Here is a 57,671-nt window from a genome sequence, read left to right as displayed (position 1 = left end):
TCTCGATTTGCTCGATCGGCGTTCTCCCAATTCTCAAACCGACATAAATATTTCAGTCATCCGCCTGCCCCGAATTTCCAATTTTACCGACTTTGACCCCCTGGAGTCGGAAACTTCCGTCACCGTCAAATATATCAGCCCAAAAGACCATTTAGGCCATCCAGACGCGGTGATTTTACCAGGCTCTAAAACTACAATTTCCGATTTGCACGTGCTGCGCCAAACAGGTATGGCAAAAGCTATTCAAAATTATTTAGTAGCTGGCGGTACAGTCATGGGAGTTTGCGGCGGCTTTCAGATGCTGGGACAAAGTATCACCGATAAAGAAGGCATTGAGGGAGAAAAGGGAGAATTTCCAGGATTAGGATTGCTGCCTTTGAAAACTGCGATGGCACCGAACAAAATTGCCCGCCAACGAATCGTAACATCTAACTATCCTCAACCGGGTTTGCCAGTTTCCGGTTACGAAATTCATCAAGGAAAAACGCAAATCCTAGAGTCAGATTTGACTCAACCGCTATTTGACGATGCTAGTTTAGGCATTGTCAATACTTCTCAATCAATTTGGGGTACATACCTGCACGGCATCTTTGACAACGGAGCTTGGCGGCGAGCTTGGTTAAATCACTTGCGGCAGCAGCGGGGACTCCGCGCCTTGCCTACAGGTATTCCTAATTACCGAGAACACCGAGAAACTCTGTTAGACTCTCTAGCAGATACTGTGGAAAAGCATTTAGATATAAAGCATATTTTAGGTTAATTAGTTAACTGTTGACAGTTGACAGTTGACAGTTGACTATTAACTATTGTTTGTTAGAGTTGAGGTTCATATTCCATGCCAAAAGTTTGTTTTTTACCAGATAATGTGACAGTTGAAGCTGAACCAGGAGAGCTTTTGCTAGATGTAGCCAAACGTGCAGGGGTTTCTATTCCTACTGGCTGTCTCATGGGTTCTTGTCACGCTTGCGAAGTAGAAATTGATGGCGGAGATACGATTTGTGCTTGTATTTCCGGCATCCCTTCGGGGAAAAAGCAAGTGACAATTAATTTGTATGTTGACCCGAATTGGTAATTTGTTAGTTGGCAGTTGGCAGTTGGCAGTTGGTTGTTGGCATTAGTCATTAGTCATGATATCATGTCCGGTCGAGCGATCGCGATTTTTGTAGGGGCGGGTTTACCAACAATACCTGCGAATAATTGACAATCTCAAAAACCCGCCCCGACCAAGATATTATGGTTAATCGATCGGACATGATATGAGTCATTAGGATCGCGAATTAAATAATTTACACTCTTGAAAGTGGGGAGTAGGGTTGGGCGTCCCGCCCGCCCTTTCTGGACGGGCGGGACGCCCATCCCACAAGAACAATTAAAATTGTAAGTTATTTAATTCGCGATCCTTAACAGTTAACAGTCAACAGTCAACAGTCAACTGACTAATTCTTTTGCCATTCTTGCTGTTTCTTGCGAGCAGATTGCAGCCATTTTTGGGATTCGGGATAAACAGTTGTACCGGGTTTAACGGATTCTAATTGATTGATAATTTGTTGCAACTGGCTGAGGGAGTAACCGGGATTTTGAGAATTCACATTATTTTGCAAGTTGGCAAACAAGCTTTTAGCTGCTTGCAAAGCTTTTGCAGAATCTTTTTCTGCTTCCAGTCTAATCTGGGTAATTCCTAAATCTTTTTGATATTGAGCGAGTTTGGTTTGAGCGTCGAGATACCCAGGGTTATCGACAGAAATCAATTTCAGTCTGTTAATAGCTTCTTGCCACAATTGTGCTATTTGCTCCCACTGTGCGGCGGGATGCGGTGGTTTTTTGGCGGCGACGGCGGCGGAGAGAGCAAATTCTTTGGCAGCTTCAATTAAGTTGTCAGCCTGCACAGAACCGGTGGCTACACCGCCCATTGCTTGAAAGTCTCTTTCTGCTGCTTTGAGTGTTTTCTTAGCCGTTTCTCCCGCGAGGGTTTCGGCGGGAATTTGATTGAGTTGGTCGATCGCACTTTGCCAATTTACGGTCGCTTTTTGTCTGTCTGCAGCCGTTTTGGCTTGCTGATACTGCTGTTTCGCCGCGTTGAGAGTTTTTTCGACTTGATTTAACTGAGTAAAAGCATTTTTTTGCTGGAAAACCTGAGCCTCCATCCGCCCGACATTTTTGCGGGCGGCTTGAAATTCATCGACTGTAAACCGCCAACTGCAGCCAAAAAAATTGCAGTAAGTTTGTGGATAGTAGCCGAGGAACCACACCGGCAAGGCGTCGAGGTGTTTTTGCGCTTGTTTTGCTTTAATTTCGCCCAAGTCAAAATCAGCGACAGCAGTGGCTTTATTCACCAGTTGATCGGATTGTTCCACAAGGGCGATCGCCTGCCGGTAATTGTGATCCATACTCATAAAACTCGGCAGCAACAATATCGGCATTGTTTTCGCAACGGGCCAGCGAATCATCGGAAAAGGTAGATTTAGCAGCCAAATTATCCCTGCAGCGCTTCCCAGCAAACTCCCAGCAAAGATGATTTTACCGAACAATCCGGGCGGGCGGTTGGCTTTGACGGCAGCTTTGAGAGCTTGTTCGCTGAAGTTGGGAAATTCCTCTTTGAAGGTATCCCGGATTTCTTCTGTTGAGGCGAAAGTACCGTTTTGCGATCGTAACTTCTCCAACCGCTTGATTACCATCCGTCGGTAGACATCACCGGCTAGACTATCAGCCGCCGCGCACTTGTCAACTTCGGCCCGCAAAATTTCAAAAGCTCGATCGGTAAGACGCGCCATAAAACTCACCTATTCCCTTTTAATTATTTTACAGGTTCCCCGTCAAAATAATTGAGTCTGGGATGCAGAAACCGGGTTTTTTTACTAAAATACTGCATCCGAGCCTTTAAGTAAAGTAAAAAACCCGGTTTCTTTGGTATTTATGCGTAAGTCCAGATAATTGTTAAAATATATAAAGCCTAGGTCAAATAATCCGAATTAAGTTCATGCCCACTGCTTTAATCACCGGTGCTTCTGGCGGAATTGGTGCAGCCTTTGCCGCCGAATTAGCCAAACGCCAGCACAATCTAATTTTGGTAGCTCGTTCCGAAGACAAATTGCAACAGCTAGCTGCTCAACTGCAACAGGAATTCAATATTTTGGTCGAAGTTATCGTTCAAGATTTGACCGCACCAGGAGCGACAACTGCTGTATTTGACGCGGTTGTTAAAAAAGGTTGGACGGTTGATTTGTTGGTGAACAATGCGGGTTTTGGCGATTACGGTGCTTTTGCCGATCGCCCGCTTGCGAAACAACTAACAATGGTGCAACTAAATATTGTAGCATTAGTTGAACTCTCGCACTTATTTTTGCAGGGAATGCGGCAGCGAAAATCGGGAAGTATCATCAATGTTGCCTCCATCGCCGCTTTTCAACCGATGCCGTACTTGTCGATATATGCAGCTACTAAAGCTTTTGTTTTAAGTTTCAGTGAGGCACTTTGGGCGGAAAACAAAGATTTAGGAATTCGCATTTTGTGCCTTTGTCCAGGGCCGACAGAATCGGACTTTTTCGCAGTAGCTGAATTCCCTCAATCAATGGCATCCAGCAGCGGGCAAAAACTCGTTCCCGCTGCGGAAGTAGTGCGAGATGCTTTGAAAGCTTTAGACAAAAATGAGTCTAATGTTGTAACAGGGGGAATTCCCAATCAAATCATCGCAAATATGCCTCGATTGATGCCGCGAGAACTTGTGGTGAAGTCGGTAGAAAAGGTGTTTCGGGCGAAAGACGAATAATCGCGATCCTTGACAATATAAATAAACCCGCCCCCACCCAAGGACAAACATTCGATCGCCCCTAACCCAAATTTTCCCAAAAGTCGATCGCACATTCGGGCTACCAAAATCCCCCCCGCTACCCCACAAGTCCGCCGGGGGTTTCAACCCCCGTCGAGAGAGCGAAAGTCCTCTAAAAGAGGACTCAAAAGCAAATTAAATAAACAATCGAGTATTTGTCACCATAATCGATTATTTGTCACCATTCTTCAGTCGGTTTCAACCGACTTTAGCTATGAGACAGGGGTTTCAACCCCTGGCGGACTCGCGGACAAACAAACGGCCCCCTGGACAAATAATCGCACCCACAGATAGATGAAGGTTCCCCAATTTTACCAAAAGGTCGATCGTACATTCGGGCCACCAAAATCCCCGCCACCAAAATCTCCCACGCTACCCCACAAGTCCGCCGGGGGGTGAAACCCCCGTCTCATAGCGAAAGTCCTCTAAAAGAGGACTGAAAAGCAAATTAAATAAACCATCGAGTATTTGTCACCATAATCGAGTATTTGTCACCATTCTTCAGTCGGTTTCAACCGACTTTAGCTATGAGACAGGGGTTTCAACCCCTGGCGGACTCGCGGACTCGCGGACAAACAAACGAGCCCGTGGACAAATAATCGCACCCACAAACAAATCAACCTTCCCCAATTTTACCAAGCGTCCAGGACTACCACAGAAACCAAAGAAACCGGGTTTTTCGCAATTTTTACGCGGTGTAACAATATTCTCGGAAAAAACCCGGTTTCTGGGCTATAAATTACAAATATCGAGTTAACTGGACTCGATAGCGTTCCTTCTTAGTAACAGCAACTTCCCCAATTTCCAATCTTCCCTTGCCGGTAACAGCAATTAAATCTCCCGACTTGACATTATAACTAGCTTGAGTAACGTCTTTCCAGTTAACTCGCACGTCGCCACTATCAATTAAATCGGCCATTTTGCTGCGAGACATTGCGAATCCAGCCGAAGCGACAGCATCCAATCTCATGGATGCTTCAACGGTTGTCATTTCTTTCTTTTTGGGCTCTCTAATTTTGAGTTCGCTCAACTCAATGCGCCGCGTTTGCACAGGAACCGATCGCACTTGCTGCAAACTCATCTCCAAATACTCTACCATCTCCGGCATGACAATGGCTTGCGCGCCGCGTTCTCCCAAAACAATCACATCGCCAGTTTTCTCGCGGACAATTCCCGTACCCAACATCGCCCCCAAAAAGTCGCGGTGAGAAGCTGTATCGAACAAGAAATTGCCAGCAATTTCTACCGCAGCCACGTTAACACTAGCAGAGTCGATCGGGATATCCGATCGCGCGATCGCAATTCTTTGTCTTTCAGCTTGCGGGTAGCCGCCCCAAGCCACTAATTCCACGTCTGTTAAGCGCTTAAATACCGTCAGAGTGTCCGCCAATTCTGGAGGCGACAGAAAATCAGTCTGAGTAACTTCCCAAGTTTTAATTGCTTGTTCGGCTTGGTCGATCGCCCGCGCGACACATTCGCGGTTTTCGATGCCTTTTAACAGTTCTTCTCTTTGTAACATCAGTTAATGCTAGATTCTAATTTGAAATTGCCAAAAATTGCTGTAACTAAAAAGTCTACTTTTTAACAGTCACACTACTTTAATTATAGTCTAAAATCCTCAAATAACGATCGTATGATTTTAGTTGCTGGTAAAGCTGATATGATGAGCACGATTATTGTACCAAATCTATGAAGTCTTCGAGTTAAAGTTTTTGCAAGAGCTCGATCGAGTATGGCAACAAAATTCTCCACCCAACTACTTATTCTTCTTCACCCGCAAATACAGTTCTTCCATCGCCTCAATAAACGAACCATCCTTGTGCCAAAACTGTGGAAAATCTCCCTGTTTCTTCACCACGATCGCACTTACCCCACTTTGCACCCCCACCTCAATCGTCTGCGGCAACCGCTTCGCACCGTGCCAAAACTCTTTCAGGCTGACCGTTTGCGCCTCACTGGCGATCGCCTGCGTGTAATAGGAATCCACCGCCACAGGGGCCGCTGCATCCGCCGTCAACTCGGCAGAAAGTGCCAAGCCCAAAGGCGTTTTTGCTAATTCGCGGTGCAGCACTTCCTTAGAAAGCCCCCGTAATTCAAACAGTAAAAAGGGATCTTTGTCCAATTCGGCCGCCACCAAATAATAAACTCCGGCAATATGTTTGCAGGGATTGCTATAGTCTGGGCAAGAGCACGTAGTCTTAAAGTCCTCGCGGCTGCTGGGTAAAAGGTGCAATCCGAGGGGTGAGAAAGCCTTTTCAATATTGTCGGGCATTTCGTTGAGCAGCAGCCGGGAAATGAAGCTGGCTTTTGATGCCATTTGGGCGATCGCCACTTTCCACTTTGCCTGACTAATTGGCTCAAACTCAATTTGAGTTGTGTACAGAGGCTCCTTATAAACCCCAAAATAAGGATTAACCGAGCCTCTCACCTGTGCCATCACTAACCCATCATTCATGCCAAAGCTTTTTACCTTGCCGTTTCGTGCATAGGCACGTCCCCGCCCGAGTCGCCCAGAATCTGTAAATCTTTCTAACGCATCGATAAATTTATTGCCCCACCAAGTCCGAGTAAATTGTGACATATTTTTTGGCTTCTCCTAATCTAGAACCGCATTTTTATTGAGCCTAATTAATTTCTTAAATGCCTCATTATCCAACTCAGTCAACCACGACTCATCCGCACCAATAATCGACCCTGCCAATTTCTTTTTGTCTTCAATCATTTGGTCAATCTTTTCTTCCAAAGTGCCAATCGCCACAAACTTATGCACAAACACATTTTTTTGCTGTCCAATCCGAAACGCCCGATCCGTTGCCTGATCTTCCACTGCCGGATTCCACCAGCGATCGAAATGGAAAACGTGATTGGCTTTTGTCAGCGTAATTCCCACGCCGCCTGCCTTCAGTGACAGAATAAATACCGAAGGTTCAGACTCTGGATCTTGAAACTCTGAAATCATCCGTTCCCGTTTTTCGCGACTGGTTCCCCCGTGGATGTAGTAAGTGTTGTAATGTAGCGTTTGTTTAATATATTTTTCCAACGCGCTTCCCAGTTCTGTAAACTGCGTAAATACCAATAAACTTTCGCCTTCTGCTTTGACTTCCTCAATCATCTCGATCAGCCGTTCCAGTTTGTGCGATCGCTCTGGTGTAAACTCACTTTCATCTTGCAAAAACTGGCGCGGATGGTTACAAATTTGCTTCAGCTTCAGCAGTGTCGCCAAAATCATCCCCTTGCGCTTCATCCCTTCCGCCGCGTCAATTTCTTGTTCTACCTCTTTGACGATCGCTTCATAAAGCGAAGCTTGCTCGCGGGTGAGATTGCAGTAGAGCTTTTGCTCAACTTTGTCGGGGAGATCCTGAATAATCGACTTATCGGTTTTCAGACGGCGCAGGATAAAAGGTTCTACTAATTTTTTGAGCGCGGCTGATTGTATGCGACTCCCATGTTTTTGAATCGGTAATTCAAACATTTTCCGAAACTGTGCCTCTTTTCCCAAATATCCGGGATTGAGGAAATTAAAAATTGACCATAAATCCAACAATCGATTTTCCACGGGTGTTCCCGTCAATGCTAGTCGATGGGTAGCGGGTAACTTTAAAATCGCCTTGGTTTGCGCCGCTTTCGGATTTTTAATATTCTGGGCTTCATCAATTACCACGCGATGCCACGCTACGCTGCTCAACAGCTTCTCATCTTTTCGCACCAAGGTAAAGGAAGTAATCAACATATCACAATCTTGGACGGCGGCTTTGAATGCTTTGGCATCTTGCAAACGTTGAGGGCCGTGGTGAATCAGCGATCGCAATTCTGGAGCAAATTTTTCCATTTCCTTTTGCCAGTTACCAACTACGGATGTGGGCGCAATTAGCAGCGTGGGTAGAACCGAAGGTGCGATCGCTTTTTCTGTCTCTTTTTCTGTGTCTTTTGTACTAGATAAAACTTCCCGCTCTTGCAATAATCGAGCAATTACCTGCGCCGATTTACCCAAACCCATATCATCGGCAAGACAGCCATTTAATCCCAAACTTTCCAAATAACTCAACCAAGAAACGCCGCGCTTTTGGTAATCCCGTAGCTTGCCTTGAAACTTTGCTGGATCTGCAATTAACTCTAACCGACTCTTATCGTTCAGCTTCTCCAACATATCCGATAGATCCCGATCGCGCTCGACTTCCAACTGTTCGCTCGCTTCTCCTTCTGCCGTCAACTTCATAAAGTCAATCAGGCTTAACTCGGGGTTTTCTTCGCGATGTTTTTGCCAAAAACTTAGCATCTCCTGCATCTTGTCTTTGTCCAGTTCCATCCATTGTCCTCGGAACTGTACCAGCGGTGTTTTGCTATTTACTAACGCCTGCCATTCTTGTTCGCTAACCCGTTCACCCCCGATCGCCAATTCATATTGATATTCCACCAAGGAATCCGCCGAAAACAATCCTTTGCCCTTGATTGCAGGGCTCTTGCTGCCCTTCCCTTTGACTTGCAGGCGAATCTTCGCCCGTTGTCGTCCCTTCGGCGTCCACCAAGCGGGGACAATCACTTTGTATCCGGCATCTTCTAATACCCAAGCGGACTCGCTCAGAAAGGTGAAAGCATCATCTAAGCTGAGGGTAATGTTAACGGGTTTGTCGGTTTCTAGCCCTTGCCAAAGTTGGGGATAAATACGGGCAGCGTAGCCGAGATTTGTCAGCAAATGTTGCTCAAAGTTGTCTCCGAATTGTGTTTGCAACTGTTTTTGTTGAGTCGATCGCGATCGCCAATAATCCTGCAACGGCATCCGCAGAGATGGGTCTTTTTTCGCAGCCACCTGAAACTCTAAAACCCAAGGCTGTTCGGGGTTTTCGGGGGATTGTAGTTGAAAGCAGAGGGAAAATGAGTCAGCAGATTGATTGCGCGTAATGCGATCACGCCAGGTTTGCCATTGCCGGTATTGTTCAAGGCTTACTCGCGCGATTTTTCGTGTTTGGTTGAGGCAGATTTGGAGTAAAGAATCCGCAATCTTATTTTCAAACGATGCTGGGATGGGGGTTTGAGTGACAATTTCCGCGATCGCACACTCGGAAAAATGCCGCAGCAACCGTTCGCGATCGTAGAACTTTGGTGTATCTTGTAGCTGGATCTTCCGAAAACCGGACACACAAACTAAAGGCATCCATTCAACATAGCGTTGTAAATCAGTTTCGTACTGTGTTGAAACAATTTCCCATCCCGGATAAATCTCAAAGCTGGGTGCAATTTGGGCAGGTGTTTTTGGAGTTTTTGCAGTTGTTTTGGTTTTTGTCTCGCCCGCTTTCTTACGCCCGCGCGTGGCTTTCTCAGCGGGTTCGGATGTTTCGATGGGTGCGATCGCGATCGGAGCAGTTTCTCTATAGCGCAACGCCGGAATATAATGATCTTTCAGAACAATTTGCTTAAAATTTTGGGTGTAGTGATACCAAAATAGTAAGTCTGAACCAAACTGAACTTCTGCTACATCGTAGAGGGCAAAAAAATGCAGATCGTTCAATACTTTAGTCAAAGTGTGGGTGGCGATGCACACACAATCAACTTCCCAATACTCCAACTCAAATGTTTCGGGTAACTCTGTCTCTAAATATCGCGCTAGTTCTAAAGAAGGCAACGGCTGGTTGTCGGCAGTGGGCAGTAAAAAATACCGAGGGACGATCGCGTATTCTCGCCCCATCGCACTTGTATTGCTGACTGCTGACAGTTGAATCCCGGCTTCTTTCGTTAGAAACTCTCTTAACAGTGCCGTCTCCAATTGTCGGGGATGAACCTTAGCAGGCTGTTTTTTCTTTTGAGTGGTTTCAACCCAAAGACAAAAAGTTCCACCTTGAACAAAACTCTCTTCTGTTTGAGGAATCCAAGTCCCGTGGAGGATTTTCATAGGTTATACCATCAATTAGCGGGAAAAGATAAGACGGCGGTTGAAAGAGACTGTGGGCGAATTCGCTGGTGGTGTTACCCATCACCTCTAGGAGGCAGTATTTCCGTTCACTATTGGTAGTTAATGGCTATATGGTCAATTAGACATTTAGTCTAGAACCACTTTTTTAGGGGTGAGGGGTGAAGCCCTTTATTGATTCGCCAACAGTCTCTAATAATCAATCCTCCACTAGCAGTGCGCTCAAATCTCAAATCCCGGTTGTCAATACACAACTGAAAAAACTGCTCGTCTGTTAATTCGAGCGTTAATTCTAGGGGAGAATCTAGGGGGATAGTTTGTGATTCCATAACTGCCTCCAAATATTACACGAGTAAAATGTCAACAGTTAACCGTCAACAGTTAACCGTCAACAGTTAACCGTCAACAGTTGACCGTCAACCAATAACTAAGTCTCTGTATAACCTTGGATATTTTCCGGTTTAAACTGCTGCAAAATCTTCGCAGCTTTCCCAGTCAAATCGTCAGTACCCTTAACCGCAATCAAAAATTTACCCGCATTCAAACGGTTGCGGTAGGGCAAAGCATCGCCGCTACCAAAAGCCATACCGCCCGCGCCTCCAACAAAAACGCTGCCCATTGCAGCGGCGATCGCACCGAGTACACCACCGATCGCGTGATCGCCAATTTCCCCCGCCCAGGCAAACGTCTTCAACTGAGTAATCAAGCTGAAAGTAACCCCAGCAATAAAGCCAAAGGGAATCAGCCAAATAGCCATGAGTTTAGCTTGTTTCTTCGCTTGCTGGTTCGGGTCTATCAAGCCAAATTCATCAGCAGTTTTGTAGCCGCGGCCCAAAATACTCACTTGCTTCATAGGCAAGCCTTCTTTTTCCAGAGCACAGTAGGCAGCTTCGGCTTGCATTCGATCGGGCAGTACGGCGATAAGATAATTCATTGAGAATAATTCCTGATAGTTAGGCTGAAATAGCCAAAGTCTATTATAGACCGAAAAGACATACTAGCTAAGCACTTGCGGGATTTTCAGACTGTCAGAGAGTCCGATCGCCCGCAAAGCTAAAATATTTCACGCAAAAAACGGCCGACCTTGACCGAATACAGATACAATTCAAACTGCACAAAGGCAAGCTTGAGCTGAGCTGTTAGATACTGCTCTAAGTGTAAGTCTCAACTTTGAGCTCGCCAACGCTCGGTCTATTTTTACTATTGCACTCAATTGCTTGCTATGCCTAAAGTTCTAGTATCCGATCCGATCGACCAAGCCGGAATTGACATCCTCTCCCAAGTCGCGCAAGTTGACGTAAACACAGGACTCTCAGCCGAACAACTGGTAAAAATTATTCCAGATTACGACGCTTTAATGATCCGTTCTGGCACCCAAGTTACCAAAGAAATCATAGAAGCCGGGAATTCACTCAAAATCATCGGCAGAGCCGGCGTCGGCGTAGATAATGTCGATGTACCCGCCGCTACCCGCAAAGGAATTGTAGTCGTCAATTCCCCCGAAGGCAACACGATCGCCGCCGCCGAACACGCCCTCGCCATGATGCTCTCGATGTCCCGCCACATCCCGGAAGCTAACGAATCCGTCAAAGCGGGTAAATGGGAACGCAACCGCTTTCTCGGCGTAGAAGTTTACAAAAAAACCCTCGGCATCGTCGGTTTGGGCAAAATCGGCTCCCACCTCGCCGCCGCAGCCAAAGCAATGGGCATGAAACTGCTGGCCTACGATCCCTTCATTTCGACCGAAAGAGCCGATCAGTTGGGCTGCCGCTTGGTAGAACTCGAACTGCTGATGCGCGAATCCGACTACATCACCCTGCACATCCCCAAAACGCCGGAAACCCTGCACTTAATTAACGCTGAAGTGCTCTCGAAAATGAAGCCCACGGCCCGCATCATAAACTGCGCCAGAGGCGGCATCATCGACGAAGCAGCCCTCGCAGAAGCCATCAAATCAGGTCAGATCGCCGGCGCAGCTTTGGACGTTTACGAACACGAACCGCTGGAAGCTGATTCCCCCCTGCGGAGTGTCGGCCAGAACATCGTGCTGACGCCCCACTTGGGAGCCTCCACAGCGGAAGCTCAGGTGAATGTGGCGATCGATGTTGCCGAACAAATTCGCGACGTGCTGTTGGGGCTGCCCGCGCGATCGGCTGTTAACATACCAGGAATTTACCCAGACTCGATCGAAAAACTCAAACCCTACCTGCAACTCGCCGAAACCCTAGGCAACCTCGTCAGCCAGCTAGCCGGAGGCCGAGTCGATTACCTCAACGTTCAACTGCAAGGCGAATTGGCCAGCAACCAAAGCCAGCCCGTAGTCGTCGCCGCCCTCAAAGGCCTGCTCTCCCAAGCCCTGCGAGAGCGCGTTAACTACGTCAACGCCAGCATTGAAGCCAAAGAACGCGGAATTCGCGTCGTCGAAACCAGAGACGCCTCAATTCGCGACTACACCGGCTCCCTGCACCTCTCGGCCAAGGGAACCCTCGGCGAACACACCGTGACAGGTGCAGTGCTCGGCGAAAGCGAAATTCGGATTACCAGCGTTGACGATTTCCCGGTCAACGTTTCCCCCACTCACCATATGCTGTTTACCCTGCACCGCGATATGCCGGGGATTATTGGCAAAATTGGTTCCCAATTGGGCAGTTTTAATGTCAATATTGCCAGTATGCAGGTAGGCCGTAAAATCGTGCGAGGCGATGCGGTGATGGTTTTGAGCCTTGATGACCCTCTACCAGAGGGGATACTGGCGGAGATCCTAAAAGTTCCGGGAATTCGGGATGCTTACACGGTAAATCTTTGACGGATTTTGGAGTTTAGATTTTGGATGCAAGGGCTGATAATTGGTAATGGGTAATTGGTTATTGGTCATTGGCCTGAAAGCGGGAATTTTTCTATTAGCCAATCCTCCTTCCTCACTCCCCACTTCCCAGTCTCCAGTTCCCCTGGGCCAATCTAAAATCTCAAATCTAAAATCTAAAATTGTATGGCACATAGCTGGTGGGAAATTAGAATTCTTTGCGATCCGGCGCTGGAAGATATCATCTTTTGGCGTCTGGAACGATTTAACTGTCGGGGAACTGCTACTGAGATCAAAAGCAATTCCTGCCTGATGTCGGCTTATTTGCCCGAAGAACAGGCAGGATTGCTGGATTTGGCCGCTCTGTCTCTGTGGCTGCGCCAAGATGCTCTGTGTGCAGGTTTGCCCCTACCTGCGATGCAGTGGGATTTGATTGAAGACGAAGACTGGGGCAGCACTTGGAAGGAGCACTGGCAGCCTCAAGAAGTGGGCGATCGCTTTTTAATTAATCCGGCCTGGCTGCCCTTACCGACTGATACCGATCGCGTCATTTTGCGTTTAGATCCGGGTGTGGCCTTCGGTACAGGTGCTCACGCCACTACTCAACTTTGTCTGGAGTCGCTGGAAATGCGGCTCGGTTTTGATGACAAAGAGTACGTAGTTGCCGATATCGGCTGCGGATCGGGTATTTTGTCGATCGGCGCCGTGTTGTTGGGCGCTACAAAAGTTTATGCTTTGGATACAGATCCTTTGGCAGTGCGATCGACCATTAGCAACAGACTACTCAACCGCGTTAATTCTCAGCAGTTGGTTGCAGAACTCGGAAGTATCGATCGCTTGAAAGAAATGGTACACGAGCCGATCGACGGTTTGATCTGCAACATTTTAGCAGAAGTAATCATTGATTTAATCCCGCAGTTCACTGCAATTAGCAAACCTACTACTTGGGGCGTGCTCAGCGGCATTTTGCTCGAACAAGCTAAGCCAATTGCTGATACTCTCGAACAGCACGGCTGGATTGTCGCTACTCTGTGGAAGCGCCAAGATTGGTGCTGTTTTAATATTCGGCGCAGTTAACAATCTGAGATTAATGCTAATTTGAGCCATGCTAATCTCAGAAATGCTAAATTGATTAATACTCATATGTTGCACATTCTCAAAAACCTGTAGGGGCGGGTTCACCAATAGCTTTAAAGGATACAAAAAGACTAAAAAACCCGCCCCCACCCGCGCGAAAGTCCTGAAGATTGAGAATAGAGCACTCAGCAGATTTTCAAGCTGATTAAGAGAAATCTTCCAGGTATTTGGTCTTCGCCATTGTTCGGCAGTTCTTAGATGCTGTACAGAACTGCGTTAAAATATAACAAATCAGAATTTAGCATCACAACCCAAGAATTATGGACCCACAATTGCTATATGGGCGGTATATGGCTGGCGATCGCGATTTCAGAGGTCTTGAGCTGAGCAATGCCTACCTGTACGGCTTTTGGCTGATTGATGTTAATTTGAGCGGTGCTAATTTGGAAGGCGCTAGTTTGGGCGATACTTATTTAATTAATTCTAACTTGAGCCATACGAATTTAGAAAAAGCATGGCTGGATTCAGCCCTACTGATTAAGGCAAACTTGAGTAATACCAATCTTAGGAATGCTACATTGGTTAATGTTGACTTGACTGGTGCCGATTTGACTGGTGCCGATTTGACGGGTGCCGATTTGACTGGTGCGGTGCTGATTGAGACTAACTTAACTGATGCTAACCTGACGGATATTAAAACAACAGAGCAGACTATTTTTCATCAAGTGACTATGCCTGACGGCGGGATTCAAAACGACTTAAACAGAACGTTGTCTGCTGAAGAATTGCTCCGGCGCTATGGCGAGGGCGAGCGAAATTTTCAGGATAAAATATTGCATCGTGTAGATTTGAGCGGTGCTGACTTGCGTGATATTGACCTGAGTCGTTCTCGCTTAAGCTATGTCAACTTTAGTTGTGCTTGTTTGGAAAATGTTGGCTTGGGAAGGGCTATATTTTCTGATTTCAGAAATGCTGGATTTAGTCGGGATGAAGATTGGTTGGGTGTCTATTTTTTTTATTGCGATTTAAGAGAGGCTAATTTATCAGGAGTTGACATTAGTTATTCTCAATTCATAGGAAGCAACTTACTGGAAGCACGAGTATGCGGTGGTATACAAGGAGATATATTCTTTTACGAGACTACTTGGAGCGATGGAGAATTTATCCAGGGCCCAACCAGTGCTATTTCACACTGGCGTGGTGAGATTAGGGAGGGTGAATTTTAAATTTGGAGAAGTAGTCGCAGGGTGGCTCAGCTTCGATGATAATGCCTTAAGGACGATCGCCCTCAGTTGGGCAAAAACAATCTCGATAATCCGGTGAGAGAGCAATTGCAGCAGCATAATTAAGAACGAGAAACTAAAGAGCGAACGTAAAAAGACACCGCTCCAATTAAGTAAAAACAATTCACCAAAATCAACAATCCTTTACCAACATAAGAATTAACAAAACCAAAAGCGCGGTAAGTTGACAGCAGCACTAACAACATTTCAACCACAGAAACAATTGACCCGTAGTGCTTCCGATCCCAATAAGAAAAGGGACTGATAAAACGGTAATTACTGAACGGAAAAAAGTGGCGGTGAGCGTCGTCATTGTGGACAGGCAAATCTCCCAGAGAGTGCAGTATCATGCTGATAAACAGAATTTGCACGCTTGGCCAGCCAAAGTAATAAGCAATTAGCAAACCAATAACCGCCAGAGGTATAGAATGAAACAGAGCCACAATATCTTGCACAAAAGGCTCATAATATGCTTTTGACCAAATTGTAGCTTCGGGCAAGCGAGCAATGTATTTCGCCCAAAAGTAAAAGAGAAATATGGGAATATCCGGCAAAATTCCGCCGATCGCAATAATTAGATTAGCTTGCGGCAGTTGCGGTTTGCCGAGAATTGCCAGATTGATAATAGCGTGGCTGGGAGTCTTCATCAGTAGGGTGCGTCAACTAGGATTATCTTATTCATAATGAATCAGATATTAGACATCTCCCATAATTGTTGTGGAACAGGCATCCTGCCTGTTCTTGAATATCTTTTTGGGAAATGTCTATTGGCTGACGCACCCTACGTGTGAGATAATGGGCTCCGGTTACAAGAAAGGTTGCACTCGATCGATCAACTGCGCCGCTTGCACCACTCCCTCAATGCGATCGACCTCAGCGCCATTTTTGAACAACACCAAAGTCGGCAAAGCATAAATGTGATGCTGCGACGCCAAGTCTTCGTACTTATCCGTGTCAATTTTGACAACCATCAGCTTGTCTTTCATCTGACCGCTGACTTGTTCCAAAATCGGTGCCATCATCTGACAAGGCCCGCACCAAGTAGCGTAAAAATCCACCAACACGGGCAAGTCAGAGCCCGATAGTAACTCCTCAAAACTGCTGAACTGTTTTTGAACTGCCATAAGACAAAATAATTTTTTTGGTTCTGGCTCGATTTTAGTGCAAAATTCTCTGGTAGATTGCGAGGATACAATTATGGAATTATTACCAGAGACTTTTCAGAGATTGCAGGGTCAAGTTGCTGTCGTGACCGGTGCGTCGCGGGGAATCGGCCGCGCCGTTGCTTTAGCCCTAGCAGCAGAAGGCGCTAAAGTCGCCGTCAACTATGCGAGTTCGAGTGCTGCTGCTGATGAGGTGGTAGCAGAAATAGTCGCTGCTGGAGGAGAAGCTGTGGCACTTGCAGCAGATGTCTCGAAAACTGACCAAGTAGATTTACTCACCAGTAATGTCATGGAAAAATGGGGACGGATTGACATTTTGGTGAACAATGCCGGCATTACTCGCGATACTTTGCTGCTGCGGATGAAGTTGGAAGATTGGCAAGCGGTGATTGATTTGAATCTAACCGGCGTGTTTTTGTGTGCGAAAGCTGCCAGTAAAATCATGCTGAAACAGCGAAGCGGCCGAATTATTAATATTGCTTCGGTTGCTGGGCAAATGGGCAATCCCGGACAAGCTAATTACAGTGCGGCGAAGGCTGGGGTAATTGGGTTTACTAAAACTGTGGCGAAGGAGTTGGCCAGTCGCGGGATTACTGTGAATGCAGTTGCACCGGGTTTTATCACTACAGATATGACTAAGGATGTCAAGTCTGATGAGATTTTGAAATATATTCCGCTGGGGAGATACGGGGAAGTTGAGGAAGTTGCGGGGATGGTGAAGTTTTTGGCGGCAGATGCGGCGGCTGCTTATATAACCGGGCAGGTTTTTAATGTGGATGGGGGGATGGTGATGGCTTAGGATTTCTGGATTTTTTTAACCGCAGATATCGCACAGGTAAGATGCCTAGATATCGCACAGGCAAGATGCCTAGATATCGCACAGGCAAGATGCCTGTGCCACGAAGGCGGATATCTGCGGTTAATAATTACTTTAGGGCGGCACGCAACTGACTGAGAACTTTTTTGTATTTTGCAATGCGTTGAAAATCTGCCTCTGTCGGATGGGCGATGCGACGCAGATCGAGGTTATGAGTAACATCAGCGATTTTGACTGGCAGTGCGATCGGGTTGGCAATCACACGTTCTAAATAAGCTGCATAAGCTTCTCCTTCTATTTTGGTAATCGCCTCAATCGCCGAGACGATAACTTCAGGAAAACCTTCGCTTCTAAGTTGCTCAAGTGTAAGTTCAGAATCTTCGACGGCATCGTGTAGAACCGCTACGATTTTCTGGTCTAGAGAATTTACATTTTCCATCACAAATAGCGGATGATCGAGATAGGGTTTGCCTGCCTTATCAATCTGCCCCTCATGAGCTTTGGCTGCGATGGCGATCGCCCGTTGTAGTAATAATTCGTAATCGAAATTCGTATTTGACAGCATCGTAAAGAAGTTCTCTATTAAAGTTTCAGTCCCCTCGCGGGGAAAACGTAGTGTGGGAGTTTTTATTTTAAATATTCCTGCAACAATTTCCACGCCATTTGAGTACCTTCCCCGGCATTGACTTTTTCAAAGTCTACATCTTTTCTCAAAACTACCAAACCCACACCTTCTTTGATTTCTATTTTATCACAATCGCTAACTCTCGCCAAAAAAAGGTGGTTGTCTTGTAAAATTTTTCTCTCTTTTTGGGTCTTTTGGTGAGTAAAAGTTGTGATAAAGTCCCTTTGGTAAAAATTGGTTGTGAGGCAAGTTTCTTCCTCCATTTGTCGCATGGCTGCCTGCTGTGGACTTTCTCCAATGTCCACGCCACTACCAAAAGTAGAAAGCATTCCTTGACTGGCAATACCGGGAATATTATCTCGCAGTTGTGCCCCAATCTGACCGTTGGGGATTATGAGAAAAATGCGTAACTGCTCACCGCAACTGCGTTGCGGTATCGCCAAGGATATCAGCGATAGCTACGCACTCGAGTTGTAGATGGTATTCCAGAAAAACTTGCCACAAGCAAGAAGGAAGTTTGTGGAACACTGGTTGATTCAATTTATTTCAACGAAAAGTTCAGTTGTATTGTAAGCCGGGAGGACTACGACCCGAAGACAGACAGTAACTCGTACAATTGTGCGCTCGCTTCCCCACCTTGGGGCCGGACTGTTTCTAAAAAGCTAAACATTTGGGCTACTAATTGAGCGCCCCAATCACTTCGCCCTCCTCCAGTTACTTTCCGATGCACGACCACGCTTGCGTAAACGGAATTTAGCCCCTGCGGGGTAGTCCCGAAGAGAGCTCGCGCATACGAGCTATAGGTTTGGCCACTTCGCTCTGCTCACGGGTGTAGCCATCTAACTTAAGATGGTCTTAAGGCTTTTTAGGAATGAGAATTAAATAACTTCCACTCTTGAAAGTGGGATGGGCGTCCCGCCCGTCCAAAAAGGACGGGCGGGACGCCCATCCCACAATAACAATTAAAATTGTAAGTTATTTAATTCGCGCTCCTTAGAGTCAGAGCATCAGAGAATTGTACTCATGCACATCGAAAGAGTCCCCAACCGCAATTCCCCACCCTTTGGTCCTCTTACGACAGTCTGATCGAGAGCAGGGAAAAGTGCGCTGGCGCACTCTAGCTAACCTCTAAAAATTGCCGGATGATGCCATTGAAGGACTGCGAATTTTACTCAAAGGTGGCAGTGCGCTCGATCGTTTAGAATCCCCCTTTGAAATTCAACGTTCCTTACCCCACGGCCATCTGGCTGCGGTGTTAGGCACGCTCAAAAATATCGGGCTCGAATCATTAATTAGCGATCGAGCCAGCCGCCAACGGGATGCGAGTCACCGCGATGCGGGATGGCACGCATTATCGACCCTACCTCAAAATTGGCCAGAGCACGCGGACTATCGCCAGATACCTCTAACAGCACACTTAGTGAAATCTTAAAAGTTCAAGATGCTGATGAATCGGAGCTTTATGAAGCAATGGATTGGTTGTCACAAAGACAAGCAGAAATCGAACAAAGCATAGCAGCCAAACACCTATGTGAAGGGGGCCTAATTATTTACGATTTCACTTCCACATATGAGGAAGGAACCACCTGTACCCTGGCTCAATATGGCTATTCGCGGGACAAAAAGAAAGGGAAATTACCCATCATTTTTGGATTACTTTGTAACGCTGCGGGAGACCCGATTGCTGTCGAATTTGTTGAAGGTAATGTCAATGATGCTAAAATCTTAAGTTTGAGCCTAGAAAAAGTCCGATTTATCATGGCGCAAGCTCACCGAGTGCGATCGCACGTGTTTTTGTGCTTGCTAGCTTATGATGTGGAATGGCAGATGCGCCAGAGATTAGCGCCGTTGCTATTTGAGGAGGAAGATTGGTTAGAGCCTTTTGAACCTACGGAGGTGGTTCTCCCGAATAAATCCCAGACTCCGGCCAAACGGAAGGCTTCAACTCAACGTACTTCGGAAAATTTTCCGGTGCAAAGTTTTCGGACGTTACTCACCAATTTGGCGACGATTACTAAAAATCGAGTGCAGCCTAAATTGGGGCGTGTTTCAGTTAGCTTTGATAAGCTGACGATACCGAATCCTTTACAGCACAAAGCCTTCGATTTACTGGAAGTTGCTCTGACTTTGTAGTCATGTATCACGTGAGGGCTCTCACCCCGAAACACCGCAAGATCGGGGTTTAAAACCTCTGGCGAGCGAGTGTGTGGGGTAAGTTCCGATTAAAGAATGAAAGCTAGTCATAGAGAAGCTTTGAGAGTTTTCGGAGATGTCTAATTAACACCACTCAAGTTTTATCTCCAACACACTCAGGGAATAGAACGAGTGATGAGCTACTATCGCTCTCGCATCGCATCCAACCCCGACGACATCCAATTTTACCATCAGACATTGACAATTAAGCCAGATGATGATACTAGCAATTGGCATCTAGGTAATGCGTTAGCTCGACCAAATCGCTTTGATGATGCGATCGCCTCTTACCAAACCGCACTCCAATATCACGGGGTGAAATGAGCAACCGTACAGAAAGTTATGCGCTTGGCTGAAACGATATGGTAAGCTCAAGCTTAATCGCTAAATAAATCTCTCACCACTACAGGAGGGCATATGCCTTTATCTTCGGGAAATCAAAATTCTGCTTCGAGCAAAAACACCTTAATCAACACTCTCTTAACACTTTATAAGTTCGTCAAATTTGGTTCCAAATTTTTTCCAGGCAAATATAATTATAATTATGATTATATTCCCAGCCTCGCTATGACAACTTCGCCTCCATTGCCTTTGATTAATCTCAACATACCCAGTCAAGAGCTACCCAATATAAAATGGGTAACGCTAGTCATGCAACAAATAACAATTTTGAATGCGAATAAAGCTCGACATTTTGAGAATGACATCCCATCTTTTAGCGTGGGTGATAGCACAGAAGAAAATTCAGGGGTCGATCACCAGATAGAAGTATTAAAAAATACTGAACAAGAAATTGAAGCGGCTGATAGTAAGGAAGATTTGAAAAATATTGCTTGGAAAATAGCCTCTGCTGCCAAAGAAATTACGCAACAGGTTTCTCCTGAGGGAGTATCTTTCAGCGTAGGTGATAGTGACTCAGTAGAAAGTTCTGAAATTGATGAGCAGCTTAGAGAGATAGATGAGCAATTTGCTCAAGCCTACCAATCTAGTGAAACTTCAGAGGCATTAGACTTTAGTATTGGCTCTGACTTGGAAGATACGTCAGGAGACTCGCTGGATTTAGCTTTCAGGGAAATTATTAAAGAAAACATGAAATTGTTGGATTTAGAAAGTGAGCAAAGTGCAGAGGTATCTTTTTCAATAGGAGGAGGTGAAGATTTGCCCAGCCTGGAGGATTACGATCGCTTATTTGTAGATCTCCGCTTACCCCAGATTAGCAAACGCTTTCAAGAAGATTTGATTTTTGCTTATATGCGAGTTGCTGGGCCAAACCCACTTATGCTCCAGCAGCTATCAGAAAAAGATCAACCTTTGCAGGTTACCAACGAAAAATATCAGCAAATAATCCAAAAATTTAAGTTTTCCGACTCACTTGAAGCTGCTCTGCGAGAAGGCCGACTTTATAAAGCTGATTATTCCATGTTAAAAGACATGGCACAGGGGAGTTTTCCAAACAACGTCAAAAAATACCCTGCTGCGCCTGTAGCATTATTTGCGGTTCCCCCAGTTAATAGTTCATCTCGTTCTCTAATCCCAGTAGCTATTCAATGCCAACAACCTTCTGTAAGTAAAAATCCACCAGTATTTACGCCGCTAGATGACGACAACTGGATGGTAGCTAAAACCATTGTTAATATGGCAGATGGCAACTTCCACGAATTAGTTAGTCATTTAGGTCGCACTCATTTATTTGTAGAACCTTTTGTTCTAGCTACTAAGCGGATATTGCCAGAAAATCACAAATTAAGAATTTTGCTAGATCCTCACTTTGAAGGAACTATCTTAATCAATTACGGGGCTCATAAAAAGTTAATTGCTACCGGAGGAAAAGTAGATGAGCTTCTAGCTAGCACTATTGAGAACGATGGAGTTATTGTCGTTGAAGGAGCAAAAAGCTATCTGCAACACTTCAATGATGTAATGTTTCCCAAAACCTTGACAAGTCAGGGTGTCGGCGACAGCGCTCAGTTACCTGATTATCCTTATCGAGATGATGGACGGCTGATTTGGGAGGCTCTTCATACCTGGGTTAGTGATTATTTAAGGATTTACTACCCTAGCAACCAAGAAATACTCAAAGACAAAGATTTACAAAACTGGGCAACGGAATTAGTTTCCGACCAAGGGGGTCGCTTAAAGGAGTTTGGAGAAGATGCTTCAGGTGCGATTAAAACAGTCGATTATTTAATTGATGCTGTCACGAGTGTCATTTTTACCGGAAGTGCTCAGCACGCTGCAGTAAATTTCCCTCAATCCGAATTAATGAGCTATGCGCCGGCTTTTCCTTTGGCCCTCTTCTCCCCAGCACCTACAAGTCCTGAGGAACAAGGGAACTTTATGAGTATGCTACCTTCGGTAGACCGCGCCCAAACCCAAATTGAGGTAGTTGGTTTACTGGGTTCGGTATATTACACGCAGCTAGGTCAATACAACAAAGGACACTTTAAAGATGCCAAAGTCAAGTCATCTCTGGACAAATTTCAAAATCGGCTAAGAGATATTGAAATGGAGATTAGCAAGAAAAACTCTTCCCGGCTCATGCCTTACAAATTCTTGCTACCTTCTCAAATTCCCCAAAGTATCAATATTTAGCTCTACTTTATTGATTCAGGCAGCGCCACCAAAAGTAGATAGCTGCCTGATAACATAGGCCCAGAAGTAGAAACAAAACACCGCCCTCAGAAACCAGGTTCGTTTACCCAACCGTTCATACCAATTTAATGTGAAGTTGCATATATTTCGCTCCCCCTCGCATACCCCCTACTCCCCCTTAATAAGAGGGAGTTTGACCAAGCTCTTGTCCCCCCCCTTAATAAGGGGGGTTAGGGGGGATCAGATTCTATGCAACCTCATATAAAATTGGTATCAGCCAGTTTTTCTTAAATGAGTAAATGCCATGCCAATTGAAAAAGTACCTAATACTTCCTTGAATTACTATCTGATTGCCTGTGATAAGGATGGCAACGAACGCGATGAAGCTGATGGGAAGAAACTCAGCGAACAAATCTTCTCAGCGCTAGCCACTGAGCCAATCACAGATGTATTCCTTATGAGCCACGGGTGGATGGGCGACATTCCCGCAGCGCGACAGCAGTACAACGACTGGATTGGCGCAATGGCTAAACAAACAGCCGATATTGAAAAAATCAAAGAGGCGCGATCGGGATTTCGTCCCTTAATGATCGGGCTGCACTGGCCTAGCAAGCCTTGGGGCAATGAAGACTTGACAAGTGGTTCGGTGTCCTTTGACGTGAACGACGAAGATCCAGTTGAGGGGTTAGTAGATGAATATGCCTCGCGCATCGCTAACACTGAAGCAGCACGGCAAGCCCTGCAAACAATTCTCAGGGCGGCGAGCGAAGACAGCACAATTGATAGCTTGCCACCAGAGGTAGTGAACGCCTACCAAGTGTTGAACCAAGAGGCTGACTTGGGTAGCGAAGGTGAAGGTGCGGCACCGGGTTCGGATTGGGAAGGTTTCGATCCAGAAGCCATCTATGAAGCGAGTAAAGATGAACCAGTAAGTTTCAGCACCGATAGCAGCTCAGTCTGGGATAAGGTTTTAGACCCCCTGCGGGTACTGTCTTATTGGAAAATGAAAGAACGCGCTCGCAAAATCGGTGAAAGCACTGGGTTCAACTTGTTAAAAACACTGCAAGAGAACGCTGCTGAAACGGTGCGATTCCACCTGATGGGTCACAGTTTCGGATGCGTTGTTGTCTCTTCCATGCTCAACGGTCCGCAAGGGAAGGGTACGTTAGTCCGCCCAGTGAATTCTCTGGCGTTGGTACAAGGCGCTCTATCGCTCTGGTCTTACTGTTCAAAGATTTCATACGAACGCGATCGCCCCGGTTACTTTAATACAATCATCGCTCAAGGTAAAGTCGCAGGTCCGATCGTTACAACTCACTCCTACTTAGACTATGCAGTCGGCCGGATGTACCCCCTAGCTGGAAAGACTGCCTTTAGTGCTGTGGACTTTGCCCCCGGTCAATTGCCTAAGTATGGTGGAATTGGCAGCTTTGGTCTAGGCGGAGATGACCTCGCAGCGGAAAACATAAACATGCTCCCCTGCGAGGCCTCGTATCACTTTAAACCGGGCAAAATCTATAACCTCGAAAGCAGCGAGTTTATTTGTGCGAACCTGGGAGGGCCAACAATGGGTGCCCATTCCGACATTGCCAAGCCGGAAGTAGCTCATGCTGTGTGGTCGGCAGCTTATTCCAGTTAACCGCCAGAGTTAGACCCAGGAAAACACGAACATCCTCGGCCCACCTGCCTCTTATGATTTTAAACCGGGCAAAATCTACAACCTAGAAAGCAGCCAGTTTATTTGTAACGAGGATCTCGGAGGAATGGGCACAGGCTAATCCGACATTGCCAAGCCGGAAGTCGCTCATGCTGTGTGGTCGGCAGCTTATCCCAGTTAACCGCCAGAGTTAGACCCAATAGAAACTCAGCAAGTCCTTGTTTGAAAGGCTCGTGGGGTTTCTATCTGTTTTATTCACAAATTAAATGCCGATTGTTAGCGCAACCAACAAGGAACCAAAAATATGAACGAACAAGACCTGTTATTTTTCAATGGGATTAATGGCTCGACGGGCGATTATTTGCTGCCTCCTATGACCCCTGAGCAAGTAGCTAGGATTGCCATGGGCGAAGAATTCGATCCAGACCAATTACAAGATATCGAGCTAAAAATTCGAGAAAAACAAGAGCCTGATTTTGCTCCGATAGAGGGAGTAGATCCCAAAGACCTCGCACAAACAGGTTGGGGAGTAGTTTTCCCTGGCGGTGACTCTTCGGAAATAAAGGAAATCCGAGAAGCGCTCAGCGAACTATTAAATCATCGCAAAAAGCAAGCCACCCAAAAGCACGAGCATTACTACAAGGAATACATCGGCGTCAAGGGCTATCGTCCAGGCGAGTCAAAAAAGAACTTCCTGGCGCGTCAGGGAGTAGGGCCAGGTCCTGCCGATCCAGACAAAATGCCGTATTACCTGCTGATTGTTGGCGATCCAGTAACAATTCCCTATGCCTTTCAGTCCCAGCTCAGCGTTCAGTACGCAGTGGGTCGCATTCACTTTGATACGCTACAGGAATACGCGCAGTACGCTCACAGTGTAGTAGAAGCTGAAACTAGCAATTTATCCCTATCCCCTAGCGCTGCCTTTTTCGGTGTGTGCAACCCAGGAGACGCTGCCACTAATCTCAGCACTGAACACCTCATTCAGCCGTTATCTGAATGGGTGGTCAAAGAACATCCCAACTGGGATGTGAAAACGATTCTTAAAGAAGAAGCAACCAAAGCCCGCTTGGGGCAATTGCTAGGAGGCAGTGAAACCCCTAGTTTGCTTTTCACGGCCAGTCATGGCATGGGCTTTGACAAGGGCGATACGCGTCAGTTGCTCCACCAAGGCGCACTGCTGTGCCAAGACTGGCCGGGGCCGGGTCGTCCAGGGGCAAAGCCGATGAGGGAAGATTTTTACTTTTCTGGGGATGATATTGGCGAACAAGCTCGGCTTTTAGGAATGATTGCTTTTTTCTTTGCCTGCTATGGCGCAGGCTGCCCCCAATATGATGAATTCGACGGTCACAAAAAAGCTTCACGACCAGAGATTGCGCCGCGCTCGTTTCTTGCCCGCTTGCCACAGAAACTTCTGAGCCATCCCAAGGGAGGTGCCTTAGCTGTAGTTGGTCATATAGATCGAGCTTGGGGCTGTTCTTTCTCTTGGTCAGATATTAAGGGTTCTACTCGAGATGCCATTCAGACAGCAATAGAGCGCAGGCAGATAGCAGTTTTTCAAAGTAGCGTGAAGCGCCTGCTGGAAGGCCATCCAGTAGGCTCGGCATTGGAGTATTTTGACGAGCGCTATGCGGAAATTTCCTCCGACCTCAACATTGAGTTAGAAGAGATTAAGTTTGGCGCGGAGCCCAATCATGCGAGTTTGGCTGGGATGTGGACGGCTAACAATGACGCCCGCAACTATGCGATTATTGGCGATCCAGCAGTGCGGCTAGTGGTCAGTAGTAGTAAAGATGCCAGCACCACTCGCCCTACGATGGAACCTGTGCAGTTGCCTGCTGGCCTGGAACCAAAGCCCGCAGAAAGCAGCGCGGACTCAGTGGCTGGTGAAATTGACCTCAAGCAGGCTCAGACACAGCTCATAACATCATTAGAGCAATTTGTCAATACGGCGCCAAAGACTCCAGTTGACAGCGCCGAAACCCTGCAAACAGCAACATCAATAGCCATCAATCTGTTGAATGTGTTGAAGGGATTGAGTTAATAGCGATCGCACCTAAGTGACCGGCTGCCGGGACTGTTACCGCGCAGCTTTCAGGTTGCTAGGGAGCGATCGCAACAGCAGACTGCCGTCCTCGTTTTGGTTCGCATAGTGCTACTTGGGTACATAAAGCTGAGTCTAAGATAGGGACTATACGAATGATTTACCATCTATGTACAATCCAGTCACAAATTCTGAAGGTACCAGCACCGCGATCGCCAGAACTTTTGCTGTTTCAAAGGTATCTCCCACAACCACCCCCTTGCCTGAAATTCCTTACTATGAAGCAGTTGCAGAGTTTTTAGGTAGACCGATCGAGGCTTGTTGTCGATATCGCGGGCAGTTGGTGGAGAGGGTTGATTCGTATCATCCACTCATTGGAGCACTACATACAGCTTTTGCCTTTCATCATCCAATTTGCCTTTCCCCTGACATAATTTGGCTAACCTTAACACAGGGACTAGCACAGCACATTAACATGAATGCCGAAGAACTTCGTCATCACTTTGTGCAGCATTCGGGAAAGTTGAAGATTAAGGTTCGCCGTGATGACTTTGTGAAGGGTTCGGCCGACAACCCTTGGGCAGAAGTGTTCGGGGAGTTTTCCGAACAAATTCACCAACATATTGGCAAAGCACACGAGTTAATTGTGGCTAACTTCTCAACCACAGGCCCTATTGAACGTGCTGCCTCGGAAGTCGTATTGCTAGATGCAATGCAGTCCTACTTTGAGTACGAGGTAAGCAGCTTCTGTGGTATACCTACGATTAAATTGGAGGGAACGGTAGAGGATTGGCGTTCTATTGCACAGAGGGTGGAAGAGTTTGCTCGCTTTGGTTTGGAGTGGTGGATTGAGCCGCTACGACCCATTCTAAAGGAATTTGTAGCCGCCGCTGAAGGCAGTGTGAATACCGAGTTTTGGGATTCCATTTACAAGTACCAAGGACCAGAGGGAAGTGGCTCGCCCTATATTACTGGATGGGTTGCTAAACTATTCCCCTACATTTTGAATAATCAAACATCAAAGTGGGAACGAATGTTTGAAGGCAAAACTCCTGAGCCACCATATCTACGCAATCCCTGGTTAAATTCTGAGCTGTCACCAGCTATAGAAGCACGGGGTGCTTTTCCCAACCTGCCGTCTAAGGTTCCATTCAACTGGGATTACCTCGGGAATGTCTACGAAATGGAGTTTGTTGCTGGATTAATTGGTGTCAGTCAAGAACCAGAATCTCTGTGTCTGCGACCAGAAATTGGCTGGTTGACACTCCTCGACCTAAAGGTGCGAGGATTCTTGCGTCTTCGGGATTCCAATGAATTTACCCTCAACAAGCATCTTGACCGTATGCCCTACGGTTGCAAGTCCGCGTATTGCGACTACTTGAGCGGCTGCAACATCTCTATCAGTTGTATAGCCGCAATTTGAACAAATATGAGTACGTTCTGAAAGCTCTTTCTTCCCTGTTTCAAAACTACAACTTGGGCAGATTTGACTCGTTTTACGGCTATTTACTTTTTGAAAATAGACATCACGCTTCAAACAAGTTTGCTCAAGGATATTGAAGAACTGACCAAACCCTGCATCTAAGCAATGTTTACCCAATATTCCACGAGATAAGCCGACAAGATTTAAGTCCTCAACAAACACCATTCCAACGTTGTCACAGATTTGATGAGACACCTTGCGATGCCAGTCTTTACGGCAATTAGCGACGTACTCATATAACAAAGCAACTTTTTTCTGGGCTTTCTTCCAATTGTTCGAGCCTAATCGTTTTTTGGAAACGCGCTGTTGCAGCAATTTAAGCTTGCGTTCGGCATCTACAAAAAATCTCGGACGGTTAATCAAAAGTCCATTAGAAGTTGCAACAAAACTGGTCAAACCTACATCTATTCCTACTGCATTTCCATGTGGTGTTATTGATGGCACGGATACATCCCATTGGATAGTTAGCATCACATACCATCCAGAAGCCCTCTTAACTACACGCGCTTGTTTTACTACTCCTCCATCTGGGATATCCCGTGATAGACGCATTTTAACTGCACCAATAACAGGGAATTTAACAAAGCCGTTAAGCAATGGGTTTTGCCCTAACTGCGGAAAAGAAAAAGACCTCATCCGTCCAGGTTTTTTAAATCTTGGGAATCCATGATTCTGTTCCCACATAGAGACAAAAGCCTTCTCAAGTCGTCTGAGTGTCTGTTGTAAAGATTGAGCGTTAACACGCTTTAAATACTCGTTATCTTTGCGTACAGCAGTTAAAGACTTACATTGACTTGCAAAGGTTGGACGTGGTGCATCAGCAGGAATGATATAGCAGCTTTGAAGGCTACAAGCGTTAACCTGACAACTACGAGACTTATACCAGTCTTTTCGTTCAGCTAAAGCATAGTTATAAACTCGTCTATGAGTTTCTAACCATTCTTCAAACATCGCTATTTGGCTTTGTGTTGGCTTTAACTTGAATTCGTAAGTTAGGTTAAACACTTTTATTACCTCCTGACCTTATTATATACTATTTATACTAATCGCAGTAACATTTTTTAAAGTCGCCCGCTTAGTGCGAGGCTCTGACCCCAAAATTTTCTGGTAGTAATGGAAGCAGAAAGGGAGGCATTCCCGACGAAGTGAATAAAGTATTTGTAGGGTGTGTCTCCACGCACCCTACAAATGCTGCTACAGGTGAGCGGAAATAAGTTAGCAATTTGAAATACCCACAATCCTTACGGAATTAGCTATTTTGACATACTCCCCTGCCTAAAGGCGAGAGGATTCTTAACACTTCATCGACCAATGCTACCGAAGTAGTCTTACGAGGGCCTCCATGTTCATTTTAAGTCGTGGCAATGCCCTATCCAGACTATATGTATCGTTTTGTTTGAAAAACATTAACAATACTTTGTTTTGCTTCCAGGTTGGATTTTAACCATTGCCCTTGGGTCTTTCCCTATTACTGGATCAGTCCCGGTTTCAACTCAAGATGAGTATATATCGCTGCAATCTTAGGTGGGGATTTCAACCAATTAAACTATAGCATAAAGCCGTCCTAAAAGGACGGGGCTTGCATCCCATTTTCTCGGTCATTGTAGAGATGTCTATTGTTATAGGGCGATCGCCACAGAAGACTTGCGTCCTCGTTTCGGTCTGACGCTTCCTACTTTTTTGGTAAATTACTAGCAGTGCCAATACCATCACAAACGTGACGTTCTTCAGACATAAGTTCGGAATCAGGATTATTAAGATAGTCACGTACCCAAGTGCAACCCCGCACCATCAGCTCATCTAATCCTTCAACCCGCCATAACTTAACAGTCCCATCTTCACCAGTCGTAGCTAAAAGCTTGCCATCGAGACTAAAACCGACGCTCTTGACCTCACCTTTATGACCTTTGAATACAGCTACCTCTTGACCGGCTACATCCCACAGACGAGCAGTTGAGTCAGATCCCGCACTCGCTAGCAGCTTACCATCGTTACTCCAACGGAGTTTCTGTACTGCACCTATATGACCTTTTAATTCCTTTAATTGATTACCTGACAAATCCCACAAACGGATAGTGCGATCGCTACTAGCTGTAGCCAGTTTTTGACCGTCATTGCTCCAAATGACGCTGTTGATCCAGTCTCGATGCGCGGGGAATTCTCTTACCTTCTGACCAGATAAATCCCACAAACGTACAATGCCATCCGCTCCTGCCGTAGCTAAAAGTTTGCCATTCGGGCTAAAACTGACACTCAGGACGGCACCTTCATGACCTTTTAATTCTCTTAATTGCTTACCAGACAAATCCCACAAGCGAGCAGTGCCATCCTTTCCTGATGTAGCTAAAAATTTACCATCCGGGCTAAAGTTTAGACCCAAAACTGGACCTTTATGACCCTTTAATTCTCTCCGTTGCTTACCAAATAAACTCCACAAGCGAGCGGTGCCATCCTCTCCTGATGTAGCTAAAAGTTTGCCATTCGGGCTAAAACTTACCTTCCAGATTATACCTTTATGACCTTTGAATTCTCCCAACTGCTCACGTGATAAATAATCCCACAGGCGGACAGTGCCATCAGCTCCAGCAGTCGCCAGGATATCGCCATCCGGACTAACACTGACACTCCAGACAGTGCCTTTGTGCCCTTTGAAATCAGTTAACTGCTGGCGGTCTTGCAAATCCCACAAGCGGACAGTGTTGTCGTATCCTGCACTGGCCAAAAGCTTGCCATTTGGGCTGAAAATAACACTTCTAACCGCATCTAAATGTCCTTTAAATTCCTTCAATAGTTTTCCATTCAAATCCCAAAAGCGAACAACGCCGTCTTTGGAACCAGTGGCAAGGTTCTGACCATCCGGACTAAAACTGACGCTAAACACCCAGTCTTTATGTCCTGACAATTCTCTCAACTCTTTTCCTTTCAAATCCCACAACTTGACGGTGCTGTCCATAGAGGCAGTGGCAAGTTTTTGACCATCGGGACTAAAACTAACACTAAACACCGTATCTTTATGGCCTTTAAATTCGCTTAATAGTTTTCCGTTCAAATCCCACAACTTGGCGGTGCGGTCTCCCGAACCCGTAGCGAGAGTCTTACCATCAGGGCTAAAACTGATGCCCCACACTTTTTTATCCTTACTGGTATTATGGGCAGGAAATTCTTTTAATAATTTGCCCTCCAAACTCCATAAGCGAACCATGCCATTTCCAAAACCAGTGGCAATAGTCTGACCATTAGGGCTGAAAGTGATGTTAAATACCCCCTCCTTCTGCTTAGGAAATTCTCTCATTAGGTTTCCTTTCAAATCCCACAATTTTGTAGTCCCATCCTCACCACCAGTCGCCAGTAGCCGACCATCCGGGCTAAAGTAGATATTTCTAACACGCTCTTTACTCACTCCAAATTTAATTAGTTCTTTGCCATGTAAATCTGACAAACGAACTGTGCCATCAACTCCAGTACTCGCCAGTAGCAGGCCATCAGGGCTAAAACTGACATCAGTAACTGAGCGTTCATACGCTTCTAGGCGATTGAGTTCTCTGACTTCAGAAGTTACTTTGTGCAGCCTGCCCATTACTTCATTGATTAAGGTTGCTTTTGATATCCACAGGTGCTTAACTTCTTTTCCAGCTTGTAAACTTCCTATCAATGCCTTTAATTGATCTGTTGCCAACTTAGCTTCTGAGGAAGCACTTAACGCCTGAATTCGCTCAACTTCTGCTTGCCGCCACTGATATCCCGCAAAGATAGCAAATCCAGCAAAGACAAAAGCTGAGCTGACAGCGGCGAAAAGCAGGCGATGTCTGCGTTGTTTTTCTTGCCTGCGGATGCGATCGCGCAACTCCAAACAAGCCAAGACATATTCAGATTCTTCTTGGTTGAGATGCACAAATTTGGGCTGTTTCAACAGCACTTGTGCATCTTCTAATCTTCCCCCCTGATGGATTAAATAGCTGTTTTGGTCTGGTTGCTCCCGGTGCTGGTGCCAATCTTCTGCCGCCTGATTTATGTTTTCTCGCAGTTGCAAGTCGCTGCGGTTCTGGCTCAACCACTCCTGCAACGTTGGCCAATAGCGGATTAAAGCTTCATGGGCGACTTCTACTTCTTCCTTCCCGGTAGTTTCGTTCCGACTGGTAACGACTAGCCGTACCCCTTCACCAGCTAGCTGCTGTACCAACTTCTTAGTCTCTGCCAGATTGCTCGCACTGGACACGAGATCCTCTAACTCCACTCGCTGGCGGGTGTCCCGTCGCTTCTCTCCCTGTATGGCATTCTTATCCAGGCGAGTTAAGCGCAAGAAAATATTCTGGATTTGCTCTTGTTTCTTAGCTGGTAGGCTATTGTAAAAATCATCAGCAGTTTTAGCGATCGCCTGGTGGACTTTACCAATCGCTTGGTACTCCTCATCGCACAGCCAGCGTCCGCGCCGTCGCTTCCACAGTTCCTGCAACGCATATTGCAGCAGCGGCATCGCCCCTGGCTCCCCCTGCACATCATTGAGAATCGCGTGACTCAAGCCAGCTTCAAAGCGCAGTCCCCCCCTGTCTGCCTGCATCTTCATCGCTGTAATCAGTTCCGCAGGTTCCATCGGCCCAACCAATTTTTGTCGGGTTTCAATCCGCTTTCTCAGTGGGGGGTAGAAGGTACACTCTCCTAAAAAGTCCGCCCGCATCGTTATGACAACTTTTCGGCGTTCGGCAAGGTGAAACAACTTGTCGATAAATTCTTGCCGATTGGCTTTATCCTCGCAGAGGGTGAACAGTTCCTCAAATTGGTCTACCACCAATATTGAATGCTGTTCCGATACCTTTAACAGTATTTCTAATTGTTTCAGCGGCTCGTTGCTCGGTGTGATGCGAACCGACTGTAGGCTTGGCTCCTGCTCTTTAAGCTTAGGAATTAGCCCAGCTAGCACTACGGATGATTTGCCGCTGCCCGAAGTACCGATAACAGCTAAGAAATTATCCTTCGCCAGTTCCTTTTGTAAATCTCTAATCAGCTCATCGCGCCCAAAGAAGAACTTGTGGTATTGTTCCTCAGCAAAGGAAGATAGACCGGGAAAAGGACACTCAGCCTTGTATTCTGGTGGTTGTTTGCCCAAAGCGGAGAGAGCATCAAAGCTAATTTCGAGGACTTGATCGCACAGGTTATCGATCTCTACTATTGCCTGCTGGCGCTGTTCACGCGCTGTGCGTGAGTCGGCTCCTTGGGTATCTTTGAGGATCTCTACCTGCGTTTTAAACCTCTGCTTGAGTACCGAAGCATTAGGGGCGCGTTCTACGAGGAGTTTGCTCAGCTTTTCAATACCATACTGGATTTCCTCGTCGGTTAAATCTCGATCGTCAAGCCGATCGCTAAATAAGGGACGCCCACCCAAGCGGCTAAACAAAGCCGGGACAGCAATATCATGCCGCTTTCCCAATCCGGCTGTTGCCTCTTGTAGCGCCGTATCTACCTCTCCTGACTCTCTGAGTCGTCGATAAAAGTTCTGTCCTAGAGCCAAGCCTGTCTCTACGCTCACCTTGCGAGTCATCGCTACTACAGCAGGCATCCCCAAATTTCTGACCAATCTTTGTCCTAATCCACCTAATCCTGCTTCTGCTCTGGGGTCGGCACTTTCGCAAGTGCACAGGAAGGTAAAGTGAGGTAAGCTCCTCTGATGATTACCGATGTTCTTGAGCTCTGCCAGAAAATCTTCTCCCGTAACTGGCTGAACTTGGTTATCGGCTTTTGCCCAGTACAGAACTGTTTCTCCATTATCCAGCAGCTTGCCGTGGGCGACAAAGTGCAGCAATGTGTATGGTTTCTTGGCGTTAGTCAGTTGCTTAGATAGTTCTTGTAAGGTTGGCGGCCCGATCGCACCTGCAACATCATTTGCCAAAATTTCGTAAGGAATTTCACCAAGCGCTTCCTTGACTCCAGATAAGACAGCTTCAACGTCAAAAGGTGCTAATTGAAACTTGCCGATATTAGAGGGACTCGCTACCAGCACCAGTGCCCGCAAGTCGCGCCGTCCAATGGGGGGAAAGCGCCGATCGATAATAGTAGGAATGTACAAGGAAAAGGGAACGCGCTGGTTGCGGGCTAAAAGATGCCACTCTCCATCGGCATCAATCGGAGCGCACAGCCTTTCCCAATGCAAGGTTTTGATAGGGTCATTGTCAGCCGCTTCGATCGACAGCAAAATCCGTAACAAGGAGTCCTGACTACTTTTGGATAGGGCACGAACAAAGGTGTCGTACACAGCCCCTTGAAACAAAGCTTTGCCAAGATGGGTGCCGTATTCCCTCTCGTTTTCTTGCTGTTGAGTGAGTTTGTTCAAGTCCTCCTGATTTAGCTCAAGAGTTTCTTTTGAATGGATGGTTAGTCCGTCCGGTTGCTTACACCTGACAACAATGGGCCAGATACTCTCGCCTGATTTGCTCTGAATGGTAATCTCAAACTCAAAGACGTTCATGGGTCATTTCCTCTCATTATTTCTCGCTCTTTATATGGTCAGATAACGAATTATTTTCCATTCTTAAAACTAATTGATTATTAAATATAAAACTGGCATAACCTAATTATTGAAATACCTAGGAACATAGAGAAGGAAGTACATCGCTTTTATTTGTTGATAAAAACCTATTCATGTTTCTCTCTTAACCAAACTTACCCACTTTAAGTTAACATGTGGTAAAATGAGGGGATAAATCCACTGCTATTGAATATATCGACTTTTCGATGGCGACGCAAAACGCATATAGCTGTAACGAAGCACATCGCATTCAACTGATTTAAATTAACGTGACACAACGGATGCAAAAAAAAATGGCAGAATGCGTTGCCAAATTGAAAAATTACACCGCGCACTCAAACACTTAACAGCTAGAGAAGCTTGTCAATGTCGCAAAGCCGTGATTCAAATAAATCATATGGTTTGTGCAATTAGAGGGTGGAATTTCCTCAAAATAACAGCGCGCTTGATGGGAAAAACAGTAGATTACTTAAAGCATAAATTACTGTCCGACTACCCTAAACAAGAAGTTAAAAACTCCACTACTATTATATATAGTCTAATCCTTTAACAGGAAAGTCGGTATTTTTTTGAGCAGTTAAATTTTGATTTTTATGACGTTCGCTCACTTATTTTTCCCAGCCTGCGGAATTTTTAGCACGCTATATAATATAGCGTGCATACGTAAGTCTTGAGGTTTTAGGGGGCGATCGCAACAGAGGACTTGTGTCCTCGTTTCGGTCTGACGCTAACTACTTTTTTGGTGAACTACTAGGAGGGGGGATATCCTTACAAAGATTGCGATCGCTACTGAGAGCGACATCGGGGTTCTTCAGATAGTCGCGTACCCAATGGCAATTCATTGCTAGGAGTTCATCCAGTCCTCCTCCAATCTGATACAGGCGAACAGTGCGATCCTCTCCACTGGTAGCCAGGAGCTTGCCATCCGGACTGAACACCACGCTTTTAACCATGCCTTGATGTCCCTGGAACTTGGCTAAAGGCTGACCTTCGATGCTCCACAGTCGGGTAGTGCCGTCCCTTCCACCAGTGGCTAGGGACTTACCATCCGGGCTGAATGCCACACTTAATACTTCGCCTGTATGTTTCGCAAGTTTGTCCTTCAACTGCTGGCCTTGATTGTCCCACAACTGGATAGTGCCGTCTTCTCCACCAGTGACTAGAAGCTGACTATCCCGGCTGAACGCCATGCTAGAAACATTCTTTGCCTTGAGTTTTGACAACATTGGATCTTTGGTGTCCCCCAGCCAGACGCTACCATCATTTCCACCAACAGCCAAGTGCTGACCATCCGGGCCGATCGCCACGCTGACGATGATCTCCTGTTCTTGTCCTTGATTTCCTTCGAGTTTGATTGACTGCTTGTTACCTTTGATGTCCCCTAGCCAGACGCTACCATCTATATTTTTACCAACAGCCAATTCCTGACCATCCGGGCCGATCGCCACCTCAGCCCCGGCTTGCTCCCCCGAAAGGGTAACCAGCGGATTGTATTTGGCGTCCCACAGGCGGATGATGCCATCATCTGTCGTAGTGGCAGTTAAGAGCTGATCGCTTGGGCTGAATGCCACGTCGTTGGCCGGGCCTTGATGCTTTGGGAGTAAAGGCAAATCCTTACCTTTGGTATTCCACAACTGGATAATGCCCCCAACTCCCAAAGTAGCTAGCCGCTGACCGTCCGGGCTGAACGCCATTTTCATGACTGGTTCCTCCGTCTGGATTATCGGCCACTGCCGATTAGAGAAGTCCCACAGACGGACGGTTCTATCATTTCCACTCGTGACCAGGCTCTGACTATCTGGGCTAAACGCCACACTATAGACCTCTCCTTGATGTCCTTGGAGTTTAGCCAACACTCGGCCTTTGATGTCGAACAGCCAGATGTTGCCATCCTTTGTAATGGCAGTCAAGAGCTGACTATCTGGGCTGAATGCGACGCTATCGAGCTCATCTTGGTATTGATCAAAGTTTTGAGTAAATTCTGGGACTACTTTCTTGGTTTTGGTATTCCACAACAAAATATTGGATTTGCCATTGTCGTCAACTCCAATAGTGGTCAAGAGCTGGCTATTCGGGCTGAATGCCACTTTAAAAACCTTCTTTTGACTTCCGTTCTCCTCGAGTTTGTCCCGCTTCTTGGTTTTGGTATCCTCTAGGTGGACAGTCCCATCAACTCCAATGGTGGCTAAGAGCTGGCCATCTGGGCTGAACGCCACGCTAGTGACCTTTTCTTGACGACGCTGGAATTTTGTCACATTCTTGGTTTGGGTATCCCACAGCTTGGCAGTGCCGTCATTTGAACTGGTGGAGGCGAGGAACTTGCTATCAGCGCTGAACACTACCTCATAGGCTCCGGAATTGCTTTCCTGGAGTTTGTCCGACTGTTTGGTTTTGGTATTCCACAGGTAAACGCCTCCTCTTGAACCTTGACTTCTTCTACTGATGGCCAGGAACTGGCCATTTGGGCTGAACGCTACCGAAGTGCCTTCATAAGTATTTCCAGAATAATTGCTCTTTGGGAGTGTCTCCCAATTCTGGGTTTTGGTATCCCACAGGCGGACATTGCCCTCATCATCACCAGTAGCCAGCCAACCATCCCGGCTAATCGCCACGCTCGTGACCGTACCTCGATCGATTGTTAAACGATTAATCTCCTGTCCTGCATAAATTGTGCTGGTCAACTTACCGAACACTTGATCCTCTAACCCAGCATGTGGCAACCGGCCTTGCCAGAATGACTGCTTGAGTTCTTTCCCTGCCCGTAAACTGCCTATCCTTGCATCCAATGTTTGATGAGTGACCAAGCCCATCTCAGCGGATTGTAGAAGAGCCTGAATTCGCTCCATTTCTGCTTCCCTCCACTTAATTCCAGCAAAAATGGCAAATCCACCCAAGATAAAAGCGGCGCTCGCAACAGCCATGAGTTGGCGCTGTTTGCGTTGTTCCTCAAGCTTGCGTCGGCGCTCGCGCAACTGGACACAAGCTAAAACATATTCCGCCTCAAGTTGGTTGAGATGCACAAATTTGGGGTGCTTCCACAACACCTCTGCATCTTCTAATCGTCCCCCATGATGGATAAGATAAGTGTCTTGGCCTGGTTGCTCTTGGTGCTGCTGCCACTCCTGAGCTGCCTGATTGATGGTTTCTCGCAATAGCAAGTCACTGCGGTTCTGATTCAACCAATTTTGTAACGTTGGCCAGTAGCGGATTAAAGCTTCATGGGCGACTTCCACCTCTTCCTTCCCCGTAGCTTCGTTGCGACTGGTAACTACAAGCCGCACGCCTCCCCCAGCCAACTGCTGCACCAACTTTCTTGTCACTGCTAGATCGTCGCCTGTTGGCACCAAATCTTCTAACTCCACTCGTCGGCGTGTGTCCCGTCGCTTCTCCCCAGGTAGGGCACTCGCATCCAAGCGGGTTAAGCGCAAGAAGATATTCTGGACTTGTTCTTGCTCAGGGGCTGACAAGCTATTGTAGAAATCATCGGCAGTCTTAGCTATTGCCTTTTGGACTTTACCGATCGCCTGGTACTCCTCATCGCACAGCCAGCGTCCCCGCCGCCGTTTCCACAGTTCCTGCAACGCATATTGCAGCAGCGGCATCACCCCTGGTTCCCCCTGTACATCATTGAGTATCGCGTGGCTCAAGCCAGCTTCAAAGCGCAGTCCCCCCCTGTCTGCTTGCATCTTCATTGCTGTAATCAGTTCTGCAGGTTCCATCGGCCCAACCAATTTTTGTCGGGTTTCAATCCGCTTTCTCAGTTCGGGGTAAAAGGTACACTCTCCCAAAAAGTCTGCCCGCATTGTAATTACGACTTTCCGCCGATCGGCAAAGTTTAATAACTTTTCAATGAACTCGATCCGCTCGGCTTTATCTTCACAGAGAGTGAATACTTCTTCAAATTGGTCTACCACTAATATTGAATGATGCTCTGATACCTTCAATAATCTTTCTAATCGTCTTTTTAGTTGCCTCAGCGGCTCCTTTCCAGGCGTCATGTAAGCCCACTGGAGGCTTAGCTCCTCTTCTTTGAGCTTAGGAATCAGCCCAGCTAGCACCACCGATGACTTGCCACTACCCGAAGTACCGATAACAGCTAAGAAATTATCCTTCGCCAGTTCATGTTGTAAATCTCTAATCAGTTCATCGCGCCCAAAGAAGAACTTGTGGTATTTTTTATCACCGAAGGAAGACAGCCCAGGGAACGGGCACTCAGCCTTGTATTCTGGTGGTTGCTTACCCAAGGCTGCCAGAGCGTCGAAACTGATTTCGATTACTTGCTCGCAGAGGTTGTTGAGTTCTACTATTGCCTGCTGGCGCTGTTCGCGCGCTGTGCGTGACTCGGCTCCCCGTGTATTTTTCAGCGTCTTTACCTGCGTTTCAAACCTCTGCTTTAGTACAGAGGCATTAGGTGCTCGCTCTTGGAGAAGCTGTCGCAGCTTTTCAATGCCATGCTCGATTTCCTCGTCGGTTAAATCCCGATCGTCAAGGCGATCGCTAAATAAGGGACGCCCACCCAAGCGACTAAACAGAGCCGGGACAGCAATATCGTGGCGTTTTCCCAATCCGGCTGTTGCCTCTTGTAGCGCCGTATCTACCTCTCCGGACTCTCTGAGTCGTCGGTAAAAGTTCTGTCCTAGAGCCAAGCCTGTCTCTACGCTCACCTTGCGTGTCATCGCTACTACCGCAGGCATCCCCAAATTTCTTACCAATCTTTGACCTAATCCACCTAATCCTGCTTCTGCTCTGGGGTCGGCACTTTCGCAAGTGCACAGGAAGGTAAAGTGAGGTAAGCTCCTCTGATGATTACCGATGTTCTTGAGCTCTGAAAGTAATTCTTCCCCAGTCACTGGCTGAACTTGGTTATCTGCTTTTGCCCAGTACAGAACAGTTTCTCCGTTATCCAGCAGCTTGCCGTGGGCGACAAAGTGCAGCAAGGTGTATGGCTTCTTGGCGTTAGTCAGTTGCTTAGACAGTTCTTGTAGGGTTGGGGGCCCGATCGCACCTGCGACATCATTTGCCAAAATTTCATAAGGAATTTCACCAAGCGCTTCCTTGACTCCAGATAAAACAGCTTCAACGTCAAAAGGTGCTAATTGAAACTTACCGATATTAGAGGGACTCGCTACCAGCACCAGTGCCCGCAAGTCGCGCCGTCCAATGGGGGGAAAGCGCCGATCGATAATAGTAGGAATGTACAAGGAAAAGGGAACGCGCTGGTTGCGGGCTAAAAGATGCCACTCTCCATCGGCATCAATCGGAGCGCACAGCCTTTCCCAATGCAAGGTTTTGATAGGGTCATTGTCAGCCGCTTCGATCGACAGCAAAATCCGTAACAGCGAGTCCTGACTACTCTGGGATAAGGCACGAACAAAGGTGTCGTATACAGCTCCTCGAAACAAAGCTTTGCCTAGTAGAGTGCCGTATTCCCTCTCGTTTTCTTGCTGTTGAGTGAGTTTGTTCAAGTCCTCCTGATTTAGCTCAAGAGTTTCTTTTGAATGGATGGTTAGTCCGTCCGGTTTCTTACACCTGACAACAATGGGCCAGATACTCTCACCTGATTTGCTCTGGATAGTAATTTCAAACTCAAAGACTTTCATTCGTCATTTCCTCTCATTATTTCTCGCTCTCTCTATGGTCAAATGACAAATAACCTGCCGTTATCAACACTAATTATAACGTAAATATAAAACTCCTAGAACCTGAGTGGAGAAGGGCAGATAAACATACATCTTTAATTATTTTTTTATGGCTAACAGGACTAAACAAATTTTAAGCTCCAACTAACAAAAAACTAGCTTTATAGATAGTAAATACGTCTCTCTTTTCTTGCAGCCCGCGCCCAAATCTATAAAATATAGCTGTTTTCAAAGCTGACAAAGCAGAGCGTAAGTATTTCTAGAGCCTTTCTCAGATACATGAGGTCTAATAGCAGAAGTGGGTAAACCACAAGACAGAGGTCTAGTTCGCCAAGAGAACTCACAGGCGATCGCCCAGAACCCTTCGACAATGGTTTATATGTTCTCGTACTCTGACAACAAACAATACCTTTAACTTTTGAGCGTGCATTCTCTGGAGGTAAAAAAATACAAAATAGGGGTAAAATTATGAATTTTTCCCGCATCTTAGAGTTTTTCCTTACTACCCAAACATATTTTAATAGTTTTATAACCACCAGCGTTATAACTATTAAAATATCGAATGTATTCCATCTCTTTCACCTAATAAGTTTACTACTTTCAACACTTAATCGAAAAATCATTTTCTTGAGACCAACGAAGTTAACATCATTTTAATCCAGGTAAACTCCACCCCTGCACCACCTTTGTAACAGCATCTCTGGTAGCCTCGGCTCCAAAACCCCAAGCCATCAGCGCAGAGTAATCGTTCCAAGGATTATCTCCAAAAGTAGGTTTATCAACATAAAGTTGGCTAAAACCTGCTCCGGCTAAAAACACGATCGCAATTATATAGCTAGTCACAGTAAAAACCTTCAAACGTACATTCGCACCCGACGCTTGCTCTTCCCAACTCACTAAGCTAGTAGAGGGTGCGGCTCCCAGTAAATTTATCATTATACCCCGGATTTGGGCTCCTCGGGCCATCATCCCCCCCGCATTTACTCCGAAATCGAGTTCTGCCGGATTTACCATATCTGCTTGCTGGGAAAGCAGTTCTGTAATTTCCGCGATCGCCCCTTCTACCTCATCTCTTAAATTAGCATCTTTTGTTAAATCAGCAGGCTGTAAGCTTTCTATACGCTGTTCTAAATTCTGTAGTTTAGGCTGCCAATTTTTTGCCTGTTCAACAGACAACTCCTCGCTCAAACTATAAAGTTGTTTTATCTTAGCTTGGAGTGAAAGGTAAGAATTCACTTGTTCAGCTAATCCTTGGAGGCGATCGCGCAATTGCACGGGACTGTCTAAATCGGGAGCGTCTCTTAGCGCATCTTCCAAACTGCGATACACCGTCTGTACAAAAGGAACGCTCGGCCCCATATCCTGTAACTGCTGCTTGATTTCATCAGCATAACCTAACTGTGCCAACCAATCAGCACGACCTTTGAGCCATTTACTCTCGACTAACTCTGCTTGCTGAACAGAATTTATAGCCTCGTCCCAGCGTTCCCCTTGAAGCGCCATTTTTACATCAATTAAATGTGCTTCCACTCTCGCTTTAAATTCCTCAAATTTTATAAAATCTGCATCATCTTGCATTTGGATGCGAACTTGGCTGACTCGGACTAAAATCTCATCGCGCGGTCTCCCTTGAGTCCGATAAAGAGAAACACTGATGCCTAATGCTGACCCTACTAATAAGATGAGTAATGGTAAAAACCAATGGTCTTTCACTTTTATAGTTAAAGGGATAACTTGCTCTCCATCTTGGTAACTCAACCACAGCTTTCCGTTAAATTCTCCACTTCTAAGGACTTTATTCAGATCAAACTTTACCAAGGTCATCATGAGATTCTGGTTGGTTGAACTGACCGAAGGTTTTTCCACACTAATTGCCTGTGCCGGAAAAATACTATCCCCATCACTCCTATTCAAATCCAAGGGGATTAACTGCAAATTATTTATCGGCGTATTAGTTTGCAGGACGATATTGCGAGTTGCAACAGTTCCACGCATCCCTGACACTGTGACTTGAGCAGGCTCAGCCACGACTTGACCTTGAGCATTAGCACTCGTAGGTGCTAATATCTCCAAACTTGCTACTAATAATCCAATTGTTACTAACTTCCAATTCAGGGAGGAGAATTTTTCCAAAGTTTGGGCAATAAAACTTGGAAAATAGGTGACAATTTCGGCGATTTGGGTAATTCTTTCTTTGAGGTTAACCATACCTAACTCCTTTTTTTGTATTTATTAGCTAAACTTCTCTAATTGAGAATAAGCTTGAAAGCAAACGCTCTCCCATTTTTTTCACTATTCGCTAAATTTAGCCTGAGAGCGTGGCCCTAACTTAAAGATTCAAGATTGGCCTGTTTATATGGCAGATTACCATACTTTGGTTCCGCTAACACGCCCTAAAAATAGAGACTTTACGTAAGTCCTATATTGTTGATAAAGCTGATACTAGGGGCAAAAAAGTATTCACCGCCTTTCATGGTAACCCGCAGGCTAAAGTCATATTGTGCGGTTTCCGCTTCCCCCCACTTTTCCGGCCATTTCTGAGTTCCTATGGGTTGACCAGATGCCTTACCGCTAACCTGATCAATCAGCGGATCAGGCCCCACATTGATTTGGCAGAAGTTTTTTTGATTAGCCCATGCTGATTGCATAAAATTGAATTGATTTTCAATATCAGCTTGAAAGCACAAAAATAGCAATCCTGACCCTGTTTCAGGTTCTTTGGTAACGTCATCTTCTCCATAACTAAGACCACGACGAGCGATGCGATGTCGCCTTTCTAATTGTAAGGAATCTTCGTAACTAACCGAAGATTCTATACGTCCTGTATCTCCTCGCGGGTTACTTTTACGGAGGTGAGAGTGAAAAGGACACTTGGTTCCTTGTGTATCATCACTGCGATCGGGGCGATCGCATCTAAACTTGTTAGTCCTGCACCGCCCGGAAAATCCAGGCTTTTAATTGATAGATAAACGGGCGTTATCCTCATGAATCAAATACTAAATAGCCCCAATATGATGGGAGATTTTTTGGGAGAATGAAAGAGTTTTATTTCCCAATCTAGATATTCTTTGTCTCATCGTATTATTAAATATTTCTAGATAGTTTGTCATACCAGTCTCCTTTCCTACTGCCTTGTGTCTTTTTTGAGGAAAAACTGTTCCAGAGGAAATGACAAAAGTCTGTATAACTTACGGCACAGTGACGATAAACGGGTCGCACGTGAATCCCATAATCCTTGATCGCCAGCTTGATCTCTTTTACCAATATACACTCCTACAATTTATGAAAAGTTGATACATCAATTGCCAGCTCTTTCCACTGCTTGTTATCCTTATTGCCTACAAATAACCACATTTCATCACATTGAATTGTGAGCTTCCCTTTCTTTTTGGACTTAACTTCTAATTCTCTTTTTACCGAGCCTCAATTTTTAGTAACATAGTATTGCAACCACCGTTCCGAAACCCCAGTCGCCCTCACAATCCCAGCCCGAGATATCTTTTCTAATAAAAGTCGATCGCTCAACTCTTTTGTTGCTAATGAAATCGGTTGATGTCTGGGAGTCATGAGGAATTGTCTTCCACAATCTCGACATTTAAAATTTTGCTAATCGCTAGCGAGTGCGACCATTTTTCAATCGGGTTTCAGAGTTACACTTGGAACAGTTCCTAAGCTAAAATTCAAGGTAGGTTATAAAGAATAAAATTATAACACATTTTCATTGCTATGCAGGACTAACCTAAACTTTATGTTAACATAAGCTCGTATATGGGAGAAGAATTATTGAGTACATACAAAACATTTAATTAGAGTTAACCATGCCTGAAACTTAAACCTAAAATCAGCATCGCTGACCATTTTTTTGACTTAGAACCTCCCAGAATTGAGCGGACTAAACATCATCAATTAATTGACATTATCAGCCTCTCACTTTGTGCCGTGATTTGCGGTGCTGATACATGGGTGGATCTCGAAAGTTACGGGCGAGCTAAATACGAAGGGTCAAATAAAATTTTAGACTAGCCGAATGGCATACCTTCACCTGACACAATTTCACGAGTATTTTTTCGCCTCAACCCGGAGCGATTTCAGAATTTTTTTTGAGTTGGATTAAATCTATTAGTTGCTTCCATCCAGGAGAAGTAATCGCAATTGATGGCAAAACTCTTCGCCATTCTTACCATCGGGGAGGAAATAAAAAAGCACTTCATATGGTCAGTGCTTGGGCGACCAGTCAAAGATTAGTTTGAGGACAAGTTAAGGTTGATAAAAAATCTAATGAAATTACAGCTATTCCGGCTGTACTCAAAGTATTAGAATTAAATAAAAGCATTGTCACCATTGATGCTCTGGGCTGTCACAGGTCAATTGTGAAGTCAATTGTCGAACAATAAGTAGATGGTGAAATCACATTAAAAAAGAACCAAGCATCCCTGTATGCCAGAGGAGACGAGTTGTTTAAACAAGCAATTAGAGAAGGATTTTCTGGAGTTCAACATAGAGCTTATTCGACAAATAAAGAGAGCAATCACGGTCGTTTAGAAATTCGCAGTTCCTTAATTTTAAGTGACATTAAAGAGCAGATTGACATCCAATTAATGGGAAAAATTCATACTAGAGGTTTGAGATGATTAGTGAAATAGTGAAAAAAACACCTCTTTAAAGTCGTTATTATATTAATAAGTTACCCAATGATGCTCAAAAAGTTGGTGAATCATTCCGCAGCCCTTGGGGAATTAAAAATTCTTTACATGGGGTATTATATGTGAGTTTTCGTAAGGCTGATTGTCGGATTAGAAAAGATAAGCCTCCGCAAAAATTTGCTATAATTAGAAACATCTCGCTTAATTTTTTGAATCAACAAAAAACCTCACAAAACACAGCAAGAAATAACCGACTTTGAGCCGGGTGGGATGATGAATATTTGACTAATGTTCTCGCTGTTGCAGTTAACTAAATTTTGAGAAATAACTCCTGGCTAACTATTATACAAGTTGTAAACAGTGCGTGTAATATTTTTAGGGTTTCAAAACTAGCATTAAGTCAAAACCACCATTAATCCGTTCCTTTTCGATCTAAAAAGTCAGTATAAATCGTGTCTGTAGCTTCTAAAAAGGGTGAATTTATTTCCAAATATACTCACCACTGATGAATAGTGTTCAATAAGATGCGTTCCCCCTGGGGTTGAACTGCTGCTGGGAGATGCCTGCATTTTTTTGGGGAAATTGTGGAAAGGTCGATCGCACTCTTGTAGAAATGTATTAACCGCGATATAAAGCCCCCGAAGCTTTTCGGATATTTATGAAATTAAAAAATTTAGTTACTGCTGGATTGTCTATCGCAGTTGTATTTACTGCGGTAAAACATCTAACATTTTCCCACCAACAAAACCAAGTCAAGGAATTGCTGCAAACAAAACAGTGTCCGGAATGCAATTTCAGCAATGCCAACTTACAACGGTTAGACTTGCAAGGAGTCAACTTGCAGGGAGCCAACCTAGAAGGTGCTAACTTATCAGGAGCCAAGTTGACCAATGCCAACCTCAAAAATGCCAACTTAAATAGAGCCAACTTGACCGGAGCTGATTTGGGATGTAGCGGCATCACTTTCAACCTTGATGCTAATAGTCAAGGAGCAAATATGGATGTTAATGTCACTGCTGTTCCCGAAAAAAATAACCCAGAAAATGCAGTAGTTGGCTTAAATATGAAAGCAACGGAGCGGGGAGCGACAGTTCGCTTTAATTTGCCGGGATGCGCCGACTTCGAGAATGCTAGCTTGCAAGAAACTAAAATGCCCGATGGCAAAATTCACCCTTAATTGCAGCAAATACAGCAATCTGCTGTGTCATCATTTGTCAACTTATTTTGATTCTTTCCGCTCTCTCTTTCTCTTTCTCTGTGTCCTCTGTGGCCTCTGTGGTTCATAAAAAAAAACCGCCGCCTGACTGACAGGCGGCGGTTTTTTTAAGCAACTAACGATCGCCTAAAATTAGTGAGCAGAACCGTTACCATGATACTTGTCAGTATCGTAGAATCCGTTTTTTGTGCCGAAGAACAGACAGCAAACCGTGAAAACTGCTGTCAAGACTGCTAAAACTAACTTAACGTCCATAATTTACCTGCTGTTGTTGAGTGAGTGCAAATACTCAGATTGTAGAATCTTTTTGGCTGGCGCGGCCATCTACCAGCGTAGCGCCAGATTTGCTGGGCTGTACTCTGGTGCGGCAGTTTCCTGACGGCGAGACGATTCGGGGAATGATTGTCGAAACCGAAGCTTACGGCCCGGGAGATCCCGCTTGTCACGCTTACCGAAAGCGCACTTCTCGCAATGAGGTGATGTTCGGGCCTGCGGGTATGAGCTACGTTTACTTAATCTACGGGATGTATCACTGTTTTAACGTGGTGACGGATGCAGAGGGAGTTGCTAGTGCTGTGCTGATTCGAGCTTTGCAGGTAGATGCGGTTCCCCAAGAATTCGCTGCAATTCCTGATAAGAAGCGATCGCGCCTCGCCGCCGGGCCTGGGAAACTGTGTAAGGTACTGGATATCGATCGAACTTTAAGCGGTTCTCCCTTGGGTGCAGGCCAACCACTGCGGTTGGAACACCGGAGCGAGAAGTTTCAGCAAGCTGTGGAGGAGGGTACAATCAATTTTGTGCAAACTACGCGGATCGGGATTTCTCAAGGCATGGATTTGCCTTGGCGCTGGTATGTAGGGAACTCTACGGCTGTGTCACAACTCTAGTAATCTCAAAGGTATCAGTGTAAATTTTGTCGCTTATCTTAGTGAAATTATGGCTTACTCTTCTGAAAATCCGATCGTACAACTCAAAAAATGCCTAAGCCTGGTTCAGGATGTTAGCACTCACACCGAAGCCAACCGGGCCTTCGAGCAATTGTGTGGGATTATCGATGCTGAAAACCCAATGGCCGCGCAACTTTTGGAGATGCTTTGGGAAGAAGCAATTATGGCGAGGCGATCTGCTTTATTTTGGCAGCAAATGAGCGATGTTGAGAAAGATATGGCTAATAGAATGATGGAAAATATGACGCAGATGCGGCAGAATTATTTGCGGTTGATGCAGGAAATGTAAGATTTTGGGAAGGGGGAATTGGGCATCGGGCATGGGGAAATTGAGACTCAACTCTGACGGAGTGACAATCCCGTTCTGCTTGAGCATCTTTTCCCCTGTTTTTTCTAGCTGAGCGAGGAATCAAGGGGTAAAAATAGGTTGTCTTCGATGTGCGATCGCAATTCATCAGGTACTTGAGTGCCACGATTCAAACACTCTATTAGTAACTTATTTATATCACAATAGTGATGTGCTGTTTCTACATTGCAATCATATAAATACAGGTGATCTACTATTTGACGATGCTCGATTATCCAAAATTTTAACTGATCCAGCCATTCACAACCTTGATTCCCCCACCATTCTCTAAGCTTTTCTAATTCTTCATTCGTCACAGGCAGTTGATTTTTAAGTTGTTGAAGCGAGCTAATCAAATTCCAGTTTTCAAGAGAATGAAGGGGAATATTAAAGTAAAGTGCCTTGTCTAATTCCAAATTTAAATTATAAAATTCTTCTGCGTCAAATTCTTTAATATTACACAACGAACACCAATTCGCTAATTGGCTTGCAATGTCAAATGCTAAAACTAGGCGATAATCAAATTCAATATCGCTTACAAGCCTAGACTGGTTGTCGATTTTTAGAATTGAGCTAAGTTGACAATCGATAGTGCAAGTTAACTCAACAATCTTAGTAGTTGAAAAATCATATATACAAGAACTAAAAGCAAGAAATTCACCTGCCATAGAGTAAACGGGAGAAATAATTATACTAGCCATAAAATAAAAAGCTCGAATAGCTATTATTTTATAATCTTTTTTCACGTCAGTTAATTTTTGATTAACCTTAGTTAGCGATGCGTCTAAAAAACCCGAATAACTATCATCTATATTAGATACCCATGATTCAGATTCATCACTCCACCACTGTTCACATTCATCTATTAAATCTTGAACTCCTTGTGTGAATAATCGTATAAATATATCGGTATCTTTCTCCATTTCAAGTGCAAGAAAAAATATCTCGCGCCAGCGAGTTTCTGTAAGGTGAACAAGCAATGTTCTCCAACATTGTTGAGAACTTACTAAGTCTTCAGCAATTAGATACTCTTGAAAAGTTTGATGAGAAAAAGCATATTGTCTCCATCCCTTTTTTACAATAAGACCAGAGAAAACTTCAGTAGTGTATAAAGTTTGAGAACAATTCGCAATAAGTGGCGAAATTTCCGCTTCTTCAAAATAAGACTTGCCCGCCTCAAAGGTTATAGCTGCTATACGTCTTAATAATTTTTTCAATTCCACTACATCTATGTGTAAACGCTCATTAAATTGATTCCATTTTTCTAGTAATAAATCTATTGCTTCTCTGTAAAGCTCAACTCTTTTAGACGGCAAATCTCCTCTTGCTTGAAAAATCAGACAAATTAGATGGAGTAACAGAGGCGTATCGGTCAGTTCTCGGATTCGCTGATTTTCTGGCCGATCCAGCTTTTTAATTAAGTCATTTGCTTTGACCGATCGTTTTGGTTGTGCAATCACTGCAACTTCATCAAACCATTGTTTAATAAAATCGTCTCTCTGAGTTTTTCCAAAATCGGCTACTAAGCAAAAACCAAACTGAGCAAATTTTTTAGATTGATATGCTTGAAACTCCTTTCGACAACTGACTATAAATCGATTGTTGCTATAAATATCAACTAAGTGATTAATTTGTGAATTAACACTACTAATTTTTCCTTCTATAACTTCATCTAAACCATCAACCAAAAACAACAGTCTGCCGTGACTCAGTAAACTTTCAAGTTCTGGTTCTGAAACATTACTACAGCAGTATTTGTTTTGAATGTATCCTAATATATCAATTTCATCGGTACGCTTATTTTCAGCCAAAGTTTCCAGACTTATAAAAATAGGGACTAACTTGGGTTGAAACTCAATTTCATCACAATTAAGTGCAATGTACTGTAGTAATGTAGTTTTACCGGCACCAGGTTTACCTAATACCATCAGCTTTGAATGTCTCAGCACTACTTCATCCCATAATTGCCGTTCGTGACTAAATTCTCCGGCTCCAAAGCCTTGAGCTTCATTTAGTTTAGTCTGAACATACATCCTGCTAAGATTTCCCAGCATAGGAGTATAGGACAGGTTAAATGTGCATAAGTTTGCACACTGGTCTTGGATCGTTTTGTTGAAATGCGATCGCACCTTCTGCACCAGCGCCTCTATATCCTCTGGAGGAGAAGATGCGATCGCCTTCTCACGCTCGACTGCATTAAATACTGGTATTTTGTATCCAGTTTTTTCCAACCATTCAGGAATATCCCGCCAATTTTTTAGGGTACTGAGTGGTTGTTTGGTCAGTTGTTCAACATACCGATATATTGTGCTACACAGGTCAGCTTCCACTCCTCTAGCACTTTTATGTAGCTTTTTAGCCATTTCAGCAGGACTATAACCACAAAGTAATCCACGCAGATGTTTCTTTTCTGTGTCTGTGAGTCCCCGTCTCTTGTGAGGCGCAAACTCTCGCTTGGCAACGGCTAAGTCTTTGTATAACTTTTGCAGATCCCAATTAGTTGCGGGTTCGGCAAATAACTCTTCGGATGAATTTGGAGTGCGTACCATCGTTACCACACGATCAAGTCCCTAACAGATAATCATAACAAACTTCCTAACCTTTGTTTGGAACCGACTAGCTATGCGAGTGCAAAGCTATAGATGTACTGATTCAAAAGTTTAAAAGATATGACGAAACAGCAATCCAACTACCAACAACTGTCTCTTTGCATAGACAAGCCAATCTCCACCTTGATCAAAGACCTCAAAGTGTCTCGTCATCCACTCGTTATCGATGCTACCAACAAACTTGAAGAAGCCCTACGCCTCTTGCAATATATCCAGGATGCTGGAGTAGTCAAATCGACGAAAACAAAAACAGCTATCTACGAACTCCTGACCAAGGTTTAACGAAACTCGCGTTATCTAGTGGGGTGTGCATCTTGCTAGCCCCACTCTATACAGGACTTATGCAGGGAAACTATATATAGTGTCCCTGCATAAATACGAACGCTAATAATTGATCTAAGCTATTTGCCCGATCGCAATTACCAACTTTTCCTACTTCATTAAAGCAGCGCCGCGGTTGTAAAGTTCGCGCGCGTAATCAGTCCAAGTTCCCTGTCCCCAATAGCGGAAACAGCTTGTTTGCACCAACAAATTGTAAAGCAAAGCTTGCTGGTATTCAAACTGCTTGGTAACGGTCGCATCTTGCTGCACCAGCGGGTCGTATTTTTTGTGAAATGCTGCGCTGAGTAGATTCATCGGTTCCAAGACGTTTTCGTAGCCTTTCACCCAACTCAAATCGTTAGTCCAAGAAGCACCATCCATGTGAAAATTATGGTCGGTTTGCTTGAGTTGGGCGATCGCACTTTCGACTTTTTCCGGTGTTGCACTATCTGGATCGACTAGGTGCCAGATTTTGTGCTGGTTAACCCCTTGACAAATCGGATAATCATCAGGATTAACACCAGCCGCTTCAATTATCTCCAAATATTCAGTGCCGTTTAAACCAACAACGCCGGATTTTCCCCCGCCTTGTTCGCGGTTTTCGTGCCAAGCTTTGACAAAAGCGCTGGGAAATTCATTCATCATCACGCCGCCATTTTCCCCATCGGCAATCTGAGTGACTAAAGAAGGAATTGTAATATTGCCAATTTGCTGTTTGTTCCGTCCTTTGGCTTCGTAATAAGGCTGCATTTGACCGACCAATTTCGTATCAGAACCTTGGGTTTTAATCAAAGCAGTGATGCTGATTGTTTCGCCGTGAGAATTGCGGGCAACCAAACGGTTGGGAATATATTTTTGGTCTTGCGACAATCCCGAACCGTCGGGATTTTCTACAGAATGTTCCTGCACCATCAGCCAGCGATAGCCGCATTCTTTCAAAGCTTTGATGTATTCGTAAAGTGTATCTGGGTGATTGGGAAAGTGCATTTCAGGGGGCGAAAAACCTTTAACGCGCTTCAGGGCATCTATGCCAAAAATGGCTGCAAAATGATGTTGCCATGCTTGAATTTGAAGTTTTATATCGGGAATGGGAGTTGAGGGAATGACGGCGTGACTCCACATTGTGCCCAGCCATTCTACGTGAGGTTGATATTGAGGATCGCAGGTAATCCGCTTGAGATTGTCGAAGATATCGTCGCGTCCCATTTGGCGCAATCCCCACAATAAATTGCCCGAATAGTCGAGCATTATTCGCGGGTTGCAGCCTTCGGCAATCAGTTGGGGAATGAATTCTCCCATGCGAGAATAGCACCAAGCAAACACTCCGGCATTGTGATTATCTCCTTGGTTGGGATGTTCAAACATATTCTGGAGATTGCTGATCAGTTCGCCGTTTGCACCTGCAGGAATTGTGGGTTGGTGCATATGGAGGGCGCAGGCGAATCCGGCTTGAATGTTTTCGAGGCGCAGATTTGTGGTAGGTAGAAAGATTGGTTCGTTGCTATTGGCTGCGGCACTGATTTCTGCTTCGGAGCCGCAAATATTGGGTAATCCTGAGTTGATTTCTTGTAAAATGGGTAGGTTGGGAGATTGTGCGATCGCAGGCATAAATTTTTCTCAACAATTGTGGAGGGGCGCTGTCTGCTATTGCTAAGATAGCTATAGCCATCCTAAATCATTTGTAAATTTCTTACTCCCTCCCCTTGATAAGGGGAGGGTTGGGGTGGGGTCAAAAATTTACGGCTCATTTAGGATTGCTATAGATACTTTAACAGTAGGAGAGGATGTCTGCAAAAGATAAATTTCCCAAGATAAGTCCGGGAGCGCGGCAGCCCCAAATCGTGGGTCAAATGTTTAACACATTTCACGTAAATATGCGAGGTATATTATGAAATACGAAATCAAGGTTTTGGAACCAACAGATTTGTGGTACATCCAAAATAATATCAATCCAGAAACGAACAAGTTTTATCATCCCACTAAGAATATTCCCCTCGTTCAGCAAGCGGAAATTAACTTGAATAATTCCGGAGTGATCATTCAAAAAGGCGCGCTGCATTGGTGTATGGGGAAATTGACTTCCGGTGTTTATAAAACGGATAACCGTTTGAAAGATATGTGGGTATCTTTGACTACGGAAATGGACTACAACGCTCCTGTATATCAAGGAAGTGGTACGGTGAAACTGGAACCGAGACAAAAAGGGCATTTCCTGCATTATACGCCGATCGCTCTGTCGGATGGGGAGCAGTGGGAATTTGATGATGGTGTATTTCAGTTTTGTTCGGACAATGTAGTTATCGGTGCTAAAAAACTGAAATTCCGACAAGTGGCGGCTTCTAATGACGGTAGGTGGAGAATTGCTGTTACAGCTTTGCGCGAGCAAACAGCTACTGTTGTAGCAGCTACAAGTTCACCGGCTAAGGTTGTCGAACTCAAACAAGGTGAAACTTTGATAGCTGATTGCGATTTGGTGAAAGGATTTACCAAGGGGATTGAAGAAGATTATCGAAAATTAGGTCATTTTGGCAAAGGCGGTGGAGAGGGTTATGTTTGGTATTATCAGGGGAAAGGTAAATTATTAGTATGTGAAAATGATGCTATGGGTTTGGGTTGAGTTGTTGCATTTTTTTCGATCGGTATGAGAATGATGAGTGGGATTTATGTAAGATAAGGAGGAAGAAAGATCGCACACAAATTTGCAGGCATGAAAGTGTCTGAGATTCTCAAAGGTAAAAAAGGTAGTATAAAACAAGCACAGCTTCCGGCAAATTCGCCAAGTTGGGAAGAATTTAGCGAAATGATATGGGAGCAAATAGAAAGAGGTGCTGAAGAAAATATACCCGGCTTTAAGATGGTTCGCAAATTGTTGAGCGATGGGAGATTTGATAGATGAAAAATAATGGATTTGACCAAGTAATATTATTTTTGCAAAAATTGCAAAAACAGGCTATCGATTACAGTTTAGCGCATCATCGCGATGAAGCTCTGATGGTAATTGTAGCTGTACCTGGGGAACGGTGGGAAATAGAATTTTTGAGTGATGGTTCGGTGGAGGTAGAGAAGTTTGTCAGTAATGGAGAAATTGTTGGAGAAGAAGCTTTGAGTGAGTTATTCGATCGCTATTCGGAACTAGACGAGACAAATGGCGATTTGACTCAAAAGATTGAGTTGACAAATGCGAGAATATGAGTTATGTTTTGCGGAATTTGCGATCGAGTTGCAGCAATGCCGAAACGATATCGCCGATCGCCCAAATCCGTCTCAACATCGGCTTTTGCGGCTATTTTCCCTGTATTCCCAATGGCCTACTTGCTTATTTGGCGAGAAACCATATACTTTGTCATGTTAAGAAAATATCTTTTTGATTCATCAGGAGCGAGAAAAAAAAATGTACATTGTACAAATTGCCTCGGAGTGCGCCCCCGTCATCAAAGCAGGAGGTTTGGGCGACGTAGTTTACGGTTTGAGTCGGGAGTTGCAGAATTCCGGCCACTGCGTCGAGATTATTCTACCCAAGTACGACTGCATGAGGTACGACCACATTTGGGGACTTCACGAAGCCTACCGGGATCTGGCTGTGCCCTGGTACGGCGGCGAAATCCTCTGTGATGTCTTGTGCGGCTGGGTGCACGGGCAGTTGTGTTTTTTCATCGAACCTCGCTCTCAAGATAACTTTTTTAATCGCGGCTGTTATTACGGGTGCAATGACGACAATATGCGGTTTGCATTTTTCAGCAAAGCCGCTTTGGAATTTTTGCTCAGAAGCAATAAGCGTCCCGATGTGATTCACTGTCACGATTGGCAAACTGGTTTGATTCCAGTCATGCTGTTTGAAATTTACAAATATAATTGGATGGAAAATCAGCGAGTCTGCTATACCATTCACAATTTCAAACATCAAGGCATGGGAGGTAGCGATATTTTGAATGCAACGGGTTTGAATCGAGAGGATTATTATTTTGATTACGCTCGCCTCCGAGATAACTTTAACCCTTTTGCCCTCAACTTTATGAAAGGTGGGATTGTTTACTCGAACTTTGTCACCACAGTTTCGCCGCACCATGCTTGGGAAGCTCACCTCGGCGAGTGTGGCTACGGTTTGGGCCACACATTGCATTTATATCAAGATAAGTTTCGCGGGGTGCTCAACGGCATTGATTATGATGTGTGGAATCCCGAAAGCGATCGCTATATTCCGCACCACTACAATCAGAAGGATTTGGCAGGAAAAGCTAAAACTAAAAAAGCTTTGCGCGATCGGCTGTTACTGCGCGATGCTGACAAGCCTATTATTACCTTTATCGGTCGTTTGGACGACCAAAAAGGCGTTCATCTCGTCCACCATGCAATTTATTACTCTCTGAGTAAGGGAGCGCAATTTGTGCTTTTGGGTTCCGCGACGGAAGCGGGAATTAACGCTCATTTCCAGCACGAAAAATACTTTTTAAATGACAATCCAGACTGCCATTTAGAACTAGGTTTTAATGAGGAACTGTCGCACTTAATTTACGCCGGTGGGGATATGATTGTGGTTCCCAGTAATTACGAACCCTGCGGGCTGACTCAGATGATTGGGTTGAGGTACGGTACTGTTCCTGTGGTGCGGGGAGTTGGCGGTTTGGTGAATACTGTGTTCGATCGAGATTACGACACCCGCCACATCCCGGAAGAGCGCAACGGTTACGTGTTTTACCAAACAGACTACTCTGCTTTAGAGTCGGCGCTCGATCGGGCGATCGGATTGTGGTATGACTATCATGATGAATTTGAAAAACTCATGCTTCAAGGCATGAATTGTGACAATTCGTGGAAATATCCAGCTAAAGACTATGTGGAAATTTACGAGCTAATTAGACACAAATAAGCCGTAGGATCTCAGATGCTGCACCATTGTCAAGAACGGGCTCTGGGGCCCGTTCCACAAAGAATGAGTTTTCTCGCTTCACAGGCCGAAAAGCCTGTTCATAAAAGGCTTATTGAGAATGGTGCAACATCTCAGATGAAATTGTTGTGGGGAGTAGGGGTTGGGCGTCCCGCCCGCCCGAAAAATACAACGCAAGATGCCCGACAGCTTATAACCAAGTCTTTTCGGAAAAAAACTGCCGGTTGAGCGAAGTCGAGACCGGATTTCTGACCACGAATTTCTTCATGTGGTACCCGCCACGTGATTTATCCGTGGAATCAATCCAAAATCGAAAATCGAAAATCCTCAAGAAAGAGCATTTATCCGTGGGGTCGCCTCTAAAATCTAAAATCTAAAATCTAAAATCGATTGACCTGCAGTGCGTCAGCCCCAAAATAGTTACGATCTCGATCATCAAATAAGAATTACTTGCATTAATATAGTAAAGCACTGACTATAGATGGCTGTGGATGCACCATCGTGTCAATTACCAGATGAAAAAATCTATCATTATAGAACAATGAGCATTTCTCGGCGTATTTTTCTTGCCAGCGGTACAGCAATGGCTGTCGTGGCCGTGGGGGAACTAAGCAAAAAAGCCCCTGTCGCAGCCCAAACCGGGACTCTCAACCTTTATTCAGCACGTCACTACGATACTGATAATGAGTTGTACCAAAGCTTCACCAAAAAAACTGGGATTAAGGTTAACCTCGTTGAGGCGGATGCTGACCAACTAATTGAACGGATCAGAAGTGAAGGTGCAAATAGCCCTGCTGATGTTTTTATCACGGTGGATGGTGGGCGTTTGTGGCGGGCAAAACAAGCAGGTATTCTGCAACCTGTGTCTTCAACAGTGCTGACATCGGCAATTCCAGCAAGTTTGCGAGATCCTCAAGGTTTCTGGTTTGGTCTATCGCGCCGGGCACGGGTGATTGTTTATAACAAAAGCAAGGTGAACCCTACCCAGTTGTCAACCTATGAGGCGCTGACAGAACCTCGGTGGAAAGGCAAAGTTTTAGTACGATCGTCCACTAATATCTATAATCAATCTCTGGTTGGGGCTATGTTAGCAGCTCATGGAGCTCAAAAAACAGAAGCTTGGGCGCGAGGATTAGTCGCTAATTTTGCGCGTCCTCCAGAGGGAAATGATACAGCGCAAATCAAGGCTGTTGCTGATGGGGTAGGCGATATTGCCATTGTTAATACCTATTATGTAGCTCGCTTAATGAAATCGAAAGATCCAGCAGAAAAAGCGATCGCGGCGAAAGTAGGTGTATTTTTCCCGAACCAGCGCGATCGCGGTACCCACGTCAATATTAGTGGTGGGGGTGTAGTCAAAACCTCCCGTAACAAAGCAGGCGCGACCAAATTCTTGGAACACTTAGCCAGTCGCGAAGCGCAACAAATTTTTGCTAGGAGTAATAATGAATACCCTGTGATTTCAGGTGTGGCGATCGATCCTGTAGTGGCAAGTTTTGGTACATTCAAATCTGACCCTCTCAACCCTGATGTGTATGGGAAAAATAACCCCGAAGCTTTAAAGGTTGCCGATCGGGCCGGATGGAAATAGAGGCTTTTTGAACAAAAAGCTACTCTTTGTGATTCGGCGGTTGAAACCGCCGAATCCCATCAACTTTAATTTTTAATTTTACCATCCGGCATGATAGCGCCTTTCAGGTTTGCCCCTTTCAGGTTTGCCCCAGTCAAATCAGCACTATTTAAGTCTGTTTCACTTAAATTGGCATTACTAAGATTGGCATTATTCAGTTTTGCCCCTCGCAAAAAAGCCCCCTTGAGATTTGCATTACTCAAATCAGCATTTGTGAGATCGGCCGAAAATAAACCTGCTTTTTCCAGAGAAGCACCTTTTAAATTTGCACCTTTGAGATTGACGCTATCGAGTAAGGCTTCATTAAGTTTGACCTTTTCTAGCATTGCACCTTCCAACTTAGCACCATTGAGATTAGCGTTTGTTAAATCCATGTCACTTAACTTGGTATCAGTCAGGTCACATCCTGGACATTGCTTAGTTTTTTGTAATGTTTCGAGGGGACCCGCCGCCTGTTTTTGACATCCAAAGGTGACAAAAATAGTAAGTAGTAACAAGGAAATTGTGCCAGTAGTGCGGGTAAACATTGCTGAATTTTTATTAATCATCTTGATTTTCAAAGGAATAATGGCAACAGTTAACAGTTAACTGTTAACTGTTAACTCTGTTGAAGACTTGCGCGATCGCGCAATTTTCCAACTTAATAAAATCACCGGTAACATCCCCACTAAAACAATTGCCAATGCTGGGCCCGAAGCTTCAGCCAATCGCTCATCTGAGGCAAGTTGATAAGTTCGCACAGCCAAAGTATCAAAGTTAAAAGGTCTAATAATTATAGTAGCAGGTAACTCTTTCATGACATCAACGAATACTAACATCATGGCAGTTAGTAAACCTCCCGTCATCATTGGTGTATGAACTGTAACTAAAGTTTGCATCGGGCTATAACCCAAACTTCTCGCCGCATCATCTAAATTAGGCTTAATTTTGCTCAAACTTGACTCTACCGCATTTAAAGAAACAGCAAGGAAGCGAACTATATAAGCAAATACCAAAGCTGCGATCGTACCGCTTAACAGCAAGCCTGTAGAAATTCCCCAGTTTTCACGCATCCAACTATCAAATAGATTGTCAAATTTTCCAATGGGCACCATAATCCCCACTGCAATCACAGATCCAGGTACAGCATAGCCCATTGCCGCAACTCTCGTTCCTAACTGCACTCCTAAATTAGGGTATAACCGTAAGCCATAAGCCATAATCAAGGCAATAATTACGGCTAAAATAGCTGTCAGGGTTGCCAAGATTAAACTATGACGGGCAAAGATCCAAAAACGTTCATCTAAAGTGAGTTGCCAATTAGCTAAGGTCAACTTTACTAAAAGACTGGCTGGCAATAAAAAACCCAAAAACAGCGGCATTAAACAAGCAATTACCGCTAAAATTTCCCTAATTCCTTTAAGCTGATAAGTCTGTAATTGGCGATAGCGGCTGCTAGCTTGATAATATT

Annotated in this window: 43 protein-coding genes and 5 pseudogenes (2 of these 48 running past the window's edge); 26 read left to right on the top strand and 22 right to left on the bottom strand. The window is 45.1% G+C overall.

From position 1 onward, the window contains the following. A protein-coding gene (cobQ, locus tag QT992_RS03180; RefSeq protein WP_333316451.1) for a cobyric acid synthase CobQ crosses the window boundary here: on the top strand, positions 1–760 show its 3' portion. The gene continues 707 nt to the left of window position 1, outside the view; 760 of the gene's 1,467 nt are visible here — the last part of the coding sequence; its start codon lies beyond the left edge, outside the window; it ends in the stop codon at positions 758–760. A gap of 75 nt (positions 761–835) precedes the next feature. Further along, positions 836–1,072 carry a 2Fe-2S iron-sulfur cluster binding domain-containing protein gene (locus QT992_RS03175; protein ID WP_333316449.1) on the top strand — a complete coding sequence of 79 codons (237 nt, stop codon included), beginning with the start codon at positions 836–838 and terminating at the stop codon, positions 1,070–1,072. Between the two features lie 364 nt (positions 1,073–1,436). Here the strand turns inward: QT992_RS03175 and QT992_RS03170 are convergent, their stop codons facing one another. Continuing rightward, complete coding sequence (locus QT992_RS03170) at positions 1,437–2,771, bottom strand: hypothetical protein (RefSeq protein ID WP_333342517.1); 1,335 nt, start codon at positions 2,769–2,771, stop codon at positions 1,437–1,439. 206 nt (positions 2,772–2,977) lie between these two features. Between QT992_RS03170 and QT992_RS03165 the strand changes: the two genes are divergently transcribed. Then, a complete protein-coding gene (locus tag QT992_RS03165) occupies positions 2,978–3,766 on the top strand; it encodes an SDR family oxidoreductase (RefSeq protein ID WP_333376543.1) in 789 nt (262 codons plus the stop codon). Between the two features lie 799 nt (positions 3,767–4,565). Here the strand turns inward: QT992_RS03165 and QT992_RS03160 are convergent. The 5 genes and pseudogenes from QT992_RS03160 to QT992_RS03140 all read right to left on the bottom strand — a co-directional run bounded on the left by QT992_RS03160 (position 4,566) and on the right by QT992_RS03140 (position 10,665). Continuing rightward, positions 4,566–5,345 (bottom strand): photosystem II S4 domain protein, encoded by a 780-nt coding sequence (locus QT992_RS03160; RefSeq protein WP_333061344.1) that lies wholly within the window; start codon positions 5,343–5,345, stop codon positions 4,566–4,568. A 237-nt stretch (positions 5,346–5,582) separates the two neighbouring features. Next, entirely contained in the window at positions 5,583–6,407 is an 825-nt protein-coding gene (locus QT992_RS03155; RefSeq protein ID WP_333342522.1) for an SWIM zinc finger family protein, read from the bottom strand. A 15-nt stretch (positions 6,408–6,422) separates the two neighbouring features. Beyond that, positions 6,423–9,713 carry a DEAD/DEAH box helicase gene (locus QT992_RS03150; protein WP_333376541.1) on the bottom strand — a complete coding sequence of 1,097 codons (3,291 nt, stop codon included), beginning with the start codon at positions 9,711–9,713 and terminating at the stop codon, positions 6,423–6,425. Positions 9,714–9,925: 212 nt separating this feature from the next. Beyond that, positions 9,926–10,060: pseudogene (locus tag QT992_RS03145) on the bottom strand (Uma2 family endonuclease); the annotation flags it as partial. Between the two features lie 98 nt (positions 10,061–10,158). Then, positions 10,159–10,665, bottom strand: coding sequence for a hypothetical protein (locus QT992_RS03140; protein WP_333239023.1), 507 nt, complete (start codon positions 10,663–10,665; stop codon positions 10,159–10,161). Positions 10,666–10,953: 288 nt separating this feature from the next. Between QT992_RS03140 and serA the strand changes: the two genes are divergently transcribed. From serA to QT992_RS03125, 4 genes are all read left to right on the top strand, one after another. After that, a complete protein-coding gene (serA, locus tag QT992_RS03135; RefSeq protein WP_333316437.1) occupies positions 10,954–12,537 on the top strand; it encodes a phosphoglycerate dehydrogenase in 1,584 nt (527 codons plus the stop codon). Positions 12,538–12,720: 183 nt separating this feature from the next. Continuing rightward, the gene (prmA, locus tag QT992_RS03130) at positions 12,721–13,611 is read left to right on the top strand and encodes a 50S ribosomal protein L11 methyltransferase (RefSeq protein ID WP_333342528.1); all 891 of its coding nucleotides are present in this window, start codon (positions 12,721–12,723) and stop codon (positions 13,609–13,611) included. 9 nt (positions 13,612–13,620) lie between these two features. Next, complete coding sequence (locus QT992_RS33530; protein ID WP_445251118.1) at positions 13,621–13,704, top strand: pentapeptide repeat-containing protein; 84 nt, start codon at positions 13,621–13,623, stop codon at positions 13,702–13,704. 227 nt (positions 13,705–13,931) lie between these two features. Continuing rightward, positions 13,932–14,837, top strand: a complete 906-nt coding sequence (locus QT992_RS03125) for a pentapeptide repeat-containing protein (RefSeq protein WP_333376539.1) — start codon at positions 13,932–13,934, stop codon at positions 14,835–14,837. Between the two features lie 119 nt (positions 14,838–14,956). On the opposite strand, the gene QT992_RS03120 is transcribed toward QT992_RS03125, so the two are convergent. Together QT992_RS03120 and trxA are read right to left on the bottom strand one after the other, a co-directional pair. After that, positions 14,957–15,541: a hypothetical protein gene (locus tag QT992_RS03120; RefSeq protein WP_333343017.1), complete on the bottom strand. Its 585-nt coding sequence runs from the start codon at positions 15,539–15,541 to the stop codon at positions 14,957–14,959. Positions 15,542–15,700: 159 nt separating this feature from the next. Then, positions 15,701–16,018 (bottom strand): thioredoxin, encoded by a 318-nt coding sequence (trxA, locus tag QT992_RS03115; protein WP_333316429.1) that lies wholly within the window; start codon positions 16,016–16,018, stop codon positions 15,701–15,703. 73 nt (positions 16,019–16,091) lie between these two features. Here trxA and fabG point away from each other — a divergent pair, with 73 nt between their 5' ends. Further along, positions 16,092–16,856: a 3-oxoacyl-[acyl-carrier-protein] reductase gene (gene fabG / locus QT992_RS03110; protein WP_333343016.1), complete on the top strand. Its 765-nt coding sequence runs from the start codon at positions 16,092–16,094 to the stop codon at positions 16,854–16,856. Positions 16,857–16,983: 127 nt separating this feature from the next. Here fabG and QT992_RS03105 read toward each other — a convergent pair whose 3' ends face one another. The 3 genes and pseudogenes from QT992_RS03105 to QT992_RS03095 form a co-directional block, all read right to left on the bottom strand. Then, entirely contained in the window at positions 16,984–17,532 is a 549-nt protein-coding gene (locus tag QT992_RS03105; protein WP_333316425.1) for an HD domain-containing protein, read from the bottom strand. Then, positions 17,502–17,942 (bottom strand): NUDIX domain-containing protein, encoded by a 441-nt coding sequence (locus tag QT992_RS03100; protein WP_333316423.1) that lies wholly within the window; start codon positions 17,940–17,942, stop codon positions 17,502–17,504. Before QT992_RS03100 ends, QT992_RS03105 begins: the two co-directional genes overlap by 31 nt. A gap of 115 nt (positions 17,943–18,057) precedes the next feature. Continuing rightward, positions 18,058–18,235, bottom strand: a pseudogene (locus QT992_RS03095) (IS66 family transposase); the annotation flags it as partial. A gap of 399 nt (positions 18,236–18,634) precedes the next feature. On the opposite strand from QT992_RS03095, the gene QT992_RS03090 reads away from it, so the two are divergent. The 7 genes and pseudogenes from QT992_RS03090 to QT992_RS03060 all read left to right on the top strand — a co-directional run. Continuing rightward, positions 18,635–18,931, top strand: a complete 297-nt coding sequence (locus QT992_RS03090) for a hypothetical protein (RefSeq protein ID WP_333342316.1) — start codon at positions 18,635–18,637, stop codon at positions 18,929–18,931. Continuing rightward, positions 18,871–19,632 (top strand): hypothetical protein, encoded by a 762-nt coding sequence (locus QT992_RS03085; RefSeq protein WP_333376536.1) that lies wholly within the window; start codon positions 18,871–18,873, stop codon positions 19,630–19,632. Before QT992_RS03090 ends, QT992_RS03085 begins: the two co-directional genes overlap by 61 nt. A 195-nt stretch (positions 19,633–19,827) precedes the next feature. After that, positions 19,828–20,016, top strand: a complete 189-nt coding sequence (locus tag QT992_RS03080; protein WP_333316417.1) for a hypothetical protein — start codon at positions 19,828–19,830, stop codon at positions 20,014–20,016. A gap of 93 nt (positions 20,017–20,109) precedes the next feature. Continuing rightward, a complete protein-coding gene (locus QT992_RS03075; RefSeq protein WP_333316415.1) occupies positions 20,110–22,284 on the top strand; it encodes a lipoxygenase family protein in 2,175 nt (724 codons plus the stop codon). A gap of 304 nt (positions 22,285–22,588) precedes the next feature. Then, positions 22,589–23,923 (top strand): hypothetical protein, encoded by a 1,335-nt coding sequence (locus QT992_RS03070; RefSeq protein ID WP_333342320.1) that lies wholly within the window; start codon positions 22,589–22,591, stop codon positions 23,921–23,923. A 322-nt stretch (positions 23,924–24,245) separates the two neighbouring features. Next, positions 24,246–25,982, top strand: a complete 1,737-nt coding sequence (locus QT992_RS03065) for a hypothetical protein (protein WP_333342322.1) — start codon at positions 24,246–24,248, stop codon at positions 25,980–25,982. A 169-nt stretch (positions 25,983–26,151) separates the two neighbouring features. Then, positions 26,152–27,183 (top strand): annotated as a pseudogene (locus QT992_RS03060) (DUF4419 domain-containing protein); the annotation flags it as partial. A gap of 72 nt (positions 27,184–27,255) precedes the next feature. Here QT992_RS03060 and QT992_RS03055 read toward each other — a convergent pair. From QT992_RS03055 to QT992_RS03030, 6 genes and pseudogenes are all read right to left on the bottom strand, one after another. Beyond that, entirely contained in the window at positions 27,256–28,470 is a 1,215-nt protein-coding gene (locus QT992_RS03055; protein WP_333316410.1) for a transposase, read from the bottom strand. Positions 28,471–29,137: 667 nt separating this feature from the next. Further along, complete coding sequence (locus QT992_RS03050; RefSeq protein WP_333376534.1) at positions 29,138–33,925, bottom strand: nSTAND1 domain-containing NTPase; 4,788 nt, start codon at positions 33,923–33,925, stop codon at positions 29,138–29,140. Between the two features lie 791 nt (positions 33,926–34,716). Further along, on the bottom strand, positions 34,717–39,585 hold the full coding sequence (locus QT992_RS03045; RefSeq protein ID WP_333376532.1) for an nSTAND1 domain-containing NTPase: 4,869 nt from the start codon (positions 39,583–39,585) through the stop codon (positions 34,717–34,719). Positions 39,586–40,272: 687 nt separating this feature from the next. Next, positions 40,273–41,832 (bottom strand): hypothetical protein, encoded by a 1,560-nt coding sequence (locus QT992_RS03040; protein WP_333336928.1) that lies wholly within the window; start codon positions 41,830–41,832, stop codon positions 40,273–40,275. A gap of 200 nt (positions 41,833–42,032) precedes the next feature. Then, positions 42,033–42,440 carry a hypothetical protein gene (locus QT992_RS03035; RefSeq protein WP_333336931.1) on the bottom strand — a complete coding sequence of 136 codons (408 nt, stop codon included), beginning with the start codon at positions 42,438–42,440 and terminating at the stop codon, positions 42,033–42,035. Between the two features lie 180 nt (positions 42,441–42,620). Further along, positions 42,621–43,261: pseudogene (locus QT992_RS03030) on the bottom strand (IS1 family transposase). A 185-nt stretch (positions 43,262–43,446) separates the two neighbouring features. Here QT992_RS03030 and QT992_RS03025 point away from each other — a divergent pair. Together QT992_RS03025 and QT992_RS03020 are read left to right on the top strand one after the other, a co-directional pair. Further along, a pseudogene (locus QT992_RS03025) lies at positions 43,447–44,527 on the top strand (ISAs1 family transposase). Between the two features lie 398 nt (positions 44,528–44,925). Then, on the top strand, positions 44,926–45,444 hold the full coding sequence (locus QT992_RS03020) for a pentapeptide repeat-containing protein (protein ID WP_333316400.1): 519 nt from the start codon (positions 44,926–44,928) through the stop codon (positions 45,442–45,444). Positions 45,445–45,615: 171 nt separating this feature from the next. On the opposite strand, the gene QT992_RS03015 is transcribed toward QT992_RS03020, so the two are convergent. Then, positions 45,616–45,738, bottom strand: coding sequence for a hypothetical protein (locus QT992_RS03015; protein ID WP_006633228.1), 123 nt, complete (start codon positions 45,736–45,738; stop codon positions 45,616–45,618). A 20-nt stretch (positions 45,739–45,758) separates the two neighbouring features. Here QT992_RS03015 and QT992_RS03010 point away from each other — a divergent pair, with 20 nt between their 5' ends. Together QT992_RS03010 and QT992_RS03005 are read left to right on the top strand one after the other, a co-directional pair. Next, complete coding sequence (locus QT992_RS03010; protein ID WP_333376530.1) at positions 45,759–46,370, top strand: DNA-3-methyladenine glycosylase; 612 nt, start codon at positions 45,759–45,761, stop codon at positions 46,368–46,370. Positions 46,371–46,419: 49 nt separating this feature from the next. Continuing rightward, positions 46,420–46,719, top strand: a complete 300-nt coding sequence (locus tag QT992_RS03005; protein ID WP_006633230.1) for a hypothetical protein — start codon at positions 46,420–46,422, stop codon at positions 46,717–46,719. Positions 46,720–46,823: 104 nt separating this feature from the next. Here the strand turns inward: QT992_RS03005 and QT992_RS03000 are convergent, their stop codons facing one another. Continuing rightward, positions 46,824–49,325 carry an NACHT C-terminal helical domain 2-containing protein gene (locus QT992_RS03000; protein ID WP_333376528.1) on the bottom strand — a complete coding sequence of 834 codons (2,502 nt, stop codon included), beginning with the start codon at positions 49,323–49,325 and terminating at the stop codon, positions 46,824–46,826. Positions 49,326–49,445: 120 nt separating this feature from the next. Here QT992_RS03000 and QT992_RS02995 point away from each other — a divergent pair, with 120 nt between their 5' ends. Beyond that, positions 49,446–49,667: a hypothetical protein gene (locus QT992_RS02995; RefSeq protein WP_333376526.1), complete on the top strand. Its 222-nt coding sequence runs from the start codon at positions 49,446–49,448 to the stop codon at positions 49,665–49,667. Positions 49,668–49,817: 150 nt separating this feature from the next. On the opposite strand, the gene QT992_RS02990 is transcribed toward QT992_RS02995, so the two are convergent. Further along, complete coding sequence (locus QT992_RS02990) at positions 49,818–51,314, bottom strand: glycosyl hydrolase family 57 (RefSeq protein WP_333376524.1); 1,497 nt, start codon at positions 51,312–51,314, stop codon at positions 49,818–49,820. Positions 51,315–51,594: 280 nt separating this feature from the next. On the opposite strand from QT992_RS02990, the gene QT992_RS02985 reads away from it, so the two are divergent. From QT992_RS02985 to QT992_RS02960, 6 genes are all read left to right on the top strand, one after another. Continuing rightward, positions 51,595–52,323, top strand: coding sequence for an AIM24 family protein (locus tag QT992_RS02985; protein WP_333376522.1), 729 nt, complete (start codon positions 51,595–51,597; stop codon positions 52,321–52,323). Positions 52,324–52,413: 90 nt separating this feature from the next. Further along, entirely contained in the window at positions 52,414–52,602 is a 189-nt protein-coding gene (locus QT992_RS02980; RefSeq protein ID WP_333316394.1) for a hypothetical protein, read from the top strand. Then, positions 52,599–52,898, top strand: a complete 300-nt coding sequence (locus tag QT992_RS02975; protein WP_333376520.1) for a hypothetical protein — start codon at positions 52,599–52,601, stop codon at positions 52,896–52,898. Before QT992_RS02980 ends, QT992_RS02975 begins: the two co-directional genes overlap by 4 nt. Continuing rightward, a complete protein-coding gene (locus tag QT992_RS02970) occupies positions 52,895–53,074 on the top strand; it encodes a hypothetical protein (protein WP_333376518.1) in 180 nt (59 codons plus the stop codon). Before QT992_RS02975 ends, QT992_RS02970 begins: the two co-directional genes overlap by 4 nt. Before the next feature lie 23 nt (positions 53,075–53,097). Continuing rightward, positions 53,098–54,573 (top strand): glycogen synthase GlgA, encoded by a 1,476-nt coding sequence (gene glgA / locus QT992_RS02965; RefSeq protein WP_333376516.1) that lies wholly within the window; start codon positions 53,098–53,100, stop codon positions 54,571–54,573. A gap of 559 nt (positions 54,574–55,132) precedes the next feature. Then, positions 55,133–56,182 carry a Fe(3+) ABC transporter substrate-binding protein gene (locus QT992_RS02960; protein WP_333376514.1) on the top strand — a complete coding sequence of 350 codons (1,050 nt, stop codon included), beginning with the start codon at positions 55,133–55,135 and terminating at the stop codon, positions 56,180–56,182. 65 nt (positions 56,183–56,247) lie between these two features. On the opposite strand, the gene QT992_RS02955 is transcribed toward QT992_RS02960, so the two are convergent. Together QT992_RS02955 and QT992_RS02950 are read right to left on the bottom strand one after the other, a co-directional pair. Continuing rightward, positions 56,248–56,769, bottom strand: coding sequence for a pentapeptide repeat-containing protein (locus QT992_RS02955; RefSeq protein ID WP_333376512.1), 522 nt, complete (start codon positions 56,767–56,769; stop codon positions 56,248–56,250). A 36-nt stretch (positions 56,770–56,805) separates the two neighbouring features. Next, positions 56,806–57,671: the 3' portion of an iron ABC transporter permease gene (locus tag QT992_RS02950; RefSeq protein ID WP_333376510.1), read on the bottom strand. The gene runs 856 nt beyond the window's last position; only the last 866 of its 1,722 coding nucleotides appear in the window; the start codon falls outside the window, past its right edge; it ends in the stop codon at positions 56,806–56,808.

This window comes from Microcoleus sp. T3_D1 (genome assembly GCF_036700405.1).
Classification (GTDB): domain Bacteria; phylum Cyanobacteriota; class Cyanobacteriia; order Cyanobacteriales; family Microcoleaceae; genus Microcoleus.
The sequence above is the reverse complement of the archived record's forward strand: the minus strand, read 5'-3'. Positions and strand labels throughout refer to the sequence as shown.

Bases quoted from the DNA above. Each gene is read 5' to 3' on its own strand.
- QT992_RS03175 (WP_333316449.1), top strand. From the start codon at position 836: ATGCCAAAAGTTTGTTTTTTACCAGATAATGTGACAGTTGAAGCTGAA.
- QT992_RS03170 (WP_333342517.1), bottom strand. From the start codon at position 2,771: ATGGCGCGTCTTACCGATCGAGCTTTTGAAATTTTGCGGGCCGAAGTT.
- QT992_RS03165 (WP_333376543.1), top strand. From the start codon at position 2,978: ATGCCCACTGCTTTAATCACCGGTGCTTCTGGCGGAATTGGTGCAGCC.
- QT992_RS03160 (WP_333061344.1), bottom strand. From the start codon at position 5,345: ATGTTACAAAGAGAAGAACTGTTAAAAGGCATCGAAAACCGCGAATGT.
- QT992_RS03155 (WP_333342522.1), bottom strand. From the start codon at position 6,407: ATGTCACAATTTACTCGGACTTGGTGGGGCAATAAATTTATCGATGCG.
- QT992_RS03150 (WP_333376541.1), bottom strand. From the start codon at position 9,713: ATGAAAATCCTCCACGGGACTTGGATTCCTCAAACAGAAGAGAGTTTT.
- QT992_RS03140 (WP_333239023.1), bottom strand. From the start codon at position 10,665: ATGAATTATCTTATCGCCGTACTGCCCGATCGAATGCAAGCCGAAGCT.
- serA (WP_333316437.1), top strand. From the start codon at position 10,954: ATGCCTAAAGTTCTAGTATCCGATCCGATCGACCAAGCCGGAATTGAC.
- prmA (WP_333342528.1), top strand. From the start codon at position 12,721: ATGGCACATAGCTGGTGGGAAATTAGAATTCTTTGCGATCCGGCGCTG.
- QT992_RS03125 (WP_333376539.1), top strand. From the start codon at position 13,932: ATGGACCCACAATTGCTATATGGGCGGTATATGGCTGGCGATCGCGAT.
- QT992_RS03120 (WP_333343017.1), bottom strand. From the start codon at position 15,541: ATGAAGACTCCCAGCCACGCTATTATCAATCTGGCAATTCTCGGCAAA.
- trxA (WP_333316429.1), bottom strand. From the start codon at position 16,018: ATGGCAGTTCAAAAACAGTTCAGCAGTTTTGAGGAGTTACTATCGGGC.
- fabG (WP_333343016.1), top strand. From the start codon at position 16,092: ATGGAATTATTACCAGAGACTTTTCAGAGATTGCAGGGTCAAGTTGCT.
- QT992_RS03080 (WP_333316417.1), top strand. From the start codon at position 19,828: ATGAGCTACTATCGCTCTCGCATCGCATCCAACCCCGACGACATCCAA.
- QT992_RS03075 (WP_333316415.1), top strand. From the start codon at position 20,110: ATGCCTTTATCTTCGGGAAATCAAAATTCTGCTTCGAGCAAAAACACC.
- QT992_RS03070 (WP_333342320.1), top strand. From the start codon at position 22,589: ATGCCAATTGAAAAAGTACCTAATACTTCCTTGAATTACTATCTGATT.
- QT992_RS03065 (WP_333342322.1), top strand. From the start codon at position 24,246: ATGAACGAACAAGACCTGTTATTTTTCAATGGGATTAATGGCTCGACG.
- QT992_RS03050 (WP_333376534.1), bottom strand. From the start codon at position 33,925: ATGAACGTCTTTGAGTTTGAGATTACCATTCAGAGCAAATCAGGCGAG.
- QT992_RS03045 (WP_333376532.1), bottom strand. From the start codon at position 39,585: ATGAAAGTCTTTGAGTTTGAAATTACTATCCAGAGCAAATCAGGTGAG.
- QT992_RS03040 (WP_333336928.1), bottom strand. From the start codon at position 41,832: ATGGTTAACCTCAAAGAAAGAATTACCCAAATCGCCGAAATTGTCACC.
- QT992_RS03020 (WP_333316400.1), top strand. From the start codon at position 44,926: ATGAAATTAAAAAATTTAGTTACTGCTGGATTGTCTATCGCAGTTGTA.
- QT992_RS03015 (WP_006633228.1), bottom strand. From the start codon at position 45,738: ATGGACGTTAAGTTAGTTTTAGCAGTCTTGACAGCAGTTTTCACGGTT.
- QT992_RS03005 (WP_006633230.1), top strand. From the start codon at position 46,420: ATGGCTTACTCTTCTGAAAATCCGATCGTACAACTCAAAAAATGCCTA.
- QT992_RS03000 (WP_333376528.1), bottom strand. From the start codon at position 49,325: ATGGTACGCACTCCAAATTCATCCGAAGAGTTATTTGCCGAACCCGCA.
- QT992_RS02995 (WP_333376526.1), top strand. From the start codon at position 49,446: ATGACGAAACAGCAATCCAACTACCAACAACTGTCTCTTTGCATAGAC.
- QT992_RS02990 (WP_333376524.1), bottom strand. From the start codon at position 51,314: ATGCCTGCGATCGCACAATCTCCCAACCTACCCATTTTACAAGAAATC.
- QT992_RS02985 (WP_333376522.1), top strand. From the start codon at position 51,595: ATGAAATACGAAATCAAGGTTTTGGAACCAACAGATTTGTGGTACATC.
- QT992_RS02980 (WP_333316394.1), top strand. From the start codon at position 52,414: ATGAAAGTGTCTGAGATTCTCAAAGGTAAAAAAGGTAGTATAAAACAA.
- QT992_RS02975 (WP_333376520.1), top strand. From the start codon at position 52,599: ATGAAAAATAATGGATTTGACCAAGTAATATTATTTTTGCAAAAATTG.
- QT992_RS02970 (WP_333376518.1), top strand. From the start codon at position 52,895: ATGAGTTATGTTTTGCGGAATTTGCGATCGAGTTGCAGCAATGCCGAA.
- glgA (WP_333376516.1), top strand. From the start codon at position 53,098: ATGTACATTGTACAAATTGCCTCGGAGTGCGCCCCCGTCATCAAAGCA.
- QT992_RS02960 (WP_333376514.1), top strand. From the start codon at position 55,133: ATGAGCATTTCTCGGCGTATTTTTCTTGCCAGCGGTACAGCAATGGCT.
- QT992_RS02955 (WP_333376512.1), bottom strand. From the start codon at position 56,769: ATGATTAATAAAAATTCAGCAATGTTTACCCGCACTACTGGCACAATT.